Here is a 56,166-nt window from a genome sequence, read left to right on the forward strand (position 1 = left end):
GCGCGGCCGGGAGCACCGCACCGAGGCGCGCTCGATCGCCCGGCTGCTCGCCCCGCGTGCGGTGGCGGTCTACGGTGCCAGCGCCACCGGGCAGGGGGTGGGCGCGGCCGTGCTCGGGCACCTGCGCGACGGCGGCTTCTCCGGCGCGCTCGTCCCCGTGCACCCGTACGCGTCGACCGTCGCCGGGCTGCCCGCGTACTCCTCGGCGGCCGACGCGGGGGTGCCGGTCGACCTGGCGGTGGTGGCGGTCCCGCCGGAGGCGGCGCCGACGGTGGTCGCCGACGCGGCCGCCGCCGGGGTGCACGGGTTGGTGGTCATCTCGGCGGGCTTCGCCGAGGCCGGCGCGGCGGGCTCCGCCGCGCAGCGGGCGCTGGTCCGGGCCGCGCACGCGGCCGGCATGCGGGTGGTCGGCCCGAACTGCCTCGGTGTGGCGAACACCGACCCGGTGGTACGCCTCAACGCCACCCTCGCCCCGAGGCTGCCGCCGGCCGGTCGGGTCGGCATCTTCAGCCAGTCCGGCGCGTTCGGGGTGGCCCTGCTGGCCGAGGCGGACCGGCGCGGGCTCGGCCTGTCCAGCTTCGTGTCGGCGGGGAACCGGGCCGACGTCTCCGGCAACGACCTGCTCCAGTACTGGCAGGACGACGCCGGCACCGACGTGATCATGCTGCACCTGGAGACCTTCGGTAATCCCCGCAAGTTCGCCCGGTTGGTGCGGCGGATCGGGCGGGCGAAGCCGGTGGTGGCGCTCGCCTCGCCGGCCCGGCCGGCCGGGGTGGGCGATTCCACCGGCCCGGACGAGGTGGCGGTGGCCGCGCTCTTCGCCCAGTCCGGGGTGATCCGGGTGGACACCGTGGCCGAGCTGCTGGACGTCGGGGTGCTGCTGGCCAACCAGCCCCTGCCGGCCGGCCCGCGGGTCGCCGTGGTCGGCAACTCCTCGGCGCTCACCGGGCTGGCCGCCACCGCCTGCGCTGCCCAGGGGTTGACCCTTGCCTACGGCTACCCGCGCGACGTCGGCCCGAGCGCCGGTGCGGTCGAGTTCGCCGCGGCGCTCGCCGGGGCCGCCGCCGACGAGCGGGTCGACGCGATCGCGGTGGTGCTCGCCCCGCCGCTGCCCGGGCAACCGGCCCACGCCGACCTCACCGCCGCGCTGCCGGCTGTCCTCGGCACCGGCAAGCCGGTGGTGACCACGGTCCTGGCTGGACGGATGCCGGCCGGGATGCCGGCGTACGGGGGTGTGGAGGAGGCGGTTCGGGCGCTCGCCCGGGTGCACCGCTACGCGGACTGGCTGCGCCGCCCGCCCGGCAGCCTGCCGGAGCTGCCCGGGATCGACCGTGCCGCGGGACAGGCCGCGCTGCGCCGCGACGGCACGGACGTGGCCGGGCTGCTCGCCGCGTACGGGATCGACGTGGTGGAGTCCGTGCCGGCGCGTTCGGCGCAGGAGGCGGCCGACGCCGCGGAACGGCTCGGTTTCCCGGTGGCGCTCAAGGCGGCGGCCCCCGGGCTGCGGCACCGGCTCGACCTCGGCGCGGTCCGACTCGACCTGCCCGACGCGCCCGCCGTGCGCCGCGCGTACGCCGAGATGTCCGCGCTCTTCGGCGCGGACGTCCTGGTCCAGCCGATGGTCCCGCCCGGCGTGGCCTGCGTGGTCGAGATGGTGGAGGATCCGGCGTTCGGCCCGGTGGTCGGCTTCGGCCTAGGCGGCGTCGCCACCGAACTGCTCGGCGACCGGGCGTGGCGGGCGGTGCCGCTGACCGATCGGGACGCCGCGGAGCTGGTCGACGAGCCACGGGCGTCGCCACTGCTGCGCGGGCACCGGGGTGCGGCACCGGTGGACCTGGTGGCCCTGACCGACCTGCTGCTGCGGATCGGCCGGCTCGCCGACGAACAGCCACGGGTGCGTGCGCTCACGTTGAACCCGGTGCTCGTCCGCCCCGACGGCCTCTCCGTGCTGCACGCCACGGTGCGCACCGGCTCCGCAACCGATCGCCCCGACACCGGCCCTCGCCGTTTGTGAGGACCGGCGCCGGGGTGTGGCGCCGACGGGTCAGGCGCGGTCGGAGATCTGCTGGACCGCCCAGGAGTTGCCGTCCGGGTCGGTGAAGAAGACGAAGCCGACGTTGTCCAGCGGGTGCGGGGTGGGCTGGGGATTCGCGCCCAGCACCTGGATCTCGCTGACCTCCACGCCTCGCGCGACCAGCTCCGCCCGGGCCCGCTCCAGGTCGGGCACCACCAGTTGCAGCCCCTTGAGCGACCCGGCCGGCATGTCCGGGACGGCGCCCTTGCCGATCACGACGGAGCAGCCCGAGCCGGGCGGGGTCAGTTGCACGATCCGCGCGCCGTCGCCGACGACCGTGTCGTGGTCCACGTTGAAGCCGAGCTGGTCGGCGTAGAACTTCTTCGCCCGGTCCACGTCGGAGACCGGCACGATCACCACTTCCAGCGTCCAGTTCACGGTTTCTCTCCTCGCGTCGTCGTTGTCAGGTGCAGCAGTTCGGCGAGCCGGGTGAGGCCTTCGCCGTAGCCCCGGGCCATCGGGTAGCGCAGCACGGTGTCCCGCCCCTCGGCGGTGGCGTAGCGCAGGGTGGTGGTGACGGTGGTGCGTCCGGCCAGCTCGGTGAACTCGTGGCTGACCAGCGTCTCGCCGGGGTAGGACTGGTCGTCGAAGAGTTCGGTGCAGACCAACCGGTGCGCCGGCTCCACCTGCCGGTAAACGCCGGACTGGACCATTCGGTCACCGTCGGGCCCCTGCGACACGTAGCGCCACCGCCCGCCGACCCGCAGGTCGACGTCGCACTCGACCAGCTGCCAGCCGCGCGCGCCGTACCAGCGGGCCAGCAGCTCCGGCCGGGTGAAGGCGGCGAACACCAGGTGCGCCGGTGCGTCGAACACCCGGCTCAGGACGATCTCCCGATCGCCCGGAGTGTGCACGACCAGCGGATCGTCGGGGCCGGTCATCGGCCGCCGCCACGTCCGTCGGCCCGCTCGACGGCCTGGAGCTCGTCGAGCAGGGCGTCGAGGCGCTGGTAGCTCTCCGCCCAGTAGTCGCGGTAGCCGGCCAGCCAGGCGGTGGCCTCCCGCAGCGGCCGGGCCTCCAGCCGGCAGGGTCGGCGCTGGGCGTCCCGCCCGCGGCTGACCAGGCCGGCGCGTTCCAGCACCTTGAGGTGCTTGGAGATGGCCGGCTGGCTCATCGCGAACGGCGCGGCCAGCTCGGTGACGGTCGCCTCGCCGGCCGCGAGCCGGGCGAGGATGGCTCGCCGGGTCGGGTCGGCCAGCGCCGCGAAGGTCGAGTCCAGCAGATCGGTGCCCACCGCTTGATAACCTCCTGGTTTTATAACCGCTTGGTTTGTATCCCGGATCGGTGGCCGCGTCAAGCACCTCGACAGCACGGAAGGCCCCGGCGCACCGCCGGGGCCTTCCGTGGAACCAGGTGCGTCAGCAGGCGTACGCCTCCAGACGCTGCGCCCGTTCCGGGGCGCGCAGCTTGAGCAGAGTCACCTTCTCGATCTGCCGGATCCGCTCCCGGGAGAGGCCGAACTCGCGGCCCACCTCGTCCAGGGTGCGCTGCCGGCCGTCGTCGAGCCCGAACCGGAGCCGGATGACCGCCTGCTCACGCTGGGACAGGGTGGCCAACACGATGTGCACCTCGTTGCGCAACTCGCCGTTCGCCGCCGCGTCGCCCGGCTCGTCCCGCGGGTCGACCGCGGCGACGAAGTCGCCCAGCGCGCTCTCGCCGTCCTCGCCGACCGCCTGGTCCAGGCTGACCGGCTCCCGGTCGTACGAGATCAGCTCGATCACCTGGAACTCGGGGACGTCCAGCGCACGGGCGACCTCGGCGACGGTGGGCTCCCGACCCAGCGCGACCGAGAGTTCGCGGCGGGCCCGGACCATCCGGTTGACCTGCTCGACCATGTGCACCGGGATGCGGATGGTGCGGGCCTGGTCGGCCATCGCCCGGGTGATCGCCTGCCGGATCCACCAGGTCGCGTAGGTGGAGAACTTGTAGCCCTTGGCGTAGTCGAACTTTTCCACCGCCCGGATCAGACCGAGGTTGCCCTCCTGGATCAGGTCGAGGAAGGCCATGCCCCGGCCGGTGTAGCGCTTGGCGATGCTGACCACCAGCCGCAGGTTCGCCTCGAGCAGGTGGTTCTTGGCGGCGCGACCCTCCGTGACGATCAGCGCCAGGTCGGCCCGCAGCTCGTCGGAGACCGGGGTGCAGGTGGCCAGCTTCTCCTCGGCGAAAAGCCCGGCCTCGATCCGCTTGGCCAGCTCGACCTCCTGCGCGGCGGTGAGCAGCTTGGTGCGGCCGATCCCGTTGAGGTACGCCCGGACCAGGTCGGTGGAGACACCGCGCTCGTCGGTAGCGTCCAGGTCGATCAGGGTCTCGGTGCCCGGGTCGGTGTCGGTGCCCGCGGCCGGGCGCGTCCGGTGCTCCGTCATCTGCTGGGCCATCGTCTTCTCTCCCCGTGTCCGTGTGGTGCCGTGCCGGCCAAAGTGCTGCCGGTGACAAACAGCTTGGCGGGCGGGGCGTAAAACGGGAGTGAGGCGATCGGGGACCCGACAGGAATCCGGTCGGATCGACGGAGGTTCGGGCGGGCCGGCCGGGCCGGGTGTGTCGGCCGGGCGGGCTTGCCGGCCCCGGTTACCGTGCCAGCGGCTGGCCGACCGGGCCGGCCGGGACAGGCGACGGAGGGTGTTGTGGTCTTCAAGCGGCTCATGCAGGCGATGGGTGTCGGTGGCCCATCGGTGGAAACCGTGCTGGCCAACCCGAACTGCCGCCCGGGCGGCCAGTTGGAGGGGCGGATCCAGGTGGTGGGCGGCGACCATGAGGTCGATGTCGAGTACGTGGCGCTGGGGCTGATGACCCGGGTCGAGGTCGAGAGCGGTGACAACGACTACAACACCGACCAGGAGTTCCACCGTCAGCGGGTCACCGGCGCGTTCCGGCTGGCAGCCGGGCAGCGCCACGAGATCCCGTTCCGCTTCGACGTGCCGTGGGAGACCCCGGTCACCGAGCTCTACGGGCAGCACCTGCACGGCATGACCATGGGGCTGCGTACCGAGCTGGAGGTGGCCCGGGCGGTGGACAAGAGCGACCTGGACGCCGTCGCGGTGCATCCGCTGCCGGCGCAGGAGCGCCTGCTGGAGGCGTTGCTGCGGCTGGGCTTCCGGTTCGCCCGGGCCGATGTGGAGCGTGGCCACATCTACGGCGTACGGCAGACGCTGCCGTTCTATCAGGAGATCGAGTTCCACCCCCCGGCCCAGTACGCGCGGGCGATCAACCAGCTGGAGGTCACCTTCATCGCCGACCCGCAGCAGATGCAGGTGGTGCTGGAGATGGACAAGCGCGGCGGCCTGCTCACCGAGGGCCGGGACGCCTTCGGCCGGTTCACCGTCGACTACGTCACCCTGGACCGCACCGACTGGACCGCCCAGCTCGACGGCTGGCTGCGCCAGTCCCTCCAACGCCGCGGCCTCTTCTCCTAACCCCTCCCACCCCCACCCCGCCCCTCGCCTCGGTGATCAAGAGGTTCGCGTCAGGATCGCCGGCCGATCTGACGCGAACCTCTTGATCAACAGAGTCTGGCGGGGGAGGGAGGGGGGTGGGGGAGATGGGTGGGGGTTGGTCAGAGGTCCAGGAGGAGGGTGCGGGGGCCGATGTTGACGCTCTCGACCAGCATGTGGGCGCGGAAGCGACCGGTCTCCACCTTGGCGCCGCGGGCGCGCAGCGCCTCGACGACCTCGGTCACCAGCGGTTCGGCCACCTCTGCCGGGGCAGCGGCGGTCCAGCTCGGACGGCGGCCCTTGCGGGCGTCGCCGTAGAGGGTGAACTGGCTGACCACCAGGATCGGGGCGCCGGTGTCGGCCGCGGACCGTTCCTCGTCGAGGATGCGCAGCTCGTGCACCTTGCGGGCCATCGTCCGGGCCGTCTCGACGGTGTCCGTGTGGGTCACGCCGAGCAGCACCAGCAGCCCGTCGTCGATCGCGCCGACCACCTCGCTGTCGACCGTGACGCTGGCCCGGCCGACCGTCTGCACCACCGCCCGCATCAGCCCGCCCTCCGTACGCACCTCGACCGGCCGCCAGCCCCGGCGACGGTGCCCGGCGCCATCAAGGTGCCCGCCGCCATCAACCGGCCACCGGCTCGATGATGCCGCGCTCCACCAGGTGCGCCACGATCGGACCGGCCGCCTCGGCCAACTCGTCGACCGGCACGTCGTGCGCCGCCGCGAGCAGGGCGAGCTGATCGCGCAGCGGCAGCTGACCGTCGGCGCCGCCGACCAGCGCCAGCACCAGCGGGTCGACCTCCTCGGTCCAGCGCAGCCCGCGCGGCATGGCCAGCACCTGCCGGTCCACCGCCCAGCCCTCGTCGCCCATGGTCGCCTCCTGCCGCAGCTGGAGACCCTCGGCGGCCCGGTAGCGCTCGGCGAGCAGCCCTTCGGTGTCGCGTACCCGGAGGAAGTCCTGGCGGTCGAACCACGCGGCGATCTGGTCACCCATCGGCGGCTCCACCCGCTGCCGCAGGTCCTCCACCCGGACCACCGGAGCGGCGTGCCCGCTACGGCGCAGCGAGACGATGCCGAAGCCGATCGCCTCCACCTTGTGCGCGTCGAACCAGTCCAACCAGTCGGCCATCCGCTGCGGATCGGCCGTCTCGCCCACGTCGGTCAGCCAGAGGTTCACGTACGCCATCGGGTCGGCCACCTCGCGCTGGATCACCCAGGCGTCCAGGCCGGTGCCGGCGAACCAGCCGGCCACCCGCTCGTCCCACTCCTCGCCGGCCACGTGCACCCAGTTCGCCAGGTACTGCATCGTGCCGCCCTCGGTGAGCAGGTCGGGCGCGGCGGCGGCCAGTTCGGCGCCGATCGCGTCGCCGACCCGGCCGGAGTCGCGGTAGACGTGTGTGGTGGTGCCCGGGCCGACCACGAACGGCGGATTGCTCACCACCAGGTCGAACCGGCGGCCAGCCACCGGCGCGACCATGTCGCCGCGCAGCAGCTCCCAGTCCTGGCCGTTGAGCGCGGCCGTGGTGGCCGCGAAGCGCAGCGCGCGGTCGGAGACGTCGGTGGCGGTGACCCGCTGCGCGTGCGTACCCAGGTGCAGGGCCTGCACGCCGGAGCCGGTGCCGAGGTCCAGCGCCGTGCCCACCGGCCGCCGGACGGCGGCACCGATCAGCGTCTGGGTCGCCCCGCCGATGCCGAGCACGTGCTCGGCGTGCAGCGGCCGCCCCGGCCGGGCGCTGGCCGGCACGTCGGCGAGCACCCACCAGTCGTCGCCGTACGGCTCCAGGTCCACTCCGGCGCGCAGCCCGTCGCCGTGCCGCTCGACCAGCCCGCCGGCGAGCGCCTCCGCCACGTCCAGCGGCGCGAGCGCGGCGGCCACCGTCGCCTCCGCCTCGGTCTGGTCGCAGATGAACACCCGGATCAGCGTGCCGAGCGGGTCGCGCTCCTCGGTGGCCCGCAGCGCGGCCCGGTAGTCGTTGCGGGCCACCCCGCCGGTGCCCTGCGGGCCGAGCCGGTTGGCGATCCCGTTCGAGGTGAAGTCGGCCCGGGTCAGCGCGGTACGCAACGCCTCGACCCCGGCGGGGGAGAGCAGCATGTCGTGTTCGTCCACGTCGTCATCCTGCCCCCCGCGCCGTCCCGGCCCGGCACCACCCGGGAGATCGGGCGCGGCGTCCCGGCTCAACCCGCCGGGCTGGCGCGCCGATGTCGGGGTGGCGGTACGCCTGCGCTCCGGCGACCGGGCAGGATGGGGCACATGACGCTCGTGCTGCCCATCGACCCGGAAGCAAACCGGCTGCTGGAGCGCAGCCCGCTCGCCCTGCTGGTGGGCATGGTGCTCGACCAGCAGGTGCCGATGGAGAAGGCGTTCTCCTCGCCGTACGTGCTGGCCCAGCGGCTCGGCAACGATCTGGACGCCCGTGAGCTCGCCGAACACGACCCGGAGGAGCTGGTCGCCGTCTTCGCCCGGCCGCCGGCGCTGCACCGGTTCCCCAAGGCGATGGCGGCCCGGGTGCAGGAGGTGTGCCGGGTGCTCGTCGAGCGCTACGACGGCGACGCGTCCCGGCTCTGGGCCGACGTCGCCGACGGGCGGGAGCTGCTCGGTCGGATCGCCGAGCTGCCCGGGTTCGGCAAGCAGAAGGCGCAGATCTTCCTCGCCCTGCTGGGCAAGCGGTTCGACGTCCAGCCGCAGGGCTGGCGCGAGGCGGCCGGCGGGTACGGCGACCCGGGCGCGCACCGTTCGGTGGCCGACGTGACCGACGCCGACTCACTGCGCCGGGTCCGCGAGTACAAGCAGCAGATGAAGGCGGCGGCCAAGGCGAAGGCGACCGGCTGACGCTACGGTCGGACGCCGGCCGTCAGCTTCCGGCGCACGGCCCGCCGAGCAGGGCGGACGCCGGCCGTCGGCCCTCGCCGCACGACCTGCCGGACAGGGTGGACGCCGGCCGCCGCAGCGGCCGGCGCACCGGTGGAACGGCGTTCAGGCGGCGGTGGGGTGGGCCAGCGAGGCGATCGCCCGGCGGACGTCCGCGAGCGAGACGGTGGCGGAGTCGTCCAGGTCGGCGAGGCCCGCCTCGATCCACTGGCGCATCAGGGTGGTGACGCCGATGCCACGGGCGTCGGCCACCGCCCGCACCCGTTCGTACGTCTCGAGCGGCAGCCGGACCGACCGGCTCACCATCGGTACGTCGGTGTCGGGGGTCGGCAGCTCCACCGGTGGGCTCTCGTCGATCAGCTCCGCGAGCCGGTCGTCGCCGCTGTGGAACTGCTTGGTCGCGTCGTTACGGTGCATCGTCACCGCCTCCTCATCGGCGAGATCTCCGCACGGCCTCGTCGTAGCGCTTTGACTCGACGTCGCTCAGCTCGCGGGCGGAGAGGATGTCCCAGTCGTTGTCGGTGCCGTCGGCCTCGGCGAGCAGCACCGCCAGCCGGCGGCCCCGCCGGGCGGCGGCGTAGACGACCATCACGTCGTCGCCCAGGTGACGGATGACCCGTCGGGCGCTGTGCAGCGCCTCCCAGACTTCCCCGGGCGTGACGTCGTAGACCTTCAGGTTGGCCAACGCCTCGTCGGTGAAGCTGAACCTGCTGCCCACGCGCGGAGCGTACCACGAACGTAATACGAGCGCTGCCGCGTCGAATCTCGCTGATCACGGCAGGGGAGTGACAGGATGGGCGTGTCCCCTCGAGGAGGTTCGTGGTGAAGCGTCAGGCCTACCAGCCGATCCTGATCACCGACGCCTCACGCAGCCAGGACGACCAGCTCACCAGCCGCCAGCGGCGCTACATCCTGATGATGGGCGTCCGGGTGGCCTGTGTGGTGGTCGGCGCGATCCTGGTCGGCGCGCAGGCACCCATGCTCTGGCTCTGGCTGTCGCTCTGCGCCCTCGGCATGGTGCTCATCCCGTGGCTCGCCGTGCTGCTGGCCAACGACCGGCCGCCGAAGGAGGAGCACCGGCTCGCCAACCGGTTCCACCCCCGGCACCAGGACGACACCCCGCCGATGAGCCTGACCGCCGAGGAGCGGCCGCACAAGGTCATCGACGCCGAGCCCTGACCGGAGCGGCGTCAGGGGGCGGGGCGGGCGCCGACCGTCGAGACGGCGAGCGCACCGAGGTCGCCGGCCCGGGCCAGCGCCGCCCGTGGGTCCGCGCCGCCCATCCAGGCGGTCAGCAGGCCCGCCGCGAAGGCGTCCCCGGCGCCGGTGACGTCGACCACCGCCACCCGGCGGGCCGGTGCCACGCTGATCGTCGCCGCCCGGTCCACCCAGACCGCGCCGGCCGCGCCCCGCTTCACCACCACCCGCCGGGCCGCGGCCGACAGCGCCCGCGCCTGGGCCGCCGGGTCCAGCCCACCGGCCAGCACGGTCGCCTCGTCCGCGTTGACCAGCAGCAGGTCGACGTCGCGTACCCAGGCCAGGAAGGCCGCCGCGCCGACCCGCCGCAGCGGCGCCGCGGACGCCGCGTCGACGCTGGTGCTCAGCCCGCGCTCGCGGGCGGCGGCCAGCGCGCGCAGCCCGGCCCCGCGCGACCCGGCGTCCAACAGGGTGTACGCGGACAGGTGCAGATGCCCGGCGTCGGGCACCGCGGCGAGGGCCCGCTCGACGTGCTCGGCGGTCAGCCGCAGGTTCGCGCCGCGCTGGCTGATCATGCTCCGCTCGTCGTCGCCGGCCAGCACGATGACCGTGCCGGTCACCTCGCCCGCGACGCGCTGCACCGCGCAGTCGACGCCCGCGTCCGCCAGCTCGACCACCCGGTCGCGGCCGGCGGCGTCGTCGCCCACCGCGCCGACCAGCGTCACCGGCGCGCCCTGCGCGGCGATCCAGGCGGCGGTGTTGGCCGCCTGCCCGCCCCCGCTGAACCGGATCTCGGCCGAGGTGTCCGAGCCGGTGGCGAGCGGCCCGGCCAGCACCGCGACCACGTCGGTGAGCACGTCGCCGACGATGACGACCCGTCGAGGACGGGTCATGCCCGCTCGTCGGTGCGGCGCACGGCGGCGGCCACCGCGATCCGGGCGGCCAGGTCGGCGTTGCGCAGGATGATCCGTACGTTCACCGTCAGGCTGGCGCCCTCGGTGGCGGAGTGGAAGTGCGCGAGCAGGTACGGGGTGACCGCCTTGCCGGTGATCCCGTCGCGCTCGAGCCGCGCCAGGCCCTCCGCGAGGGTGCGATCGTGCACCGCCGGGTCGAGCTGCTCGTCGGCGGGGAGCGGGTTGGCCACGATCAGCGCGCCGGCGTGCACCGCGTGCTGCGCCCGGGCGGCGAGCACGTCCGCCACCTGCTCGGGCGATTCGACCGACCAGTCCAGGTCGAAGCCGCTGTCGGTGAGGTAGAAGCCCGGGAAGCGCCGGGTGCGGTAGCCCACCACGCCCACCCCGAGCGTCTCCAGCCGCTCCAGCGTGGCGCCCACGTCGAGGATCGACTTCACCCCGGCGCAGACCACCGCGATCGGGGTACGGGCGAGGGTGGTCAGGTCCGCCGACTCGTCGAAGGTCTGGGACGCCTCCCGATGCACCCCGCCCAGGCCGCCGGTGGCGAAGACGCCGATCCCCGCCGCAGCGGCCACCGCGCTGGTCGCCGCCACGGTGGTCGCGCCGTCCGCGCCGGTCGCCGCCGCCACCGCGAGATCGCGGACGGAGAGCTTGGCCACGCCGTCGACCGTGGCGAGCCGGGTCAGCTGCGCGTCGTCGAGGCCGACCACCAGCGCGCCACCGACCATCCCGATGGTGGCCGGGACCGCGCCGGCCGCCCGGACCGTCGCCTCGATCTGCCGGGCGACCCGCAGGTTCTCCGGTCGGGGTAGACCGTGCGAGACGATGGTGCTCTCCAGGGCGACGACGGGTCGCGCGTCGCGCAGGGCCTCGGCCACCTCGGCGCCGTAACGGATGTGAAAGTTGGTCACAACGATCACCGTACGACGCCGTCTCCGGAACGGGTGAAGTGGACCGGACCGCGGCGACCTGCCAGACTTGTCGGTTGGAGGTGCAGACGTGAGTACAGAGGTTCTCGAGCGTCCAGAGCTGAAGGACGCCGACACCGGTCCCGAGATGTTCCACTACGTCCGCAAGGACAAGATCGCCGAGAGTGCCGTGATGGGCACCTTCGTGATCGCGTTGTGCGGCGAGAAGTTCCCGGTGACGAAGGCTGCCAAGCCGGGTTCGCCGGTCTGCCCCAAGTGCAAGGAGATCTACGACTCCTGGGGCGAGTGAACCGGGGCGGCCCTTCCGGCCGCCCACGTAGCCTGCTGCGGTGACCACCTCCACCGCCCTGCTCCTCGCCGACCTGGCCGGTGTCGCGGTCTTCGCCGCCTCCGGCGCCTCCGCCGCGGTGGCCAAACGGCTCGATCTCTTCGGTGTCGTCTTCGTCGGGTTCGTGGCCGCCCTGGGCGGTGGGATCTTCCGTGACCTGGCCGTCGACGAGGTGCCCCCGCTCGCCTTCGCCGACTGGCGCTACGCCACCGCGGCGGTGGCCACCGCGGCCGCGGTCTTCTGGCTGCATCCCCAGTTGGCCCGGCTGCGCACCACCGTGCTGGTGCTGGACGCGGCCGGGCTCGCGCTCTTCACCGTCACCGGCACCCTGAAGGCCCTCGACGCCCGGGTCCCGCCGGTAGGGGCCTGCGTCATCGGCATGCTCACCGCGATCGGCGGTGGGTTGGGCCGGGATCTGCTCACCGGCGAGATTCCGGTGGTGCTGCGCCGCGAGATCTACGCGGTGGCCGCGCTCGCCGGCTCGATCATGGTGGCGGTGCTGCACGGTCTGGGGCTCGCCGGCACGCTGCCGCTCACCGCCGCCGCGGTCCTGGTCTTCGGGCTCCGGGTGGTGGCGCTGCGCCGCCGTTGGGCCGCGCCGGTGGCGACGTTGCGTCCGCCGCGCACCCGGGGGCCCGGCCCCGGTCCGCTCTGGTGACTGGAGGACCGTTCCGGCGAGGCTGCCGGCGTCCTTCGTGACCGGCTTCGGCCTGCTCGGTCGGCCGGCCGGTTCGCTGCCGTGACGGACGGCACCCGAGGCGTCGGATGTGACCAGCGTGGCGTCGCCTGGGCCGAGCGGCGCCCGCTGGTTATGCTGAGTCGGCCTTCGCGGCAGGTTCTTGCGCGGAGGCGTTTTCATGGGCGGCGGTACCCGTGGCCCTCGGCCGGGGTCCGCCTTCGTGCGGTCGGAGAGGAGCCCACGCGTGGCAGCCAGGTTGCCGGAGATCGACACCTTTCCGGCCTTACGCGCCTGGCAACGCAAGGCCCTGGTGGAGTACCTGCGCCGCCGCTCAGAGGACTTCACCGCGGTCGCCACGCCCGGCGCGGGCAAGACGACCTTCGCCCTGCGGATCGCCGCCGAGCTGCTCGCCGACGGCACGGTCGAGGCGGTCACCGTGGTGGCCCCGACCGAGCACCTGAAGGGCCAGTGGGCGCAGGCCGCCGCCCGGGTCGGCATCCAGCTCGACGCCGCCTTCCGCAACGCCGACCTGCACTCCTCGGCCGACTTCCACGGGGCCGTGGTCACCTACGCCCAGGTCGGGATGGCCCCGCAGGTGCACCGACGGCGCACCATGACGCGGCGCACCCTGGTCATCCTTGACGAGATCCACCACGCCGGCGACTCCCGGTCGTGGGGCGACGGGGTGAAGGCGGCCTTCGAGCCCGCGGTACGCCGGTTGATGCTCACCGGCACCCCGTTCCGCTCCGACGACAACCCGATCCCGTTCGTCAGCTACGAGCGCGGCGGCGACGGACTGCTCCGCTCCCGCGCCGACTCGGTCTACGGCTATGCCGACGCGCTGCGCGACGGGGTGGTCCGGCCGGTGCTCTTCCTCGCGTACTCCGGGGAGACCCGGTGGCGGACCAACGCCGGGGAGGAGCTGGCGGCGCGTCTCGGCGAGCCGATGACGCAGGATCTGATCGCCCAGGCCTGGCGTACCGCCCTGGATCCGGCCGGGGACTGGATGCCGCAGGTGTTGCGGGCCGCCGACGCCCGGCTCACCGTGCTGCGCCAGGCCGGCATGAGCGACGCCGGTGGGTTGGTCATCGCCAGCGACCAGCAGACCGCCCGCTCGTACGCGAAGCTGATCGAGCAGTTGACCGGCGAGCGGGCCGCGGTGGTGCTCTCCGACGACGCCGGCGCCTCCGCGCGGATCGCGACGTTCGCGACGTCCGAGCAGCGCTGGCTGGTCGCGGTGCGGATGGTCTCCGAGGGGGTCGACATCCCGCGGCTCGCGGTCGGGGTCTACGCCACCAGCGCCAGCACCCCGCTCTACTTCGCCCAGGCGATCGGCCGGTTCGTCCGGGCCCGCCGCGAGGGGGAGACCGCGTCGGTCTTCCTGCCCAGCGTGCCGCACCTGCTCGGGCTGGCCAGCGAGATGGAGGCCGAGCGCGACCACGTGCTGGGCAAGCCGAAGGACCGCGAGGGTTTCGACGACGACCTGCTGGAGCGGGCCCAGCGCGACGACCAGGCCAGCGGCGAGCTGGAGAAGCGGTTCGCGGCGCTCTCCGCCACCGCCGAGCTGGATCAGGTGATCTTCGACGGCGCGTCGTTCGGCACCGCGGCCCAGGCCGGCACTCCCGAGGAGGAGGAGTACCTGGGCCTGCCCGGTCTGCTCACCGCCGATCAGGTCAGCATGCTGCTGACCAAGCGGCAGGCCGAGCAGCTGGCCAACCAGCGCCGCAAGGCGGCCGTGCGGGCGGCTGAGCCGGCCGCTGCGGCGTCGACGGCGCCGCCGGCACCGATGAGTGCCGCCCAGCGTCGGGTGGCGCTGCGGAGGCAGCTCAACGCGTTGGTGGCCGCCCGGCACCACCGCACCGGCCAGCCGCACGGCAAGATTCACGCCGAGCTGCGCCGGCTGTGCGGCGGCCCGCCCAGCGCCCAGGCCACCATCGAGCAGCTCGAAGAGCGCATCGCCACCGTGCAGACCCTCTGACCCCGCCGGATTCTCCGCCGGAGGCTCGATCATGAGGTTTGCGGCCGTTTCGGCGATCGACTCCGCCGACATCCTCATGATCACGATGGACCGGCGGGCGAGGTGGACGCAAAAAGCCGGCCGGAGGCCCCTCTCGGGTGCCTCCGGCCGGCTATGTCGGGTTAGTTATGGATTCAGTTCGCCACCAGATCGGCGCCACGCCAGCTGAACTCCGGGTCCGTCGCGAACCGCACGGTGATCTTCACGAGATCCTCGGCGTACTTGTTCGCGTGGTGCCCACAGAACACCAGCTCGCTCCCACCCGCCAGAGTGATCCGGAGCTTGCCGGCAGCATTGCAGCGGTCGCACCGTTCATCGGCGGCCGGGGGGCTCACCGTCTCGGGCGGCGGCGTGAGGGTCGGGGTCATCGCCTTCCTCCTCTGGTCGTCACCGATGAACAATCTCTTCGGTCGTTGCTCACCTATCGTGCAACATCCTTGTCGCGCCTGGCCTTCCCTGTGTGCCCGCGGGGGACCGAGGTCACACATGGCAGGGACAGTGTGCCGTGCACCAAGGGTGCCACGTCAACGATCACAATCGTGCAACCGCCGGATCACCATCCGGTGTTGCACGCGTGGTGCTCAGAACGACACACCGAGTTGACGTTTTCGGCTCAGTCCAGGTAATCCCGGAGAACCTGTGACCGGGACGGGTGGCGCAGCTTGGACATGGTCTTCGACTCGATCTGCCGGATCCGCTCCCGGGTCACCCCGTAGACCTGACCGATCTCGTCCAGCGTGCGCGGCTGGCCGTCGGTGAGGCCGAAGCGCAGGCGCACGACGCCCGCCTCGCGCTCGGAGAGCGTCTGGAGCACCTGCTGGAGCTGATCCTGCAGCAGGGAGAACGAGACCGCGTCGACCGCGACCACGGCCTCCGAGTCCTCGATGAAGTCACCGAGCTGGCTGTCGCCCTCGTCACCGATGGTCTGGTCGAGCGAGATGGGCTCCCGGGCGTACTGCTGGATCTCCAGCACCTTCTCCGGTGTGATGTCCATCTCCTTGGCGAGCTCCTCCGGGGTGGGCTCGCGGCCCAGGTCCTGGAGCAGCTCCCGCTGGATGCGGCCGAGCTTGTTGATCACCTCGACCATGTGCACCGGGATGCGGATGGTGCGGGCCTGGTCGGCCATCGCCCGGGTGATCGCCTGCCGGATCCACCAGGTGGCGTAGGTGGAGAACTTGTAGCCCTTGGTGTAGTCGAACTTCTCGACCGCCCGGATGAGACCGAGGTTGCCCTCCTGGATCAGGTCGAGGAAGGCCATGCCGCGGCCGGTGTAGCGCTTGGCCAGCGAGACCACCAGCCGCAGGTTCGCCTCGAGCAGGTGGTTCTTGGCCCGCTCGCCGTCGCGGGAGATCCACATCAGGTCGCGCTGCATCTCGCGGGTGAGCTTCTCCTCGCCCTCGTCGGCGGCGCGCAGCCGCTCGGCGGCGTAGAGCCCGGCCTCGATCCGCTTGGCTAGCTCGACCTCCTGCTCCGCGTTGAGCAGCGGAACCTTGCCGATCTGCTTGAGGTAGGCCCGGACCGAGTCGGCGGAGGCGGTCAGCTCGGCGTCACGCCGGGCCTGCTTGAGCGCCTCGGACTCCTCGTCGTCCCACTCGAAGTCGTTGTCGGTGGCCGAACTCGCCGCGTCGGCCTCGGCGGCCTTGGTCAGCTCGGCCGGCTCCTCGACCACCACGTCCTCGATCTCGGCGGCCAACTCCTCCGGGTCGATCTCGCCCTCGGCGCCCTCCGCCCCGGCCTTGGCCGGCTTACCGCCGGTCGCGGCGACGGTCGCCTTGGTGGCGCGGGTCGCCTTCGCCGCCTTGGCCGGTGCCGCCGCCTTGGCGGCCACCTCGGCGGTGGTGCCGGCGGCCTTGCGCGCGGTCGCCTTCCGCGGGGCGGGCGCGGGGGCCTCGTCGGCGGCGGGCGCCTGCTTCGGGGCGGGCGCGGCGGCCTTCTTGGTGGTCTTGGCGGTGGTGGCCCGGGACGCCGGGGTGGCCGAGCGGGCGGCGGCGACCCGGCGGCGGGTGCTCGCCGAGCCGTCCACGACCACGGTCACTCCCGCCTCGGAGAGCGCCCGCAGGATCTTCTTGGCCTGGGCCGGAGTCACCTCGGCGGACTCGACGGTGCGCGCGAGCTGGGCCGACGTGAGCTGGCCGCCGGCGCTCTGCGCGTGGGCGATCAGGGTGTCGGTGAGCGAGCGAACGTCGGCGCCGGTCTGGCGGGGTTCTGTCACGAATGACCTTCCGGAGGCGAAGAGCGAGCACGGCCGGGTCGTCCGGCGCAGCGGGGCCACCGTGCCGAGCGATGTGGTTGAGGAGCCCCCGTGTCCCCGGTCGGCCTGTCGTTCGGCCGCCCGTGGCGCGTGGGCAGGGGTGAATTGTAACGCCGTCTGCGGCGATCATCCTGCGCCGCACGGCGTACTGGGTGCGGGGACCGCCAATTCGACGCAGATGTGGACTTTGTAAGGATGATACTCGCGCGTGAGCGGGAACGCCCCGGTCGTGCGGGAAGGGGACGAAGGATGGACCGTACGACGCCGCCGCCACCCCGGGAGTTGCTGGAGATCGCGATCGAGGTGGCCCGGGACGCCGCCGCGACGGCGCACCGGATGCGGGCCGAGGGCGTCTCGGTGGCTGCCACAAAAAGCACGGTGACCGACGTGGTGACCGCGGCCGACCGGGCGGTCGAGCGGCAGGTGCTGGACGCGCTGCGCCGGATCCGGCCGACCGACGCGGTGCTCGGCGAGGAGTACGGCGCGGGCGACACCGGGCCGGTCGGCGCCGGCGGCGTGCGCTGGATCGTCGACCCGATCGACGGCACCGTCAACTACCTCTATGGGCTGCCGTACTGCGCCGTGTCGCTCGCCGCCGAGGTGGACGGCGAGGTGGTCGCCGGGGTGGTGCGCAACGTGGCGACCGGCGAGGAGTGGACCGCCACGGCCGGCGGCGGCGCGTGGCGCGACGGCGAGCGGCTGCGGTGCTCCACCGAGACCGACCTGGGCCAGGCGCTGGTCGCCACCGGTTTCGGCTACGACCCGAAGCGACGCGCGCACCAGGCCCGGGTGGTCGCCGAGCTGATCCCGCACGTCCGGGACATCCGCCGGCTGGGCGCCGCCGCGCTGGACCTCTGCCTGGCCGCGGAGGGCCGGCTGGACGCCTACTACGAGAAGGGGCTGGCCGCCTGGGACCAGGCCGCCGGGGCCTTGGTGGCCACCGAGGCCGGGCTCCGGGTGGCCGGACTCGACAACCGCCCGGCCGGGCCGGACCTGGTGATCGCCGCCCCGCCGGCGCTCTTCACGCCGCTGCACGACCGGCTCGCCGACCTCGACGCCTCCGGCGGTCCCTGACGACCGCCGGCCGACGTCCACGCCCGCCTGCCGGACTGCCGGCCGACGCCAGGGCCGCCGACCCGGTCGGACGGTACGCCGCCGGGTCGGCGGCGGGTCACTGGTCCTTGGACACGGGGCAGGTGCCGGGCGGCGCCTCGGGCGAGCCGAGGTCGCCGAGGGACTGGTTCACCTCGGTCGTGGTGGCGAGCTGCTGGAAGCTGTTGCCGAGCACCACGTCCACCGTGTCGTCGGTCCGCTTCGGGTCGTACTCCCGGTCGGCGTTGTTGAGGAAGAACGCCCGGAGCAGGTGGGCCGACCCCACGCCCTTCGGGCCGAACCGGAGCACGGCCACGTCGTCGACGCCCTTCGGCGCGTCGCTCACCTTCTTGACCTGGAACTTGCGGTTGCGGAAGTCGTCCGCGACGTTGCCGGCGAGCCCTCGGTTGTCGGTGGCGTTCAGCACATTGATCTTGACGTCCTTGTACTCCCGGAGGGTGACGTCGGCGAGCGGCCAGCCCTCCGGGCAGCCCTTGGCGGTGCCGGCGTTGCCCTGGGTGTCGCGGACCACCGCGACGACCACGAAGACCAGGGCGACAGCCGCCAGCAGGCCGACGACAACGAGCGCCCGCACTCGCGCAAAACTCATCTGGGTGCTCCCCGGACTCCAGGTGGGTGGCGGCGACCGCAGGCAGACGCGCCGCACCCCGGCCGCCGGGTACGCCGCTGAGGTTAACTGTTGTCCGGCCGTCGCGTGGAAACAGCCGGACATGCCGGCGCGCCACCCGGGAACCAGGTACTACTACCCCTATCTTCGTGTCGCCTGAGTCACATTGGGAACAACTTCCCGTGCGGGGGCGTACATCTCTGCGCCGAGGGCGGTATACATGCCTCGCCCAAAGGGGGGGTAAGGTACCGCGCTCGCCGGGGGGTTTACCCCGGAGGCTTCGATCGGGACGGATCCCGGGTCGGGTGACCGACACAACGGGTGGCCGGCCAGCGGAACCGAAACAGCGTCGTCCGGCGTTACAACCGGAAGCGACAACATCGATATGGGAGAGTGAAACCGATGGCCACCGACTACGACGCCCCGCGTCGCGACGAGGTCGACCTCGGCGAGGACAGCCTGGAAGAGCTCAAGGCCCGACGCGTCGACTCACAGTCGGGCGCCGTGGACGTCGATGAGGCCGAAGTGGCCGAGAGCTTCGAGCTGCCCGGAGCCGATCTGGCCGACGAGGAGCTCACGGTCAAGGTGCTGCCGATGCAGCAGGACGAGTTCCGCTGTGCCCGCTGCTTCCTGGTGCACCACCGCAGCCAGTTGGCGGTCGAGCGCAACGGCGAGCTGATCTGCCGCGAGTGCGTCTGACCTTTGTCCAAACCGGCGGCGGCCTCCAGAGCGAGGCCGCCGCTGCCGGCGTCACCGTGCGCCGATCGTGGGGAGCTGCTTGACTCGTAACGGGTAGCCAACGACGGCGTCAGCCACCCGGGAGGTCGGACCGATGAGCGAGCGAGGTGGCGCGCCTGAGCGCGAGCCAGCGGAGCTGGGCGCCACTGTGGCGGCCTTGACCGCCGACGACATCGCGCCGGTCCGGCGCCGGCAGCTGCTGGGCCGGCTGGTCGGCCAGGCCCGCGCCCGCGGGCTGGGTGATCTGTTCAAGCCGCGGGCCGCGGTCCGCTGGATGGTCGACACTGTCACCGAGGTCGCGCCGCACGTGCCCGTCCGTGACCTGGCCACGCTGCGCCGGCACTTCGAGGGGCTCGACGACGAGGCGCTGGCCGACCGGTTGGTCCGTAACGCCGCCCGATCGACCGCCGGGGTGGGCGCGGCCGGTGGCGGGGTCGCCGCGGTCGAGTGGGCGGTCACGCCGACCCTGCTCTCCGCGCCGGTGCTGCTGGCCGCGGAGACGGTCGCCGTGGTGGCGATCGAGCTCAAGCTGATCGGCGAGCTGCACGAGATCTACCGCGTCCCGCTGCCCACCGGCCGGGGTCCGCGCGCGGTCGCCCTGGTGCACGCCTGGGCCACTCAGCGCGGGGTGAATCCGATGATGCCGGGCGCTGGCGTCGGCGCGGTCCTCGGCACCGCCGCCCGGCGGGAGCTGCGGGACACCGTACTGCGCCGCTTCGGGCGCAACCTCACCACGCTGGGGCCCTTCCTCACCGGCGCGGCCGTGGCCAGCTACCTCAACCGACGGGCCACCCGGTCGCTCGGCGACCAGGTCCGCACCGACCTGCGCGGCAAGCGCCCGGCGCTGCCCGGCCCATCGTCAGCTCTGCCCTGGTCGTCCGACCGGCCCTGAGCGCCGACCCCGGGGAACGGGCGGGGTACCCGTCCGCGGGCGGCGAGGACCGCCTCGGGGTCGGGTGGACGCCGCCGTCAGCGGGCGTCGCGGGCGGCGAGGACCGCCTCGGCCAGCTCCACCGGGTGGCGGGTGCTGACCACCCAGAACGGGGTCGGGTCGGCCGGATCGTCCAGCACCACCTGGACCGCGCCGCCGACCCATGGCCGCTGGACCACGAACGCCAACGGGTCGGCGCCGACGCCGAGCACCTCCCGGCGGCCGGCGGCGTCGAGCGGAACCACGTCGGCCACGTATCGCACCGGCAGGTGGGCGTCGTCCACCCACAGCTCGCCGTCGTGGACCGCGACCCGGATCCGGCCCAGCCACCACAGCCCGGCCACGGTGACCGGCAGCAGCACCGCGAACGGCAACCAGGCGCGCACACCGGGCGCCCCCATCCAGATCTCGGTGGCGAGCAGCCCGGCGGATGCCAGCCCGGCCAGCCAGAGCCACCAGGGCAGGCTGAGCCGCTCGGAGTGCTCGGCGGGGGCCGGCACGGACGGTGCCGGGGGTGGCGACGACGGCGACAGGCTCACAGTCCGAGGGTACGGCGGACGGCGGCCCGGGTACCCGGCAGGATGGCAGGGTCACCGCAGATCCGGACGGAAGAGGGGAACCGTGACCGACCTCGTGCCCGTGCCCGTACGGCAGCTCGATCCCGAGCTGCCGCTGCCCGCGTACGCCCATCCCGGCGACGCCGGGGCCGACCTGTTGGCCGCCGTGGACGTCGAGCTGCCCCCCGGCGGGCGCGCCCTGGTGCCGACGGGGTTGGCGATCGCGCTCCCGGAGGGGTACGTGGGCCTGGTGCACCCCCGGTCCGGCCTCGCGGCCAGGCTCGGTGTGACGGTGCTCAACGCGCCCGGTACGGTCGACGCCGGCTACCGGGGGGAGATCCTGGTGAACCTGATCAACCACGATCGGTCCACACCGGCGAAGATCTCCCGTGGCGACCGGATCGCCCAGCTCGTTGTGCAGCGGGTGGCGCGGGCGGACTTCCAGCCGGTGGCCGAGCTGCCCCCGTCCCGACGGGGGACCGGCGGGCACGGCTCCACCGGTGGGCACGCCGGGCTGGTGCCGTCGCCGGCGGAACCGCCGCGGGCGGACCGGCGCAGCGAAGAGGTGACAGGGTGAACGCGAACAGCGGAGGGTGGACGCAGTGATCTTCTCCCGAAAGCGGGCCGGCGACGGGCGGCAGAGCCGTGACGAGCGGGCCGCCGAGGTGGTCCTCGACCTCGAGAGCGAGGAGGCCGCCGCCCCGGTGCTCGCCCGCGGTCCGTACGACATCTCGGAGGCCCCGGCCGGCGTGGACCGACTGGACCTCGGCAGCCTGCACATCCCGGCCGTGCCCGAGGTCGAGGTGCGGGTGCAGGCCGACCAGCAGGGCGTCGTCCAGCAGGTGGTGCTGGTGCACGGGCAGAACGCGCTGCAGCTCGGCGTCTTCGCCGCCCCCCGGTCCGAGGGGATCTGGGACGAGGTGCGCGAGGAGATCCGCCAGTCGCTGCTCAACGACGGCACCGCCGCCCAGGAGGTCGAGGGCGAGTACGGCACCGAGCTGCGGGCCCAGGTGCGTACCGAGGACGGCGTGACCGATCTGCGCTTCGTCGGCATCGACGGCCCGCGTTGGATGGTCCGTGGGGTCTACCAGGGCACGGTGGCGACCGACCCGGCCGCGGCGGGCCCGCTGGCCGAGTGCCTGGACGGGCTGGTGGTGGACCGGGGGAACGAGGCCAAGCCGGTCCGCGAGCCGCTGCCGCTGCGGCTGCCGCGCGACGTCGCCGAGCAGGCCGAGCAGGCCGGGGCCACGCCGGACGGCGCGCAGCCGCGGCAGGTCTGACCGACGGTCACCGGGCCGTCGGCGTCGACCGGATCGGCGTACGCTGGCGGGACGGTCCCGGCGACGCCGGGACCGGGCCAGCGCCGGTGCGAAGCCGGCCAGCGTGGAGAGGGTGACGCGGAGGTCATGACGACCGACGAGAGCCGGGTGTCGCTGCGGCGCTTCCTGCAACGGCTCACCGCGAGCGAGGCCGAGATCGAGGCGGAGGAGCTGCAGCGCGAGAGCACCGAGTCCGGCTGCATGCCGGCCCGGCAGTGCTCCCGGGGTCAGGTGGTCTCGGTCACCGGGCGGCTGCGCACGGTGGTCTACACGCCGCGGACCAACCTGCCCACGCTGGAGGCCGACCTCTACGACGGCAGCGACGTGGTGACGCTGGTCTGGCTGGGCCGGCGGCACATCGCCGGCATCGAGCCCGGCCGGCACCTCACCGCCCGCGGCCGATGCGCGATGCGGGACGACCGCAAGGTCATCTACAACCCGTACTACGAGCTGGATTCGCCCAAGTGACGGCGCTGGCAGGGCGGACGGACGGCCGATGACCACAGGACAGGACCGGGCCACCCAGCCGGAGACCGGGCCCGACGACGAGCGGCTGCCCACCGTCGCCGAGCAGATGGCCGACCAGCTCGGCGGCTGGCGCGGGCTCGTGGAGTCGAGCATCCCGGTGGTGGTCTTCGTGATCGCCAACATCATCGGTGAGCTGCGCCCCGCGGTGATCGCCTCGGTGGCCGTGGCGCTGCTGATCGCCGGGCTGCGGCTGGCTCAGCGCCGCCCGGTCCGACACGCGGTCAACGGGCTCTTCGGCGTCGCCATCGGCGCCGCGATCGCCTGGCGGACGGGCGACGAGCGCGACTTCTACCTCCCCGGCATCCTCTACGGCATCGGCTACGGGCTGGCCCTGCTGCTCTCCGCCGCCATCCGCCAGCCGCTGGTGGGCTGGATCTGGTCGGTGCTGGTCGCCAAGGGGCGCTCCGAGTGGCGCGACGACCCGCGGCTGGTGCGGACGTTCACCAGGCTGACCGTGCTCTGGGGCGTGGTCTGGCTGGCCAAGGTCGGTGTGCAGGCCGGTCTCTACCTCGCTCACCAGGACACCGCGCTCGGCGTGGCCCGGCTGACGCTCGGCTACCCGCCGTACGCGCTGCTGCTGCTGATCACGGTCTGGACGGTGCGCCGGGTGACCCGGGAGCCCCAGCCGGCCCCGCTGCCGGGCAGCTGACCCGCCTCGTGCGGGTCTGAGCGCCGCGCCGCCGGCGCGGCGCGGCGGTCACCGCGACTCGCGGGTGCGCTCCACGCTGTCCGCGCCGAGCACCACCGCGCGAACCGCGTCCTCGACCTCGGCGGTGCAGACGAAGACCAGCTCGTCGCCGGCCTCGATCGGGTCGTCCGGGCTGGGCACCAGGACCCGCTTGCCGCGCAGGATCGCCACCAGCGCGGAGTCGCGGGGCAGCGGCACCGCGCGCAGCGGCTGGCCGACGTAGGGCGCGGTCGGCGGCAGAGTGATCTCCACCAGGTTCGCCTCGCCCTGCCGGAAGGTCATCAGCCGGACCAGGTCGCCGACGGTGACCGCCTCCTCGACCAGGGCGGCCATCACCCGCGGCTTGCTCACCGCGACGTCGACCCCCCACTGCTCGGTGAAGAGCCACTCGTTCTCCGCCCGGTTCACCCGGGCGACCACGCGGGGCACCGCGAACTCGGTCTTGGCCAGCAGCGACACCACCAGGTTGACCTTGTCGTCGCCGGTGGCGGCGACCACCACGTCGCAGCCGGCGAGGTTGGCCTCCTCCAGGCTGGCCAGCTCGCACGCGTCGGCGAGCACCCACTCGGCGGCGGGCACCCGGTCCGGCCGGAGCATCTTCGGCTGCCGCTCGATCAGCATCACCTGGTGGCCGTTCTCGATCAGCTCCTGGGCGATCGACCGGCCCACGTTGCCGGCGCCGGCGATGGCGATCCGCATGGCTCAGTGCCCCCCTTCCGGCGGCGTCGCCGCCACCGACGTGACCGTCGCCACGATGTCGTCGGTGACCAGCATGAAGACCTGGTCACCCTCCTGCACCAGGCTGGACGCGGTGGGCAGGGTGCCGATGCCGAACCGGGTCAGGTAGGCCACCCGCGCCCCGGTCGTCTCCTCCAGCGCGCGTACCGACCGGCCGACCCAGTCCTTGTGCAACGGCACCTCGACGATCGACACCGTGCTGGTCGGGTCGCGGAAGATCTCGACGTTTCCCTCGGGTACCAGGTGCCGCAGCATCCGGTCGGCGGTCCACCGGACGGTGGCCACGGTCGGGATGCCGAGCCGCTCGTAGACCTGGGCCCGGCGCTGGTCGTAGATGCGGGCCGCCACCCGGGAGACGCCGAACGTCTCGCGGGCCAGCCGGGCCGAGATGATGTTGGAGTTGTCGCCGCTGGAGACCGCGGCGAACGCGTCGGCCCGCTCGATGCCGGCCTGCTGGAGCACGTCACCGTCGAAACCGGCGCCGGTCACGGTGATCCCGGCGAAGTCCGGGCCGAGCCGGCGGAAGGCGTCGGCGTCGTGGTCGATCACCGCGACCGAGTGCCCGCGGGCCTCCAGGCTGTGCGCGAGGGTCGACCCGACCCGCCCACAACCCATGATCACGACATGCACGCTTCCCTCCCAAGCTGCGTACCCGTCCGCGCCGGACCCGTCGAGTGCGAGCCTGCCACGTCCCGGCCGGGAACGGGGACCGACCGTACCGCGCCGGCACGGCGGGCGATGATCGCCCACCCCACCGATCCCGGCGGGGTGGTCGTACCCTTGGCGTTCGTGGCCAGTCCCACCTCGCTGCTGAAGCGACTCCTCCTCGGTCGACCGTTCCGGTCCGACCGGCTGCAGCACACCCTCCTGCCGAAGCGCATCGCGCTGCCCGTCTTCGCCTCCGACGCGCTCTCCAGCGTCGCGTACGCGCCCGACGAGATCCTGCTGACCCTCTCCATCGCCGGCGCCTCGGCGTACGTGTTCTCCCCCTGGATCGCGCTCGCCGTGGTCGTGGTGATGCTCACCGTGGTCGCCAGCTACCGGCAGAACGTGCACGCCTACCCCTCCGGCGGCGGCGACTACGAGGTGGCCACGGTCAACCTGGGCCCGAAGTTCGGCCTCGGCGTCGCCAGCGCCCTGCTGGTCGACTACGTGCTCACGGTGGCGGTGTCGGTCTCCTCCGGGGTGGCCAACCTCGGCTCGGTGGTGCCCTTCGTGGCGACCCACAAGGTCCTGATCGCGGTGATCGCGGTGGTCCTGCTGACCTCGGTCAACCTGCGCGGGCTGCGCGAGTCGGGCACCGCGTTCGCCATCCCCACCTACGGCTTCGTGATCGTGATCGTCGGGATGCTCCTCACCGGCCTGGTCCGGGTCTTCGTGCTCGGCGACGAGCTCCGCGCGCCCAGCGCCGACCTGGTGATCCAGGCCGAGCACAGCGTGACCGGGTTCGCCCTGGTCTTCCTGCTGCTCCGGACGTTCAGTTCGGGCGCCGCCGCGCTCACCGGGGTCGAGGCGATCTCCAACGGGGTGCCGGCGTTCAAGGCGCCGAAGAGCCGCAACGCGGCCACCACGCTGCTGCTGCTCGGTGTGATCGCGGTGAGCATGCTGGTCGGGATCATCTGGCTGGCCCGGCTGACCCACCTGCAGTTCGTCGAGGACCCGGGAGCCCAGATCGTCTCCGGCCCCGCCGGATACGTGCAGAAGACGGTCACCACCCAGCTCGGCGAGACGGTCTTCGGCTCCGGGTCGATCCTGCTCTACGTGGTCGCCGGGATGACCGCGTTGATCCTCTTCCTCGCCGCGAACACCGCGTTCAACGGCTTCCCGGTGCTCGGCTCGATCCTCGCCCAGGACCGCTACCTGCCCCGGCAGTTGCACACCCGCGGCGACCGGCTGGCGCTCTCCAACGGGATCGTCTTCCTCGCCGTCTTCGCGATCGTGCTCATCGTCGGCTTCCAGGCCGAGGTGACCAAGCTGATCCAGCTCTACATCGTCGGGGTGTTCGTCTCGTTCACCCTCTCCCAGGCCGGGATGATCCGGCACTGGAACCGACACCTGCGTACCGAGCGGGACCCGGAGGCGCGCCGCCGCATCTACCGGTCCCGGGCGATCAACACCTTCGGCATGGTGATGACCGGCGCGGTGCTGGTGATCGTCCTGATCACCAAGTTCCTGCTCGGCGCCTGGATCGCGATCGCCGCGATGGCGCTGATCTACGTGGTGATGCTGGGCATCCGTCAGCACTACGACCGGGTCGCGGCCGAGCTGACCCCGCCGGACGAGGGCCGCGCGGTGCTGCCCGCCCGCAACCACGCCATCGTGCTGGTCAGCAAGCTGCACCAGCCGACCCTGCGGGCCATCGCATACGCTCGGGCCACCCGGCCGGACACGATCACCGCGGTGACCGTGAACGTGGACGAGAAGGACACCCGGGACTTGCAGCAGGAGTGGGAGCGGCGGGAGCTGCCGGTGCCGCTGACCGTGGTCGACTCGCCGTACCGGGAGATCACCCGGCCGATCCTGGATTTCGTCGCCAACACCCGCCGGGAGTCGCCGCGCGACGTGGTCACCGTCTTCATCCCCGAGTACGTGGTCGGGCGTTGGTGGGAGAACCTCTTGCACAACCAGAGCGCGTTGCGGCTCAAGACCCGGCTGCTCTTCGAACCGGGGGTGATGGTGACCAGCGTGCCGTGGCAGCTCGCCTCGACCGCGAGGAAGGACCTGGACCGGCTGGACGCCACGCTCTCCCTCGGCCCGGCCCGCGGGCCCCGGGTGGTGCCGCGCAGCGCCCTGCCGCCGGACGTCCCGCCGGTGGTCTCCGCGCCGCCCGGCGAGTCGGGGAGCGGTCGTGACTGAGCCGGTCGCGGTACCGGGCGGCCCGGAGACGGGTGGCGCGGGCGACGAGCGCGGGCTGGCCGAGGCGGAGCGGGTCGAGCTGACCGTCGGCCCGGTCGCCCCGGGCGGGCACTGCGTGGCCCGGGTGGACGGGCAGGTGGTCTTCGTCCGGCACGCGCTGCCCGGCGAGCGGGTCGTCGCCGAGGTCACCGAGGTGCACCGGGGCTTCGTCCGGGCCGACGCGGTGACCGTGCTGTCGGCCTCCCGGGACCGGGTCGAGGCGCCCTGCCCGTACGCCCGGCCGGGCCGCTGCGGCGGCTGCGACCTGCAACACGTCGCGCCCGCGGCGCAGCTGGAGTGGAAGGCCGCGGTGGTACGCGAGCAGCTGACCCGGCTGGGCGGGCTCACCGACGCCGAGCTGGACCGGCTCGGCGTCCGGGTCGAGGCGTTGCCGGGCGGGCCGCTGGGCTGGCGCTCCCGGGTCCGCTACGCGGTGGACGCGGCCGACCGGGCCGGCCTGCTCAAGCACCGCTCGCACGAGGTGGTGCCGATCGACCGCTGCCTGATCGCCCACCCGGCGATCCAGCAGCTGCCGGTGCTCAGCCCGAGCGGTACCCGCTGGCCGGACGCCGAGGCGGTGGAGACGGTCGCCTCGACCGGCGGCGACGTCTCCGTCGCGGCGGTCGTCGACGGCGTCGCCACCGAGGTGGAAGGGCCCAGCACCGTCCGCGAGGTGGCCGGCGGGCGGGACTGGACGCTGCCGGCGAGCGCGTTCTGGCAGGTCCATCCCGCGGCGGCGGACACCCTTGTCGCGGCGGTGCTGGAGCTGGTGGACCCGCGCCCCGGCGAGTCGGCCTGGGACCTCTACGGCGGGGCCGGGCTCTTCGCCGCGGCGCTGGCCGCCCGGGTCGGCGACACCGGCCGGATCACCCTGGTCGAGGCGGCCGCGCAGGGCGTCGCGGCGGCTCGGGAGAACCTACGGGACCTGCCTCGGGTCGAGGTGGTCGCGGCCCGGGTGGAGACCGCGCTGGCCCGTCGGCGGATCACCGGACCGGTCGACGTGGTGGTGCTCGACCCGCCGCGTACCGGCGCGGGCGCCCGGGTGGTCCGCGAGCTGGCCGCTGCCGGACCGCGGGCGATCGGGTACGTGGCCTGCGACCCGGCCGCCTTCGCCCGGGACGTGCGCACCTTCGCCGAGCTGGGCTGGCGGCTCGCCGCGCTGCGCGGGTTCGACCTGTTCCCGATGACCCAGCACGTCGAGCTGGTCGGGCTGCTGCTGCCGGCCGACTGAGCGCCGCTGCCGGCCCGGCGAGCTGTCGGGCTCCGAGGCTGGGCCACTAGCCTGGCGCGGTGAAGATCGTCGGATTGATGTCGGGCACCTCGTACGACGGGGTGGACGTGGTTGCCGCCGAGTTCACCGCCGAGGGGGACACCCTGTGGCTGCGACCGCTGGGGCACCGCGGCCTCGACTACGAGGCGGAGCTGCGGGCCCGGATCGGCGCGCTGCTGCCCCCGGCCGCAACCACCATCGAGGCGGTCTGCCAGCTGGACAACAGGCTGGGCGAGGTCTTCGCCGAGGCGGCGGCGGTCGGGGTGGAGCTGGCCGGCGGCGCGGCCGACGTGGTGGTCTCGCCCGGGCAGACCGTCTTCCACTGGGTGGAGCAGGGCGTGGTCCGGGGCACCCTGCAACTCGGCGCGGTGGCCCGGGTGGCCGCCCGGGTCGGCGTACCCGTGCTCAGCGACCTGCGCTCGGCGGACATCGCCGCCGGCGGGCAGGGCGCGCCGCTGGTGCCGGCCTTCGACGCGTTGCTGCTGGCCCCGGACGCCGGTGCGCCGGACGGCACGGCCGGGCCGCGGGCCGCGCTGAACCTCGGCGGGATCGCCAACCTCACGGTGGTCGCCCCGGGCGCGCCGGTGCTCGGGTACGACATCGGGCCGGCCAACGCCCTGCTCGACGCGGCGGCCCGCCGCTTCCTGGACCGGCCCTGCGACCTCGACGGCGCCCGGGCGGCGGCCGGCCGGGTGCACCCGCGCCTGCTCGACGCGCTGCTCGCCGAGCCGTACTACGCCGCGGCGCGGCCGAAGTCGACCGGCAAGGAGCTGTTCCACGCCGGGTACCTGGACGAGCGGCTGGCCGGGCTCGGCGAGCCGGTCCCGGCCGACGACGTGCTGGCCACGCTGACCGAGCTGACCGCCCGGGTGGTCGCCGCCGAGTGCGACCGGCACCGGGTGGCCGAGGTGATCGCCGCCGGCGGCGGGGTGCGCAATCCCACCCTGCGCGGCCGGCTCGCCGCGCTCGGCGCCGGCCGCTGGCGGCTGCGCACCACGGACGAACTGGGCGTGCCGGCGCAGGCCAAGGAGGCGTACGCCTTCGCGCTGCTCGGCTGGCTCTCCTGGCACGGCCTGCCCGGCGCGATCCGCTCGGTCACCGGGGCCTCCCGGGCGGCCGTGCTCGGCTCCTGGACCCCCGCCGGGCCGGGCCCGGAGGCCGGCCCGGTGGTGCCACCGCGCCGGCTGCGAATCCGCTCCTGACCGGCTGCTCAGCGCCCTGCCGCGCCCCCGTAGGTTGTCGGCCCGGGCTGCGGAGTGCCGAACGGCCGTTAGACTCTGCCCTCATGAGTGTTGAAGAGGACACGGCCAACCACGGCAGGCTGCTGGCCACGGTCCGGGGCCCGCAGGACGTCAAGCGGATGTCCACCGAACAGTTGGACATCCTCGCCGCCGAGATCCGTGACTTTCTGATCGCCAAGGTGTCCCGCACCGGCGGGCACGTCGGCCCCAACCTGGGTGTGGTCGAGCTGACACTCGCCATGCACCGCGTCTTCGACTCGCCGCGGGACCGCCTCCTGTTCGACACCGGCCACCAGGCGTACGTGCACAAGATCGTCACCGGCCGGCAGGCCGGGTTCGACCGGCTCCGCCAGCGCGGCGGCCTCTCCGGCTACCCGAGCCAGGCGGAGAGCGAGCACGACCTGGTCGAGAACTCGCATGCCTCCACCGCGCTCTCGTACGCCGACGGGCTGGCCAAGGCGTACGCGCTGCGCGGCGAGTCGCGCAGCGTGGTCGCCGTGGTCGGCGACGGCGCGCTGACCGGCGGCATGTGCTGGGAGGCGCTGAACAACATCGCCACCGCCGGCAACCCCCTCGTGATCGTGGTCAACGACAACGGCCGGTCCTACGCGCCGACCATCGGCGGGCTCGCCGACCACCTCTCCTCGCTGCGGCTCAACCCGGGCTACGAGAAGGTGCTCGACACGGTCAAGGACGCCCTCGGCTCCACCCCGCTGGTCGGCAGGCCGATGTACGAGGTGCTGCACGCGGTCAAGAAGGGCATCAAGGACGCGGTCGCCCCGCAGGCGATGTTCGAGGACCTCGGCATCAAGTACGTGGGTCCGGTCGACGGGCACGACATCGCCGCGGTCGAGTCCTCGCTGCGGGCCGCGAAGAACTTCGGCGGCCCGGTGATCGTGCACGCGGTCACCCGCAAGGGCTACGGCTACCGGCCGGCCGAGGAGGACGAGGCCGACTGCCTGCACGGCCCCGGCAGCGCCTTCGACATCGAGACCGGCAAGCTGGTCGCCGCCCCCTCGGTGAAGTGGACGCACGTCTTCGCCGACGAGCTGGTCGCGATCGCCGACGAGCGGCCCGACGTGGTGGGCGTCACCGCGGCGATGGCCGAGCCGACCGGCATCGCCGCGCTCGCCCGCAAGTACCCGGAGCGCACCTACGACGTCGGCATCGCCGAGCAGCACGCGGCCACCTCTGCCGCCGGCCTGGCGCTCGGCGGGCTGCACCCGGTGGTGGCGGTCTACGCCACCTTCCTCAACCGGGCCTTCGACCAGGTGCTGCTGGACGTGGCGATGCACAAGCTGCCGGTGACCTTCGTGCTGGACCGGGCCGGCATCACCGGCCCGGACGGGCCGAGCCACTACGGCATCTGGGACATGTCCGTCTTCGGGGTGGTGCCGGGCCTGCGGATCGCCGCGCCCCGCGACGCCGCCACGCTGCGCGAGGAGCTGCGCGAGGCGATCGGGGTCGACGACGGCCCGACCGTGGTCCGCTTCCCGACCGGCACGGTCGCCGCCGACCTGCCGGCCGTCCGCCGGGTCGGTTCGGTCGACGTGCTGGCCGAGTCCGCGCGGACCGACGTGCTGCTGGTCGCGGTCGGCGCCTTCGGTCACCTCGGCATGGAGGTCGCCGCCCGGGTCGCCGAGCAGGGCTACGGGGTCACCGTGGTCGACCCGCGCTGGGTCCGTCCGGTCCCGGCCGAGCTGGTCGAGCTGGCCGCCGGGCACCGGCTCGTGGTCTCCGTCGAGGACGGCGTACGGGTCGGCGGGGTCGGCGACGCGCTCGGCCAGGCCATGCGCGACGCCGACGTCCGGGTGCCGCTGCGCGACCTGGGCGTACCGGCGGACTGGCACCCGCACGGCACCCGGGCGCAGATCCTCACGGACCTGCGTCTCACCGCGCAGGACGTGGCCCGGGACGTCACCGGTTGGATCTCCGGGCTGGACGGCACGCCGGTCGAGCCGGTCGGGTTCACCGCCGACGACGCGGCCGCGCAGAACTGACGCGAACGACGGCGGGCGGCCCGGACGGGTCGCCCGCCGTCGCGTCGGGTGAGCGCACTACGGGCAGGATGCGCTGGGTGACAGCGACCGGTCAGCGACCGCCGACCGACCGGTACTGCGTCTTGCCCGTCCCGGCCAGGCTGAACGTCTCGGCGCGCTCCGGCTCCGGCACGACCGCCAGCCCGGGCCGTTCCACCAGCAGCGGCGTGCCCGGCGGCACCGACAGCGAGCTGTCCCGGTTGGCCCGCCAGCTGAGCACCACCAATGGCTGGCCGGGCACCGGCAGCCGGTACGTCTGCAGCGGGGCGGACCGGTCGGCCGGGGAGACCACCGGGGCACCGCCGCCGGCCGGCCGGTAGACCACCGCGGTCATCGGGCCGGTGGCGCTCTCCCAGGTGAGCTGCTCCAGCTCGGCCGGTTCGCCGCCACCGAGGGCGACCTCACCGAGTGACCGGACGGCCACCTTCGCCATCGGCCAGGACTCCGGCGCCGACTGCGGGGCGGTCCGGTCGCCCACCCGGCGCGGGAGGCTGCCGAACGGCCCCCGCTCGCCGGCCAGCACGCAGGTGTCCAACCCGGTCAGCGCCCGCTTGCCGGAGCCGGTCTCGTCGCGGACCAACGGGTAACGCGGGTCGGCGGTGCCGGTGCCCAGGTCGAGCATCCGGTCCGCGGCGCGGCCCCGAGGCAGCGACTCGGTGGCCCGCAGGGTGGCCGTCAGCGGCACCGCCCGGCAGGCCGGCACGTCGACCGCCGCGCTGATGCCGTCGCGGGTCGGCAGGGCACGACCGTCCGGCCCCAGCAGTCGCTCCACCCGGCCCGAGGTGAGGTAGCGGCGTCCGCCGGCGGTCTGCACCGGCAGCACGTCGGAGTAGACGAGGTAGCCGGGGTCGGTGTACTCGGTGGCCCGTCCGACCGTGTAGCGCTCGCCGTCGGGGGTGAGCTGCAACAGCCAGGAGGCGCTCTCGCCGGGGACGTCCGCGGCGACCAGGGCCAGCGGCGCGCCGTCCACCTCGCCGGAGAAGAGGATCCCGGAGGAGGAGAGGTGCACCCGGTCGTCCGCCGGAGACCGCCAGGCCCGCACCGCCGCGGTGACCGCGGCGGTGACCGCCGGATCGCCGGCCAGACTCCCGCGAGGCGGCCAGACCGCGAGGGAGCCGTCCAGGCTGTCGTAGCCGACGCGCAGGTCGGCGGGTTGCCGGTCGGCGACCGGACCGCAGGCCGTCGTGGCCAGCAGCACGGCCAGCAGCGCGGTGGCCAGCTTGCCGCGCCCGCGGACTCGAGCCACCTGTACGCCCCCGATCGCTCGACCCTGATGTCGGAAGCGTCATAGTACGAGATGTCCGACCAGGGTGGCGCGGCACCTCGTACCGGGTCGACCGCGCACACCGGACGGTGCACCACAAAGGACCGACGCGGTGGCTTTAGTGCTTTTTCGGCGCTCGGGTAGACTCCGCCGACTGTGACGCCTGCCGAGCCCCGCGCCGAGTCCGTTCCGGAGACCGACGCCGCCGCGGGTGTCCCCACCGCCCTCGCCACGCGGACCGCGACCATCGAGGCGCCGTCGGGAACCGCCGCCGGTAACGGCCGGGCCCCGGTGGACGACGCCGCGCGGTCCGGGGCGACCCCGACCGCCGACGACGCCGGTACGCCCACGCCCGAGCCCCGGCGCCGGTGGACCCGCCGCCGGCAGGACCTCGCGGTCTACGGGCTCTTCCTGCTCGCCGCGCTCTGGGTGACCAGCCGGATCTGGGTGGACCCCGCCGGCCGGGTGGCCTCGCTCTACAGCAGCGACCCGGCGCAGGTGCAGTTCTTCCTCGCCCACTCCGTGCGGGTGGTGCTGCACGGTGAGTTCCCGTTCTACACCGAACAGTTCAACTACCCCGACGGCGTGAACCTGATGGCCAACACCGCCGTCCTCGCGCTCGGCATCCCGATGGTGCCGATCACACTGCTCTTCGGCCCGGCGGTCTCCTTTGTGGTGCTGGTCACGCTCGGTCTCGCCGGCACCGCCGCCGCCTGGTACTTCGTGCTCTCCCGGCACCTGGTCCGCACCCCACTGGCCGCGGCCGTCGGCGGCTGGTTCTGCGGGTTCTCGCCGGCGATGCTCTCGCACGCCAGCTGGCACCCGAACATCATCAGCCAGTTCCTGCTGCCGTTCATCGTGTGGCGGGTGTTGGTGCTCACCCGGTCCCGCCGGCCGCTCCGGGACGGGACGCTGCTGGCCCTGCTGGTGACCGCGCAGGCGTTCATCAACGAGGAGATCCTGCTCTTCACCGCGCTGGCCTGCGGGGTCTTCCTGCTCGCCGTGCTCGTCCAGGAGCCGGCCCGTTGGTCGGCGGCGTGGCGTCCGCTGGGCGCCGGGCTGGCGACCTGCGCGCTGCTGGCCGGGGCGCTGCTGGCCTACCCGCTCTACATCCAGTTCGCCGGGCCGATGGCCTACCACGGGCTCAGTGACGCGGTGCGGGACTACGGCAACGACATCGCCGCCTTCTTCGCCCCGGGCTCCCCGACGCTCGGCGGCCACCAGCGGGCCAACATCAACCTCGCCCCGAACTACTCGGAGGAGAACGCCTTCTTCGGCTGGAGCCTGGCCCTGCTCTCCGTCGGCATCGTCGTCTGGCTGCGCCGGGAACTGCTCGTCCGCGCCCTCGCCGCGACCGGCGTCTTCTTCGCCGTGCTCTCCCTCGGCGAGCGGGTCTCCTGGTGGGACCGGGAGCTGTTCACCGGCCCGTGGGAATGGCTGGTCCATCTGCCGCTGCTCGACGCGGTGGTGCCGACCCGGTTCGGCCTGATCACCACCGTGGTGATCGCGATGCTGCTGGCCCTCGCCGTCGAGCGCGCCTGGTCGCTGCGCCCGGCCGACCGACGTACGGTGCGGACGCTCGCCGTCGCCGGCCTGGTGCTCGCGCTGCTGCCGATCGCGCCGATGCCGCTGCGGGTGGTCTCGCGCCCGCCGGTGCCGGACTTCATCACCGCCGACCGGTGGCGGGCGTACGTGGGGCCGGACCAGACGCTGGTGCCGATCCCGGTGCCCAGCATGGGCAACACCCACGGCATGCGCTGGGCGGCCGCCACCAACCTCGACTTCAAGATTCCCGGCGGCTACTTCCTCGCACCGCGCAACGGCAACACCGGTGACCCGGGCCGGTTCGGCGGCCGACCCAGCGGAGTGGGCCAGCTGCTGGAGGAGGTGGCCACCACCGGCCGCACGTCCAAGCTGGACGACCGGCAGCGCCGACGGTCGCTGGACGAGCTGCGGCACTGGCGGGCGGCGATCCTGGTGCTGCCGGTGCGCCAACAGAACGCGGAGCCGTTGCGGCGTACCGTCGAGCAGCTGGTCGGTCCGGGCCGCCGTGAGCTGGACGTCTGGGTCTGGGACGTGCGGGCGCTGACCGACCGCGCGCTCTGATGGCCACCGGGACGACCGCCCGGACCGAGGTCGAGGCGGAGCCGCGCCGACCGCGTGGCCCGGCCTGGACGCCGGACGCGCTGGTGGTCGCCGGCTACCTCGGCCTGGCGTTGCTGCTCACCAGCGGCCAGTGGCGCCACCCGGGCCGGCTCTTCCACCAGGCGGGCGACCAGGTCCTCTTCGAGTGGATGCTGGCCCGGGCGGCCCGAGCCGTGGTCGGCTTGGAGAACCCGCTCTACAGCACCGCGTTGAACGCGCCGGACGGGGTCAACCTGATGGCGAACACCTCGGTGCTCGGCCTCGGAGTGCCGCTGACCCCGGTCACCCTGCTGTTCGGCTCGCAGGCCGCGTTCACGGTGGCGGTGCTCTGCTGCCTGGCCGGCACCGCCACCGCCTGGTACGTGCTGCTGCGCCGCCGCCTGGTCGGCTCCCGGGCCGCCGCCGCGGTGGGCGGACTGTTCTGCGGTTTCGCCCCGGGCATGGTGTCGCAGGCCGGCGCGCACCTGCACATGGCCGCCCAGTTCCTGGTGCCGGCGATCCTGGCCGTGGTGTTCCGGCCCGCGGGCGGCCGGGTGACCCGGCCCGGGATCTGCCTCGGCCTGCTGGTCACCTGGCAGGTCTTCCTCGGCGAGGAGGTGCTGGTCTTCCTGGCCCTCGCCGCCGGGGTGTTCGTCGTCGGGTACGCGCTCGCCGACCCCGCCGAGGCGCGCCGGGCGGCACCCGCACTGCTCGGCCGGCTCGGCGTCGGCGCCGCGGTGGCGGGTGTGCTGCTGGCGTACCCGCTCTGGTTCCAGTTCCTCGGCCCGCAGCACTACCGGGGGATGGCCTTCAACGCGTACGGCTACCAGCTCGACGCCGCGTCGTTCACCGCCGCCGCCCGGCAGACCGTGGTCGGCGACGACTACCTGCCGGGGCTGCTCTCGCCGAACCCGACGGAGGAGAACTCGTTCTTCGGGCCCGGGCTGCTGGTGCTCACCGTGGTCATCGTCATCTGGCTCCGGCGGCGACCGCTGGTCCGCGCCCTGGCCGGCTGCGGGCTGATCTTCGCCCTGCTGTCGCTGGGCGCCGAGATCCGGGTGAACGGGGCGGACACCGGCGTCCCCGGCCCGTACCGGCTGGTGGCCGGACTGCCGCTGCTCGACCTGGCGGTGCCGGCGCGCTTCCCGCTGGTCTGCGTGCCGGTGCTGGGAATCCTGCTCGCCCTCTCCCTGGAGCGGGTCCGCGAAATGCGCCCCGCACCGGCCCGGCCCGGCGTACCGGTGCGGCTGCTCTGGGCCGGGGCGGTGGCCGCCGCGCTGCTGCCGCTCACGCCGACCCCGATCCGTACCGTGCCGACCGCCCCGGTCCCGCCGTTCGTGACCGACGGCGGGTGGCGGGCGTACGTGCCGGCCGGCCGGACGCTGGTCGCGGTGCCGCCGGTCACCGGTGCGGCCTTCAGCCCGGCGATGTTCTGGTCGGCGCGCACCGGGCTGGCGTTTCCGGCCCCGGGCGGATACTTCATCGGCCCGAGCGCCCGCGACGACCCGTCGGCGCGCTGGGGTGCCCCGGACCGGCCCACCGCCGTGTTGCTGCGGCGGGTCGCCGAGACCGGGGAGGTGCCGGTGATCACCGATGCGGATCGTCAGCAGGCCGTGGCGGACCTGCGGCACTGGCGGGCCGCGGTTGTGGTGCAGGGTGTGCTGATCCACGGTGATCCGGTCCGCCGGGCCGTCGACGACCTGCTCGGGCCGGGCCGTGAGATCGACGGCGCGCTGGTGTGGGACGTCCGCGACCGGGTGAGCTGACGCGTCCCCGATCGGGTCGGCCGACCCGGCCGCCGGCCCGTGGAGGGCCGGCGGCCGGGCGGGGGACCGGCTAGCCGACCAGAGGCCGGACGTCCCAGAGCCAGACGTCGTCGACCCGCTGCGGCGGGCCGAGCAGGCCGGTCATCAGCTCCCGCAGCACCGCCTCCCGGGGATGCGCCCCGAGCACCACCACCGACCCCCGCCACCAGCGCAGGTCCTCGACCGCCTGCCGGCGGTTCTCGTCGGTGAGCGGCGGCACGGTGCCGGAGTCCATGGTGGAGTAGATGAGGGTGCTGGTGGGGCGGTTCGGCGCGCCGAAGACGCCCTCACCCTTCTCGTTCGGGCCGATGAAGTAGCCGCCGGGGACCGGGAACTCCTGCCCCGTCAGCGCGCTCCAGCGCAACGTCGGCAGCCCGTGCACGTTGCTCGGGATCGGCACCGGCACCAGGGTCCGTCCGGCGGGGACGTACGGCCGCCAGCCGCCGGCGGTGATGAAGTGCGGCGGCGGCTCCACCGGCTGGGCGGGCAGGGGCCGGGGCACCAGCGGCAGCACGGCGAGCGTGATCGCCGCGTACCCCACCGGGCGCAGCCAGCGCCGCCCGGTCGACGCGGGCGCGGCGACCTCGGACGAGGGTCCGTCGTCGGCGTCGGCGGGCTCGCCGGTGCGCTGGGCGGGCACCCGCACCCGGCCGGCGGCCGGACGCCCGGCGCGGGCCGCCGCGTCCCAGGCCAGTGCGAGCAGCACGCCCACCGCCCCGGCGACCACCAGGGTCAGCCGGGTCGGCATCATCATCTCGACCAGCGGCAGGTCGTCCGAGATGTAGTGCCACGGGCCGTACACCCCGGTCTCCACACCGCCCAGCCGCACTCGCGGCCCGATCGCCGCGACGCTGAAGACCACGACCAGCACGGCCAGGATCCGGGCAACCAGCGACCGGCGGACCAGCAGCACCAGGGCCGCCAGGGCCACCAGCACCAGCGGCCAGCCGAACCAGGTGTTCTGCTCGGTCAGGCCGATGGTCTGCTCGACGGCGGGATCGCCCGCCACGGTGTCCCGGGCGAAGGTGACGAAGGCGGCCAGGTCCTCCCCCCAGTTGTGGAACACCCCGCCCTGCAACCCCCGGTAGGACTGTGGCCCGTTGAACTGGAACCAGATCGGGTAGGCGGTGAGCAGCAGGGCCAGTCCGCCGCCGACGCCGAGCGCGGCGGCGAAGGGACCGGCCGCGGCCCACGCCGCCCTCGGCCGCTGCACGGCGTACGCCAGCACGACGACCAGGCAGGCCAGCGCGGTCAGCAGCAGCATCTCCTCGTTGATGAAGATCTGGTACGCCACCAGCAGGCCGAGCACCAGCCCGTTGCGCCGCCACCGGCCCGGCTCGCCGAGCCGCAGCACCCGCAGGACGATCAGCGGAAGCAGGAAGTTGGAGACGAAGTTGGGCTGCCCGTTGGCATGGTGCACGATGCCGGGCGCGAAGCCGAGGAAGGCGCCGCCGACGAAGGCCGCCGCGCGCGAGCGCACCAGGTGCCGGGAGAGCACCCAGTAGCTGGTGCCGGCGGTGGCGGCCAACGCGCCGCCCAGATAGAGCGCGTACATCACCTGCGGGCCGAGCAGCATGGTCAGCGGCGCCAGCGGCAGGGTCACCCCGAGCAGCGAGGTGTTGGCCATCATGTTCACCCCGTCCGGGGCGTTCTGCCGGGCCGTGAAGAGCGGGTTCTCCAGGTGCCGCACCGAGTACGCGCCGTGGGCGAAGAGCCACTCGAACCAGCTGTGGTCGGTGGGCAGGTGCGAGGAGACGCGGCCCTGCACGTCTCCCCAGTAGTTGAGGCAGACGAGAACGCCGAGCAGCACATAGGCTCCGAGAGCCAACAGGTCGGCGCGAGCCGGTCGGCGTCGAGGCCGCCGCGACGGCCGGACCTCGACCAGGTCGGCTTCGGCAACGGGATTCAGTGAGGGATCTACCACCGGCACAGCCACGACGCGCCATCGTACAGGCGGCGGTGCGTCGCATTTGCCGGGCAGGTACGTCCACGGCCGGTTTGCCAGGGGTGCGGTTGCGGTAGGTGACGGAGGGACGGCGGATGGCGGTCATCGACCTGGGCGAACTGCGCGAGGGCCCGGCAACGAACGCGCCCGAGCGCCGCCTTCCGCCCATCGGCCGTCCACTGCGGATCGTCCTGGTGCTGGTGTTCGTGCTGGCGACCGTGGCCGGGGCCGAGTCCGTCGCGGGCCGGGTCAGCGCGGTCGTGCCGGGGTCGCCCACCGCCGAGGCGTTCCTCGCCGGCGACCTGCTTCTCATCTCGCAGCCGGTCCAGGGGGTGACCGACCGCAACCGCGAACTGCTCGCCTACCCGCTGCCGGATCGGGCGAGCCGCGCCGGGCAGCGACCCGCGCCCCTGTGGCGGATCCCGCTGCCGTTCACCGGCGAATTCGGGCGGGTCCAGGCCGGCAGCGGCGCGCTGGTCCTCTACGCCGGCGGTCAGGACGGCGAGCCCGAGACGATCGCGCTGGACGCGCAGACCGGTCAGGTCCGGTGGCGGCAGCCCGGGTTCGGCTGGCTCGACGCAGCAGGGCGGGTCTTCCTGGAGATGCCGCCCGGTCCCGATTCGGCGACCGTCCAGATGGTGGACGTCCGCTCGGGTCGTCCGTTCTGGTCGGCACCCAGTACGCCGCCGGGAGCTCAGTTCCGGATCCGGGGCGCTGTGATCGACCGGGTCGTGCTGGTCCGGCCCGGGGGCGAGGTGGAGGTGCGTGACGCCGCGACCGGCGACGTGCTGCGCCGTGCCGACCTCGACCTCGCCGTGTCGCCGGAGGAACAGCCGGTCCAGATGATCGACGACCTGCTGCTGACCGGCCGCGACCAGGGGGCCCGGCCAACCCCCGGTGACCGGCGGCCGTCGCTGTCCGGGTACGACCTGGACCGGCTGGAGCCGCTCTGGACGGTCGAGCTGGCAACGACGCCATACCTGATGTCCTGCGGGAAGGTGCTCTGCGCCTACCTGCGGTCCGGCGGGATCCAGGCGCTCGACCCGGCGACGGGCGCGGTGCGTTGGAGCTCGTCGGAGTGGGCGTTCGTGCTCGCCGCCGAAGCGGACCGGCTGCTCGTCCTGCGCGAGCAGGAGATCAGCGGCAGGTTCGCGGTGCTGGACGCCGGCACCGGGCGGTTGGTCGCCGACCTGGGTACGTGGCAGCTGGTGTCGTCGAACGACCCGGACGCCCCGATCCTCGGCATCCGGCTGGCCGCGGACGGCCGGCTGGTCGTCGCCGAGTTGGACGTCGCCGCCGGGCGCGCCCAGCTCCTCGACGTGCTCACCGGCGCGGCCGGCAGCTGCCAGGCCGGCCAGGGCGCCCTGGTGTGCCGGCGGCTGGACGGGTCGTTCGGCACGTGGCGGTGGCGGAAATGAGCAGTGGGCCGACGATCGAGCTGGGCGAGCTGCGCCATGAGCCGGAATCGCAGGCGCTGCCCCGGCCGCCCCGGGGCGCCGGCCGCCCGCTGCGCTGCGCGTTGGTGCTGCTGCTCGTGCTCGCCGGCCTCGCGGCCAGCGCCCCGGTGCAGAGCCGCAGCGCCGTGGTGGTGGTGCCGGCCCGGCTCGGAGCGGAGGCGTTCGTCGCCGGGGACCTCTTCGTGCTCGTCGAGCCGACCGTCGAGCAGGGGCGGCAGCGGCGGCTGGCCGCCTACCGGCTGCCCGGCGGGGAGCCGGCCTGGCAGGCGCCGCTGCCGGTGAACGGCCGATTCTGGATGGTCACCGCCCTGGCCGAAACGCTGCTGGTCAACGGCTACGGCGCCACGTCGGACGGCGCGGCCAACGTGACCACGGTGGTGGACCGGGCGACCGGCGCGCTTCGGTGGCAGCAGCCGGACGGCGCGGTGGAGCTGGCCGACGGCAACCTGCTGCTCGCTTCGGGCGACTGGGACCGGGCCGGCACGCTGCGCGCCGTCGACAGGTGCTGCGGCACGGTGCGCTGGCGCGCCGACGTCGAACCGGGGGAGGTGAACCTGCGGTTCACCGAGGCGAGGGCGGACCGCATCGTCCACAACAATGCGGCCGGCCGGGTCGAGGTGCGCGACGCCACTACCGGGGCGGTGCTCGTCACGAAGGACCTGTGGGGCCCGGCGGACGGGCGGCCGCAGAGCGTGCAGGTGGTCGGCGACCTGCTGCTCACCATCGGCGGCACGCCGCCGGTGGTCAACGCCTACGGGCTGGACCGGCTGGAGCGGCGCTGGCGGACGCCGGTCGACCAGGCCCTCTACGCGATGGACTGCGGCCGGGTGATCTGCCTGCAGACCCGCTCCGGCGGGCTACGGACGCTGGACGCGGCAACCGGGCGGCCGGGCTGGACGGACGACCGGTGGGCCTCGGTGACGCCGAGTCACGGCCAGCTGATAGCCAGCGCGCAGAGCAGCGCCGGACCGGGCACCGAGGACCTCAGCCTGCTCGACGCGACGACCGGCCGGGTGATCGGTGAGCTGGGCCGGTGGGATCTGGCCCGGCCGGCCCACCTGGACGACCCGGTGATCGGGCTGCGCCGGCACCCGGACGGGGGCCTGCTCGTCGCCGAACTGGACCTCTCCACCGGCACGGTCCGGCCGCTGGACGTGCTCACCGACGCCGCCGGGGACTGTCAGACCGGCGGCGACCGGCTGATCTGCCGGCGGCCGGACGGATCGTACGGACTGTGGCAGCTGCACCGGTAGCTCGCGGTCCGGCCGGCTGCGGGGTCGGCGGATCAGCCGGCGCGGGGGCGATCACCAGTTGGGCTGCGCCGGCGCCGGGGGCAGCGGCACCCCGGGCGGGCGGATGACGTACGCCACCCCGCCGCTGCCGCGCTGCCACACCGCCTCGAACCGGCCCCGGTCCACCGTCCGCCGCACCGCCTCGTCGTCCGGCGCGTACGGGTCGTTGAGCACCGGGTCCCCGCTCGGGGAGAAGCCGACCAGCACCATCAGATGCCCCCGGGTGTCGTAGTCGAGCCCGGGCACCTCGCCGGCGGTGAACGCGGCGGAGACCACCAGCGGGATGCCGGCGGCGATGAACGCCTCCGCCTCGGCCAGCGAGCGCAGCCGGGTGACGAACGCGTCGACCCCGTGCAGCCCGGCGTACGCCGTGTTGAAGGGCCAGTTGCCGGCGCCGGCGTAGGCGTGGTCGAAGCAGTGCCGGGCGGCGTGCACCACCAGTGGCCGGGGACCAGGCGGGTCGACCCAGGCGTAGCGCTCGGCGGGCGGCGCGGCGCCCCAGTAGGCGAGCACCATCGAGGTGCAGGTGGGGCTGCACCACGAGTCACCCCCGCCGCCCCACTGCGGGTAGGTCCCGGCGTGCAGCCGCTGGGAGTACCGCGGCACCGCCAGCACGACCCCGTGGGCGGTGCGCCGCCCCGGCTCCGTGGCGGACGTCGGGTCGCGCCGGTCGGATGCGCCGTCCGGGCCGGCCACCGTGTCCAGGCCGGCGGCTGTGTCCGGGCCGGCCGTCACGTCCGGGCTGGCGGCCGTGTCCGGGCCGGAGGCGACCGCGCCCACGGTACGCAGCACCGGGGTCAGCGTGCTGCCGGCCGGCCGGAGCAGGGTCACCCGCACCTGCCAGCCGGTGACCGTGGCCCCGGTGACGACCAGCGTGTCGGTGGCCACCCGGGCGGCCCCGTCGCGCTGCCCGGGCACCGACGTCGGCCGTAGCGCCCGGTCGTCGGCCGCCCAGCGGCCCAGCACGTACCAGCCGGTGGCCGGGGCGTCGTCGTGCCAGCCGCGCAGCTCGACCTCGATCCAGCAGCCCTCGGGGGCGAGCGCGGTCCAGGACGGGACCACCTCGCCGACGGCGAAGCCGACCGGCACCGGCGGCGCGGTCCAGCGGCCCCACTCGTACCGCCGGTCGTCGTCGTCCGGCCCGGGCCGGGTCGTCGGGACACCGTCCGGCTCGGCCAGCAGCAGCCCGCCCGCTTCGCCACGCAGCCCCTCGGTGGTGCCGGACGCCAGGTCGGCCGGGAAGCGGAACCCGCGGTAGACGATGTCCCGGGGCCGGGGCGGGGCTGCTGCGGTCATCTGCGCGTCCGTCCGTCGAGGTGGCTGGCCGCCGGACAGCATCGCGTAAGCCGGTGGGCTTCGGCAACGGTGGGTGGAGCTGCGCGGCGAGGGACGCTGGTTTGGTGGCCGGCACTAGGTTGTCGGGGGTCAGTAGCGAGGAGGCCGGCATGCGGGTACTGGTGGTGGAGGACGAGCGCAACCTCGCCGACGCGATCGCGCGGGGGTTGCGCAAGCGGGGCATGGCGGTCGACGTCGCCTACGACGGCGATGCCGGGCACGAACTGGCCTTCGTCACCCGGTACGACGTGGTGGTGCTGGACCGGGACCTGCCCGGTGTGCACGGCGACCAGATCTGCGCCGACCTGGCCGCCTCGGGTGCGTTGACCCGGGTGTTGATGCTCACCGCCAGCGGCACGGTGGCGGACCGGGTCGAGGGGTTGCAGCTGGGCGCGGACGACTACCTGCCCAAGCCGTTCGCCTTCGACGAGCTGGTCGCCCGGGTGCAGGCGCTGGGCCGACGGGCCACCCCGGCCGCGCCGCCGGTGCTCTCGGTGGCCGACCTGGTGCTGGATCCCGCCCGGCGGGTGGCCACCCGGGGCGGCGTGCCGGTCGAGCTGACCAACAAGGAGTTCGGGGTGCTCGCCGAGCTGCTCAAGGCACGCGGCGCGGTGGTCTCCAGCGAGGAGCTGCTGGAGCGGGTCTGGGACGCCAACACCGACCCGTTCACCACCATCGTCCGGGTCACCGTGATGACGCTGCGCAAGAAGCTCGGCGATCCGCCGCTGATCGAGACGGTGGTGGGCGCCGGCTATCGGACGGCCGAGGTGACCCCGTGACCCGGCGGCTGAGGCCGACGCTGCGGCTGCGGCTCACCCTGCTCAACGGGGTGCTGCTGGTCGGTGCCGGCGCGATCCTGGTGCTGCTCGCCTGGCTGCTGGTCCGCGACGCGCTGCGCCCGACCGACGAGCTGCTGCCCGGCACCACCGTGGTGCTCGCCGACGGCCGCGCGCTGGACGCCGCCGAGTGGCAACGGCAGCTGGTCGACGCGGCCTCCGGCGAGCTGCTGGCCAAGGGCCTGGTGGCGCTGCTGGCGATCAGCGTGGTGGGGGTGGCCGGCGCGTACGCGGTGGCCGGGCGGGCGCTGCGCCCGCTGCACCAGGTCACCGCCACCGCCCAGCGGCTGGGGGAGGCCACCCTGGACCAGCGGATCGGTTACTCGGGGGCGGACGACGAGGTGGCCGAGCTGGCGAAGACCTTCGACGCGATGCTGGACCGGATCGCCGCCGCGTTCGAGGCCCAGAAGCGGTTCGTGGCCAACGCCTCGCACGAGCTGCGCACCCCGCTCGCGGTGATGCGGACCGAGATCGACGTGACGCTCAGCGACGACGAGGCGGACATCGCCGAGTACCGCCGGATGGCCACCGTGGTCAGGGACGCCTCGGAGCGGGCCAACGGGCTGGTCGACGCGCTGCTGGTGCTGGCCCGCAGCGAGGCCCAGGCCGGTCGCCGACTCGGCCGGCGTACCGAGTGCGACCTGGCCACCGGCACCGCGAACGCGCTCTCGGCGATGCGCCGGGAGGTGGAGCGGATCGGGCTGCGGGTGCAGACGTCGCTGGAGCCCGCCCCGGTGGTCGGCGACCCGGGCCTGCTGGACCGGCTGGCCGGCAACCTGATCGAGAACGCGGTCCGCTACAACCACCTGCACGGGCGGCTCTGGGTGCGGACCGGCTCGGACGGCGCGCGCTCCTGGCTGGTGGTCGGGAACACCGGTTTCGAGGTCGATCCGGCGGACGTGCCGGGGCTCTTCGAGCCGTTCCGGCGCGGCGGGCGGGAGCGTACCGGCGCCCGCGGCTCCGGCCTGGGGCTCTCCATCGTCCGGGCGGTCTGTGACGCGCACGGCGGCACCGTGCACGTGGTCGCCCAGCCCGGTGGCGGCCTCGAGGTGACGGTCACCCTGCCGTCGGCCGACGTGGTTCCGGCGGTCGCCGTGCCGGTCGAGGGGCGGGGTGGGTCGGAGCCGGCCACCGGGCGCTGACCGGCCGACGGGAGCTGCGGGCGGCCGGGGGTTGCGGGCCGCGGGCACGGCTGCGAAGATCGTCGGCGTCAGCCTGACGACCGAGAGGGGGTGTGGTTGATGTCCACCATGACCAGTCCCGCGCCCCGCTCCGGCCACCGCTGACCCTGCCGGCACTGCGGAGCGCGGTCATCCAGCTCGAAGGAGCGACCGTGAGCGTACGGATCCACAACATCGGCATCGACTGCCACGACACCTACGCCCTGGCCGGATTCTGGGCCCAGGTCTTCGACTGCCCCCGCCAGCCCGACGACTTCCCCGGCGACCCCGAGGCCATGCTGCTGCCGCCCGGGGGTCCGGAGGTGCTCTTTCTCGCCGTGCCGGAGGACAAGGTGGTGAAGAACCGGCTCCACCTGGACCTGGAACCGACCGACCGGACCCGGGACGAAGAGGTCGAGCGGCTGCTCGCCATCGGCGCCACGCAGGTCGCCGACCACCGCCGCTCCGACGGCTCGGGGTGGGTCCTCATGGCCGACCCGGAGGGCAACGAGTTCTGCGTGTTGCGCAGCGCCGGCGAGCGGGCGGCGACGTCGGCTGCCACGGCGGCGCCGGCGGCCGAGTGACGCCGGCTTTTTCGTGACCGGCTCGACCCGCGAGCGCGGGACGGCCTGACGCGGCGGGGCCCCTGCCACCGAATGGTGGCAGGGGCCCCGTGTCGGCTCCGGCTCAGCCGCGCTTCTCGATCTCGCCACGCATCGTGACGAAATCGGCCTTGGCCTTCTCGGCGGAGCTGAAGAAGACCACGACCGCGCCGACACTGCCCTTGTCGGCCCAGACGCAGACGCCCAGCGGCGCGCTCTCGGCCTTGCCGTCGCCACAGCGGGCCTCGCCGCCCAGCGGACCAGCCTCCACCGGGGTCATCTCCTTGACGCCGAGCTCGGTACCGAGGCCGGTGACCACGTCGTCGAGTTCCTTCTTCGGATCGGCCATCAGCCCGGAGACGCCGATCACCATCACCAGGTCCTGCTTGGCCGGGTCGCCGTAGAAGGCGCCGACCGCGCTGGTCTCGTTCTGCGCCGTCTTCTTCATTTCGGCGACCATCTGGTCGGAGAGCGACTTCAGCTCCGGGTCGGTGATCTTGGGTCGCCCGGCGAGCGTGGCCGGGGCCTCCACCCGGGTCCGGCTCGCCTCGACGCCCTCGCTCACCTCGTCCTTGAGGCCGAACCAGGCGACGGCGGTGCCGCCCAGGCAGAGCAGCAGCACCACGGCGACCGCGATCAGGATGATCCGGCCGGTGCGCGACTTCTTCGGCGGCGGGGGGACCGAGCCGGACGGGTCACCGCCGTACGTCTGACCGGGCTGGGGTCCGAAGCCGTCCTGCTGCGGCGGCGGGTAGCCACCGGGCTGCTGGGCGGGCGGGTAGGCGTCCGGCTGCCGCTGCGCCGGCGGGTAGCCCCCCGGCTGCTGCGACCCCGGGTAGCCCCCCTGCTCGCCCGGGTACCCGCCCTGCTGCGGCCCCGGGTATCCGCCCTGCTGCGGACCGGGGTAGCCGCCGCGCTGCGGTTCCGGGTATCCGTGCTGCTGCGGTCCCGGGTAGCCGCCCTGCTGCGGCCCGGGGTGGCCGCCCTGTCCGGGGTAGCCGCCCTGCTGTGGTCCGGGGTGGCCGCCCTGTCCGGGGTAGCCCCCCTGCTGCGCCGCGGGGTAGCCGCCCTGCTGGGGCGGGGGGTAACCGCCCGGCTGGCGGGGCGGTGGGTATGAACCCTGCCCGGAGGGCGGGGGGTAGGAGTCGTCGGGCGGGTAGGACATGGGTCAGCTCCTGGTCAGAAAAGCAGAACGCGTGATGTTAGCCAGCCAGGTGCCCGTGCCGCTGTCCCTGAACGGCCGGTCGTCCGCCGGATCCGCCGCCGAGCGCAGAAACGATCGCGGTGGCCGGCGACGTCCAGAGGACGCTGCCGGCCACCGCGATGCCGGGGGAGCGGGGTGGGATCAGGCGCGCAGGCTCGCCGCCCCGAGCGGCAGGAACCGCTGGCCGGTGACCCGTTCGGCAGTGCCGGTCCGGTCCAGGTACGGCGTGACGCCGCCCAGGTGGAACGGCCAGCCGGCACCGAGGATCATGCACAGGTCGATGTCCTGCGCCTCGGCGACGACGCCCTCGTCGAGCATCAGCCGGATCTCCTGGGCCAGCGCGTCGAGCGCGTTCTGCCGTACCTGCTCGGCGGTGAGTGGCTGGTCACCGACCACGAGCAGCTTGGCGACCTCCTCGTTGATCCGGTCGTCGACCACGATCGGCTGGCCGGAGTCCGCGATCCGCTTGAGGTTCTCGCTCACCCCGAACCGGTCCGGGAACGCGGCGTGCAGGGTCCCGCCCACGTGGTACGCGACCGCCGGGCCGACGAGCTGGAGCAGGGCGAGGGGGCGCATCGGCAGACCCAACGGGTCCAGCGCGCTGTTCGCCACGTCCAGCGGAGTGCCGGCGTCGACGGCGGCGAACACCGTGCCGAGGAAGCGGGTGAGCAGCCGGTTGACCACGAACGCCGGGGCGTCGGAGACCAGCACCGAGGACTTCTTCAGCTGCTTGCCGACCGCGAACGCGGTGGCCAGGGTGGCGTCGTCGGTCCGCTCGCCCCGGACGATCTCCAGCAGCGGCAGCACCGCGACCGGGTTGAAGAAGTGGAAGCCGACCACCCGCTCCGGGTGCTCCAGCTCCTCGGCCATGGCGGTGACCGAGAGCGAGCTGGTGTTGGTGGCGAGCACGGCCTCCGGCTTGACGATCTTCTCCAGCTCGGCCCAGACCTGCTTCTTGACGGCCAGGTCCTCGAAGACCGCCTCGATGACGAAGTCCGCGTCGGCGAAGACTCCCTTGTCGACCGACCCGCTGACCAGCCCGTACAGCTTGGCGGCGGTGCCCTTGTCCATCCGGCCCTTGCTGACGGCCTTCTCGATCTGGGTGTGCACGTAGCCGACGCCCTTGTCCACCCGGGACTGGTCCAGGTCGGTCATCACGACCGGCACCTGGAGACGGCGGGCGAAGAGCAGCGCGAGCTGGCTGGCCATCAGACCCGCGCCGACGATGCCCACCTTGGTGACCGGGCGGGCCAGGCTCTTGTCCGGCGCGCCGGCCGGCCGCTTGGCCCGCCGCTGCACCAGGTCGAAGGCGTACAGGCCGCTGCGCAGCTCCTCGGAGAAGACCAGGTCGGCGAGCGCCTCGTCCTCGGCGGCGGTGCCGGCGGCGAAGTCCCCGTCCTTCGCCGTCTCCAGCAGGTCCAGCGCCTTGTACGCGGCCGGGACCGCGCCGTGCAGCCGCTGGTCCAGGGTCTGCCGGGCAAAGTAGAGCACGCCCGCCCACATGTCCTTGTCGACCTCGGGCCGGGTCACGGTGAGCTCACCGCGCACCACCCCGGCGGCCCACTCCAGCGAGCGCTCCAGGAAGTCGGCCGGCTCCAGCAGCACGTCGGCGATGCCCAGCTCGGCGGCCTGCTTCGGCTTGAGCATCTTGTTCTGCATCAGCGGGTTCTGGATGATCACCTGGGTCGCCGCCGGGATGCCGATCAGGTTCGGCAGCAGCTGGGTGCCGCCCCAACCGGGGACCAGGCCGAGGGAGACCTCGGGCAGCGCGAGAGCCGCCGCGCCCCCGGAGAGCGTCCGGTAGTGGCAGTGCAGCGCGAGCTCCAGGCCACCGCCCATCGCGGCGCCGTTGACGAACGCGAAGGTCGGCACGGTGCTGTCCTTGAGCCGGGCGAAGACCCGGTGGCCGAGCCGGCCGATCTCCAGCGCCTGCGCGCGGTCCGCCAGCAGCGGCAGGCCGGTGATGTCCGCGCCGACGCAGAAGATGTACGGCTTGCCGGTGACCGCGACGAACGCCGGGTCCGCCGCGAGGGCCGCGGTGATCGCCTCGTCCAGGCTGGTCAGCCCGGCCGGGCCGAAGGTGTTCGGCTTGGTGTGGTCGAAGCCGTTGTCCAGGGTGATCAGGGCGGCGGGGCGGTCCAGGCCCGGCACGGCCACCTGGCGCAGCAGCGCCCTGGTGACGACCTCGTTCGGTGCGGCGAGCGCGCTCACTTGTTGCCCTCCCCCTGAGCCGGCTTGCCGGACTCCGTCCAGTGCGGGTTCTCCCAGATCACGGTGCCGCCCATGCCGATGCCGATGCACATCGCGGTGAGGCCGTAGCGGACCTCGGGCTGCTCGGCGAACTGCCGGGCGAGCTGGGTCATCAGCCGCACCCCGGACGAGGCGAGCGGATGCCCGATGGCGATCGCGCCGCCCCACTGGTTGACCCGCGGGTCGTCGTCGGCGATGCCGAAGTGGTCCAGGAAGGCGAGCACCTGCACGGCGAACGCCTCGTTCAGCTCGAAGAGGCCGATGTCGTCGATGCTCAGCCCGGCGATGCGCAGCGCCTTCTCGGTCGACGGGATCGGGCCGACGCCCATCACCTCCGGCTCCACCCCGACGAAGCCGTACGAGACCAGCCGCATCGCGACCGGCAGGCCCAGCTCGCGGGCGGTCGCCTCGTCGGCGAGCAGGCTGGCGGTCGCGCCGTCGTTCAAGCCGGCCGCGTTGCCCGCGGTGACCTTGCCGTGCGGGCGGAACGGGGTCTTCAGGGTGGCGAGCTTCTCCATCGAGGTGTCCCGGGGCGCCTCGTCCACCGTGGCCAGACCCCAGGCGCCCTCGGCGTCGCGGATCGAGACCGGCACCAGGTCGTCCTGGAGCTTGCCGTTGGCGTACGCCTTCGCGGTCTTCTGCTGCGAGGCGAGCGCGAACGCGTCGGTGCGCGCCTTGGTGATGTGCGGGACCAGGTCGTGCAGGTTCTCCGCGGTGGCGCCCATGACCAGTGCGGACGGGTCGACCAGCTTTTCGGCGATGATGCGCGGATTCGGGTCGACGCCCTCACCCATCGGGTGGCGGCCCATGTGCTCGACGCCGCCGGCGATGGCGATGTCGTACGCGCCCATCGCGATGCCACCGGCCACAGTGGTCACCGCGGTCATCGCGCCGGCGCACATCCGGTCGATGGCGAAGCCGGGCACCGTCTTGGGCAGACCGGCCAGCAGGGCGGCGGTCCGGCCGATGGTGAGGCCCTGGTCGCCGATCTGGGTGGTGGCGGCGATCGCGACCTCCTCGACCCGCTCCGGGGGCAGCTGCGGGTTACGGCGCAGCAGCTCGCGGATGCAGCGGATGACCAGGTCGTCGGCGCGGGTGTTGGCGTACATGCCACCCGCCTTGCCGAACGGGGTACGGACGCCGTCGACGAACACGACATCCCGAACTTCACGGGGCACTTGAGCCTCCTCTTCGACCACGTGTCGGCCGTAGTGCCGGCAGGCGGCACCACGAACCGAACGAAGGTCGCGGCACTGGCGTTTCCCTCGGATGCTACTCGCCAGTAACCAACCCCGACACCACCCCCCGTGTGGCCCACCCCACACCTGCCGGCCGACCGGCGGGCGGCAGGTGTGGGAAGCCGGGCGCTCCGGGTGGAGCGCGATGGTCAGGCGGTGGGTGGGGGGTCGATCAGAGCGGTGGCCAGGTCGGGGTTGAGCAGGCCGATCTGCCACTCGCGGGCGCCGAAGCCGCGCAGCGTCTCGGCCACCGTCTCCTCGGTGACCTCCTCCGGTGGCACCCAGGCGAGCCGGCGAACCGAGTCCGGGGCGATCAGGTTCTCGGCGGGCAGGTTGTGCGCGCCGGCGATCCGCAGCACCACCTCCCGGCACCGGGCCAACCGGGCCGCGGCCACCGGGTCGCGCTCCGCCCACCGGTGCGGCGGCGGTGGACCCTCGACCACCGGGGCCACCGGCAGCGAGTCGTCCGGCAACTGCCGCGCGTCGTCCAGCGCGGCCAACCAGGTACGCGCCAGGCGACGTACCGAGCGGCCGCCGAAGCCGGGGAGGGTGAGCAGGGTCTGCTCGTCCTTCGGGTCCAGCTCCGCCGCGGCGATGATCGCCGAGTCGGGCAGCACCCGGCCCGGCGCGGCGTCCCGTCGGGCGGCGATCTGGTCGCGGGCGTACCACATCGAGCGGACCCGGGCCTGCGCCCGCGCCCCGCGTACCCGGTGGATGCCGGAGGTGCGCCGCCACGGCTCCGCGCGGACCCGTGGCGGACGGGCGCCGGTGCGGACCAGCGCGGCGAACTCCTCCGCCGCCCACGCCGACTTGCCCTGCCGGGTCAGCTCCTCGTCGAGCGCGTCGCGCAGGTCGGTGAGCAGTTCCACGTCGAGCGCGGCGTAGGTCAGCCAGGACTCGGGCAGCGGCCGGTTCGACCAGTCGGCCGCCGAGTGGTGCTTCTCCAGGGTGAATCCGAGCAGCTGCTCGGTCAGTGCGGCCAGGCCGACCCGCTCGAATCCGGCCAGCCGAGCGGCCAGTTCCGTGTCGAACAGTCGGCGCGGTCGCAGCCCCACCTCGGCCAGGCAGGGCAGGTCCTGGCTGGCGGCGTGGAGCACCCACTCGGCCTCGCCGATCGCCTCGTCGAGCGTGGTCAGGTCGGCCAGCGGCAGCGGGTCGATCAGCGCGGTGCCGGCGCCGGCGCGGCGCAGCTGCACGAGGTAGGCGCGCTGGCTGTAGCGGTAGCCGGAGGCCCGCTCGGCGTCCAGCGCCACCGGGCCGCTGCCCGCGGCGAAACGGGCTACGACCTCGGCGAGTTCCTCCGGTGTGGCCACCGGTTGCGGGGTCCCCTCGCGGGGAGCGGTCAGCGGCACGGGCCCGCCGGAAGTCGGGTCGGTCCCCGCGTCCGCCGGCTCCGGCTGGGCCGACGGCGGGTGGTGCGGTTCGTTTCCCGTACGGCTTTCGGCGGCCCGACGGCGCAGGGGTGGTTCGTCGGTCACCTGACAACCCTAGTGCGCGACACGATCCGGCGGGTGCAGCCGGTCCGGAGTGTGTCGGTCGGGTGGCGGAAGATGGCTGTTCCGGAGCGGACATCGGGGAAGACAAAGCCCGTTCGCGCCGGTACGGTCCATCGAGCCGCCGGCCAGGGTCCAGGTGACCCGGCGGCGGCACGGGCGTCAACGGGGAGGACGTGGCGATCATGACGGCTGGCTACGGTTCGGCTGGCTTCGGTTCGGCGGACGGGGCACCGGCGGACGCCGGAGCCGGCGACGCCGGCACGGCGGGTCCGCCGTCCGGCCGCCCGGGGCCGCTGCCGCCACGGATCGAGCCGGTGGCCGCCGGCTCACCCTGGCCGGCCCAGCCGGCGCCTGGCGCGCCGTCCCCGGCCACCGGCCAGCCCGGCGCGCCGTCCCCGGCCGCCGGTCAGCCCGGTGCGCCGTTCCCGGCCGCCGGTCAGCCTGGTGCGCCGTTCCCGGCCGCCGATCAGCTCGGTGTGCCGTCCCCGGCCGCCGGCCAGCCCGGCGTACCCGCGCAACCGGCCGCGCCCGGGGCCGTTCCGCCGGCGTCCGTCCCTGCCCCGTCCGGCTGGTCGCCCGCCGGTCAGCCGACCGCGTCCGGCGCCGGCGCGCACCCGCCGGCGGTGCCGGCCGCCCGGGGCGGCTGGTCGTCCCCGCCGAACACCGGGCCGTGGGGCGGCGCCGCCGCACCGGCCTCCACCCCACCGGCTTTCGCCGCACCGGCCTCCACCGCGCCGGGTTTCGCCGCGCCTACGTCCGCCGCGCCGGGGCTCGCCCCGGCGCCCGGCTCTGCCCCGCCCGGCGGCCCCGCCATCGCGCCGCCGGTAGGCCCCGGCTCTTCCGCGCCCTTCGGAGCGCCGCAGTCGAGCACCCCGGCGACCGGCTCCGGCTACCCGGCCGGTCCCGCCTGGCCGGCGCGTGGGCCGGCCTACCCGATGCCGCCGGGCGCGATGCCGCCGGGCGCGGTGCCGCCGGGCGCGGTGCCGCCGGTCCGCCCCCGCCGGAGGCGCTGGCTCACCCTGACCGCCGTGCTGGTCGTGCTGGTGCTGGCCGGGCTGGCCGGCTTCCAGGCCTATCAGATCGACCGGCTCACCGGCCGGCTCGCCGACACCGACCGCCAGTTGGCGCGGGCCCAGGGCGACGACGGCGCCCGCTTCGACGGCCTGGAGCAGCGCACCGAGGCGCTGGAGAAGCAGGCCGGGGCGACGTTCAACCCGGAGGCGGTGGCCAGCGCCGCGCTGCCCAGCGTGTTCCGGGTCCGGGCCGGTCAGTTCACCGGCACCGCCTTCGCGATCGGGAAACCAGCCGCCGGCGGCGGGACGAACCTGTTCACCAACTTCCATGTGGTGGAGGCGGTCTGGGAGAGCGGCGGACGGCAGGTCTTCCTGGAGCGCACCGACCAACGTTTTCCGGCCACCATCGTCAAGGTCGACAAGACCAACGACATCGCCCACCTGCGGACCACCGGCAAGTTCACCGGGCTCGTCGCCGCGTCGACCGCGGTGAAGTCCGGCCAGCAGATCGTGGTGGTCGGCGCGCCGCTCGGGCTGGAGGACAGCGTCACCACCGGCGTGGTGAGCGCGTTCCGCAAGGCCGAGCCCGGTGGCCCACCGGCGATCCAGTTCGACGCGCCGATCAACCCCGGCAACTCGGGCGGCCCCGTGATCAACGGCAGCAAGCAGGTGGTCGGCATCGCCACCGCCAAGGCACGTGACGCCGAGGGCATCGGCCTCGCTGTTCCCATCAAGACCGCCTGCGACGGCTTCAAGATCTGCTGATCGGCGCCGCGCGCGAGAGCCACCCCCACCGCGGCCGTCCCCGGTCGCCGCACCGACACCCGTCCGGGTCGTACCACCCGGGCGGTACCTGGCCGTACCACTTCCGGTCCGTCGCGCCTGCCCGGCGTCGGGCCAGCTCACCTGGAGGAAAGAGAGATGTCCCAGCCACCGACCGGGCCGCAGGGCTTCCCGTCGGCGTACCCGGCGCAGCCGCCGGCCGCGCCCGGTCAGCCGGCGCCCGCCGGCACCCCCTATCCGCCGCAGCAGCCGGACCCGCAGTACGGCACCGGCCAGCCGGCGCCGCAGCAGCCCGGCGGCGATGGCCTCGCCCACCCGGAGCCGCCCACCGCGCCGACCGTCCCGTTCTCGGCCCCGTCCGCGGACCCGTACGCGGCGCCGACCACCGCGTTCCCGGCGGTCGCCGCGCCGGGCGGTTATCCCGCGCCCGCCAGCGCCCAGCCGATGTCGGCGCCGCCGGTCTCCGGTCCGGCGTACGGGCAGCCGATGTCCGCGCCGCCGGTCTCGGGTCCGGCGTACGGGCAGCCGATGTCCGCGCCGCCGGTTTCCGGTCCGGCGTACGGGCAGCCGATGTCCGCGCCGCCCGGCGCCGTCCCGCCGTACGGGCCCACCGCCCCGACCGCCGGCAAGGCCCGCCCGGTGTTGATCCTGGCCCTCGTGGCCGGTCTGCTCTTCGTCCTCGGCGGCGTGATGACCGGCTTGTACGTGACCAAGAGCGGAGAGCTGGAGCGGACCGAGCAGCGCCTCTCCGGTCAGGTGAGTGAGCGGGACGGCACGATCGCGGCGAACACCAAGGAGATCGAGAAGCTCCGGGTCGACCTGCAGGGCATGCAGGACAAGCTGGCCGACACCGAGCAGGACCTCACCGGTACCCGCAACGACCGCGACGAGCAGGCCCGGCAGAAGAAGGTCATCGCCAGCTGCCTGGACAAGCTGACCACCGCGCTCGCCGCGGCGTCCGCCGGCAACCGCAGCGAGTACGAGAAGGCCACGAAGGGCCTGAACAAGGTCTGCGACGAGGCCGAGAACTACCTCTGAGCGGCCGACCCGGGGTCAGGCCGCGCCGGCGGGGCGACGCTCCGGCAGCGCGGTCACCCCGGGCGGTGGCAGCCCGGCCGTCGAGGCCAGCAGCGCGCACCAGGCCATCAGGTGCGGGGCCAGGTCGTCGTCGACAGGCGTCCAGGAGGCGCGGATCTCGACGTCCCCCGCGGCGGGCGGGCCGGCCAGGTCGCCGAACCGGGTCGACATCGTCTGGGTGACCGTCCCGCCGATGGCCCGGTGGCCGGCGTCCTGGGCCTCCAGCGCGTCGGTCAGCCACGTCCAGCCCACGCCCGGCAGCAGCGGGTCGGCGGCCAGGTCCGCCTCCAGCTCGGCGGTCACGTAGGTGACCAGCCGCAGGGTGCCCTGCCACGCCTCGTGCCCGGCCGGGTCGTGCAGCAGGATCAGCCGCCCGGTGGAGACCTCTTCCCCGTCCCGCAGCACGCTGGCGGAGAGCGCGAAGGCGTAAGGGGCGAGCCGCTGCGGCGCGCCGACCTCCTCGAGCACGATCTCCGGTCGGGGCGCCGCGGACCGGAGCCCGGAGACCGCGCGGGCGAAGGTCTCCGGGAGCGCGATCGGGGGGGCCATGCGGGCAGCCTATGCCGCGCCCTCGCCACCGCCGGGACGGCGCGCCGACGCGGGCGGCGTGGCCCGTGCCACCACGGCGGGCGGTCGCCGTCGAGCGCGTCGGGCGGGACGGGTCACAAAGCGGGGCGGCGGCCGTTGGCGGCGCCCCCGCACGTGGCACGATTGCCGCGATGAGCACGGACACCACGGGCACCGCCGCCCGAGACGGAGAATCCGCCCCCGCCGGACCGGGCGACTCGCCCTTCGTCCGGGCCTGCCGGCGTCAGGCGACCCAGCACACCCCGGTCTGGTTCATGCGCCAGGCCGGTCGCTCCCTGCCGGAGTACCGGAAGATCCGGGCGAACGTGGCGATGCTGGAGTCCTGCCGTCGCCCCGAGCTGGTCACCGAGATCACCCTGCAGCCGGTGCGTCGGCACGGCGTGGACGCGGCGATCCTGTTCAGCGACATCGTGGTGCCGGTGGCCGCGGCCGGGGTCGACCTGGACATCGTGCCCGGCACCGGTCCGGTGGTGGCCGAGCCGGTGCGCGGCGCCGAGGACGTCGAGCGGATCCGCCCGATCAGCCGAGACGACGTGCCGTACGTCGACGAGGCGGTCCGGTTGCTCGTCGCCGAGCTGGGCGACACCCCGCTGATCGGCTTCGCCGGCGCGCCGTTCACCCTGGCCAGCTACCTGGTCGAGGGCGGGCCGTCGCGGACCCACGCGAAGACCAAGGCGCTGATGTACGGCGACCCGCAGCTGTGGCACGCGCTCTGCGCCCGGTTGGCCGAGGTCACGCTGGAGTTCCTCCGGGTCCAGGTGTCGGCGGGGGTCTCCGCGGTGCAGCTCTTCGACTCGTGGGCCGGCGCGCTGTCCGAGGCGGACTACCGCCGCTACGTGCTGCCGCACTCGGTGACCGTGCTCTCCGGGCTCGCCGACGCGGGCGTGCCCCGGATCCACTTCGGGGTGGGCACCGCCGAGCTGCTCGGCGCGATGGGCGAGGCCGGCGCGGACGTGGTCGGCGTCGACTGGCGTACCCCGCTGGACGTGGCGACCCGCCGGATCGGCCCCGACAAGGCCGTGCAGGGCAATCTCGACCCGGCCGTGCTGCTCGCCCCCTGGCCGGTGGTCGAGGCCGAGGTACGGCGGATTCTGACCGAGGGTCGGGCCGCGCCGGGACACGTGTTCAACCTCGGCCACGGCGTGCTGCCGGAGACCGACCCGGAGGTGTTGACCCGGGTGATCGCGCTGGTGCACGAGCTGACCGCCGGCCAGGCCGACCGGGGCTGAGCGACATGCAGCGGCCCTGGCGGGTGGCGGTGGTCGGCGGCGGGATCGCCGGGCTGGCCGCGGCCGTCCGGTTGCGCGACCGCGCCCCGGCCGGCACCGAGGTCACGGTGTACGAG

53 protein-coding genes (2 of these 53 only partly in view) are annotated in these 56,166 nt (G+C 74.0%); 29 read left to right on the forward strand and 24 right to left on the reverse strand.

Annotation, left to right across the window (positions count from 1 at the left end):
• A protein-coding gene (locus ACIP9D_RS12765; protein WP_350875114.1) for a GNAT family N-acetyltransferase crosses the window boundary here: on the forward strand, positions 1-2,014 show its 3' portion. Its footprint begins 536 nt before the window's first position; 2,014 of the gene's 2,550 nt are visible here — the last part of the coding sequence; the start codon falls outside the window, past its left edge; the stop codon is at positions 2,012-2,014.
• Between the two features lie 30 nt (positions 2,015-2,044).
• Here ACIP9D_RS12765 and ACIP9D_RS12770 read toward each other — a convergent pair whose 3' ends face one another.
• The 4 genes from ACIP9D_RS12770 to sigB all read right to left on the reverse strand — a co-directional run bounded on the left by ACIP9D_RS12770 (position 2,045) and on the right by sigB (position 4,449).
• Positions 2,045-2,452 (reverse strand): VOC family protein, encoded by a 408-nt coding sequence (locus ACIP9D_RS12770; RefSeq protein WP_350875116.1) that lies wholly within the window; start codon positions 2,450-2,452, stop codon positions 2,045-2,047.
• Positions 2,449-2,955 (reverse strand): SRPBCC family protein, encoded by a 507-nt coding sequence (locus ACIP9D_RS12775; RefSeq protein WP_350875118.1) that lies wholly within the window; start codon positions 2,953-2,955, stop codon positions 2,449-2,451. Before ACIP9D_RS12775 ends, ACIP9D_RS12770 begins: the two co-directional genes overlap by 4 nt.
• Positions 2,952-3,332, reverse strand: coding sequence for an ArsR/SmtB family transcription factor (locus ACIP9D_RS12780; protein ID WP_400449905.1), 381 nt, complete (start codon positions 3,330-3,332; stop codon positions 2,952-2,954). The genes ACIP9D_RS12775 and ACIP9D_RS12780 overlap by 4 nt, the downstream gene beginning before the upstream one ends.
• Before the next feature lie 100 nt (positions 3,333-3,432).
• Entirely contained in the window at positions 3,433-4,449 is a 1,017-nt protein-coding gene (sigB, locus tag ACIP9D_RS12785) for an RNA polymerase sigma factor SigB (RefSeq protein ID WP_400449837.1), read from the reverse strand.
• Positions 4,450-4,695: 246 nt separating this feature from the next.
• Between sigB and ACIP9D_RS12790 the strand changes: the two genes are divergently transcribed.
• The gene (locus ACIP9D_RS12790) at positions 4,696-5,484 is read left to right on the forward strand and encodes a sporulation protein (protein ID WP_350875122.1); all 789 of its coding nucleotides are present in this window, start codon (positions 4,696-4,698) and stop codon (positions 5,482-5,484) included.
• 140 nt (positions 5,485-5,624) lie between these two features.
• On the opposite strand, the gene dtd is transcribed toward ACIP9D_RS12790, so the two are convergent.
• Both dtd and ACIP9D_RS12800 read right to left on the reverse strand, forming a co-directional pair.
• Positions 5,625-6,047 (reverse strand): D-aminoacyl-tRNA deacylase, encoded by a 423-nt coding sequence (gene dtd / locus ACIP9D_RS12795; RefSeq protein WP_350875434.1) that lies wholly within the window; start codon positions 6,045-6,047, stop codon positions 5,625-5,627.
• Between the two features lie 79 nt (positions 6,048-6,126).
• Positions 6,127-7,611, reverse strand: a complete 1,485-nt coding sequence (locus ACIP9D_RS12800; RefSeq protein WP_350875124.1) for a methyltransferase — start codon at positions 7,609-7,611, stop codon at positions 6,127-6,129.
• 144 nt (positions 7,612-7,755) lie between these two features.
• On the opposite strand from ACIP9D_RS12800, the gene ACIP9D_RS12805 reads away from it, so the two are divergent.
• The gene (locus ACIP9D_RS12805; protein WP_350875126.1) at positions 7,756-8,334 is read left to right on the forward strand and encodes an HhH-GPD-type base excision DNA repair protein; all 579 of its coding nucleotides are present in this window, start codon (positions 7,756-7,758) and stop codon (positions 8,332-8,334) included.
• Positions 8,335-8,478: 144 nt separating this feature from the next.
• Here the strand turns inward: ACIP9D_RS12805 and ACIP9D_RS12810 are convergent, their stop codons facing one another.
• Together ACIP9D_RS12810 and ACIP9D_RS12815 are read right to left on the reverse strand one after the other, a co-directional pair.
• A complete protein-coding gene (locus ACIP9D_RS12810; RefSeq protein WP_350875436.1) occupies positions 8,479-8,790 on the reverse strand; it encodes a hypothetical protein in 312 nt (103 codons plus the stop codon).
• Between the two features lie 13 nt (positions 8,791-8,803).
• Positions 8,804-9,091 (reverse strand): hypothetical protein, encoded by a 288-nt coding sequence (locus ACIP9D_RS12815; RefSeq protein ID WP_281576022.1) that lies wholly within the window; start codon positions 9,089-9,091, stop codon positions 8,804-8,806.
• A 104-nt stretch (positions 9,092-9,195) separates the two neighbouring features.
• Between ACIP9D_RS12815 and ACIP9D_RS12820 the strand changes: the two genes are divergently transcribed.
• Entirely contained in the window at positions 9,196-9,552 is a 357-nt protein-coding gene (locus tag ACIP9D_RS12820) for a DUF3099 domain-containing protein (protein ID WP_350875438.1), read from the forward strand.
• 11 nt (positions 9,553-9,563) lie between these two features.
• Here the strand turns inward: ACIP9D_RS12820 and ACIP9D_RS12825 are convergent, their stop codons facing one another.
• Together ACIP9D_RS12825 and ACIP9D_RS12830 are read right to left on the reverse strand one after the other, a co-directional pair.
• On the reverse strand, positions 9,564-10,463 hold the full coding sequence (locus ACIP9D_RS12825) for a PfkB family carbohydrate kinase (protein ID WP_350875128.1): 900 nt from the start codon (positions 10,461-10,463) through the stop codon (positions 9,564-9,566).
• On the reverse strand, positions 10,460-11,395 hold the full coding sequence (locus ACIP9D_RS12830) for a pseudouridine-5'-phosphate glycosidase (protein ID WP_350875130.1): 936 nt from the start codon (positions 11,393-11,395) through the stop codon (positions 10,460-10,462). Before ACIP9D_RS12830 ends, ACIP9D_RS12825 begins: the two co-directional genes overlap by 4 nt.
• 88 nt (positions 11,396-11,483) lie before the next feature.
• On the opposite strand from ACIP9D_RS12830, the gene ACIP9D_RS12835 reads away from it, so the two are divergent.
• The 3 genes from ACIP9D_RS12835 (at position 11,484) to ACIP9D_RS12845 (ending at position 14,398) form a co-directional block, all read left to right on the forward strand.
• The gene (locus tag ACIP9D_RS12835) at positions 11,484-11,702 is read left to right on the forward strand and encodes a DUF3039 domain-containing protein (RefSeq protein ID WP_350875132.1); all 219 of its coding nucleotides are present in this window, start codon (positions 11,484-11,486) and stop codon (positions 11,700-11,702) included.
• Positions 11,703-11,742: 40 nt separating this feature from the next.
• Positions 11,743-12,399 (forward strand): trimeric intracellular cation channel family protein, encoded by a 657-nt coding sequence (locus tag ACIP9D_RS12840; protein ID WP_350875134.1) that lies wholly within the window; start codon positions 11,743-11,745, stop codon positions 12,397-12,399.
• A 265-nt stretch (positions 12,400-12,664) separates the two neighbouring features.
• Positions 12,665-14,398 carry a DEAD/DEAH box helicase gene (locus ACIP9D_RS12845; protein ID WP_350875136.1) on the forward strand — a complete coding sequence of 578 codons (1,734 nt, stop codon included), beginning with the start codon at positions 12,665-12,667 and terminating at the stop codon, positions 14,396-14,398.
• Between the two features lie 173 nt (positions 14,399-14,571).
• On the opposite strand, the gene ACIP9D_RS12850 is transcribed toward ACIP9D_RS12845, so the two are convergent.
• Positions 14,572-14,805: a hypothetical protein gene (locus tag ACIP9D_RS12850; protein WP_350875138.1), complete on the reverse strand. Its 234-nt coding sequence runs from the start codon at positions 14,803-14,805 to the stop codon at positions 14,572-14,574.
• A gap of 245 nt (positions 14,806-15,050) precedes the next feature.
• Positions 15,051-16,649, reverse strand: a complete 1,599-nt coding sequence (locus tag ACIP9D_RS12855) for an RNA polymerase sigma factor (RefSeq protein WP_350875140.1) — start codon at positions 16,647-16,649, stop codon at positions 15,051-15,053.
• Between the two features lie 288 nt (positions 16,650-16,937).
• Here ACIP9D_RS12855 and ACIP9D_RS12860 point away from each other — a divergent pair, with 288 nt between their 5' ends.
• The gene (locus tag ACIP9D_RS12860) at positions 16,938-17,762 is read left to right on the forward strand and encodes an inositol monophosphatase family protein (RefSeq protein ID WP_350875143.1); all 825 of its coding nucleotides are present in this window, start codon (positions 16,938-16,940) and stop codon (positions 17,760-17,762) included.
• A gap of 97 nt (positions 17,763-17,859) precedes the next feature.
• Here the strand turns inward: ACIP9D_RS12860 and ACIP9D_RS12865 are convergent, their stop codons facing one another.
• The gene (locus tag ACIP9D_RS12865; protein WP_350875439.1) at positions 17,860-18,375 is read right to left on the reverse strand and encodes a LytR C-terminal domain-containing protein; all 516 of its coding nucleotides are present in this window, start codon (positions 18,373-18,375) and stop codon (positions 17,860-17,862) included.
• Between the two features lie 435 nt (positions 18,376-18,810).
• On the opposite strand from ACIP9D_RS12865, the gene ACIP9D_RS12870 reads away from it, so the two are divergent.
• Both ACIP9D_RS12870 and ACIP9D_RS12875 read left to right on the forward strand, forming a co-directional pair.
• On the forward strand, positions 18,811-19,107 hold the full coding sequence (locus tag ACIP9D_RS12870) for a DUF4193 domain-containing protein (RefSeq protein WP_007075406.1): 297 nt from the start codon (positions 18,811-18,813) through the stop codon (positions 19,105-19,107).
• A 133-nt stretch (positions 19,108-19,240) separates the two neighbouring features.
• Complete coding sequence (locus ACIP9D_RS12875) at positions 19,241-20,038, forward strand: hypothetical protein (protein ID WP_350875145.1); 798 nt, start codon at positions 19,241-19,243, stop codon at positions 20,036-20,038.
• A 77-nt stretch (positions 20,039-20,115) separates the two neighbouring features.
• Here ACIP9D_RS12875 and ACIP9D_RS12880 read toward each other — a convergent pair whose 3' ends face one another.
• On the reverse strand, positions 20,116-20,610 hold the full coding sequence (locus ACIP9D_RS12880) for a DUF3093 domain-containing protein (protein WP_350875441.1): 495 nt from the start codon (positions 20,608-20,610) through the stop codon (positions 20,116-20,118).
• An 88-nt stretch (positions 20,611-20,698) separates the two neighbouring features.
• Here ACIP9D_RS12880 and dut point away from each other — a divergent pair, with 88 nt between their 5' ends.
• The 4 genes from dut (at position 20,699) to ACIP9D_RS12900 (ending at position 23,130) form a co-directional block, all read left to right on the forward strand.
• Positions 20,699-21,211 carry a dUTP diphosphatase gene (gene dut, locus ACIP9D_RS12885; RefSeq protein WP_350875148.1) on the forward strand — a complete coding sequence of 171 codons (513 nt, stop codon included), beginning with the start codon at positions 20,699-20,701 and terminating at the stop codon, positions 21,209-21,211.
• A 25-nt stretch (positions 21,212-21,236) separates the two neighbouring features.
• Entirely contained in the window at positions 21,237-21,914 is a 678-nt protein-coding gene (locus ACIP9D_RS12890; protein WP_350875151.1) for a DUF3710 domain-containing protein, read from the forward strand.
• Between the two features lie 126 nt (positions 21,915-22,040).
• Entirely contained in the window at positions 22,041-22,421 is a 381-nt protein-coding gene (locus ACIP9D_RS12895; protein ID WP_350875154.1) for an OB-fold nucleic acid binding domain-containing protein, read from the forward strand.
• A 28-nt stretch (positions 22,422-22,449) separates the two neighbouring features.
• Entirely contained in the window at positions 22,450-23,130 is a 681-nt protein-coding gene (locus ACIP9D_RS12900) for a DUF3159 domain-containing protein (RefSeq protein WP_350875157.1), read from the forward strand.
• A 48-nt stretch (positions 23,131-23,178) separates the two neighbouring features.
• Here the strand turns inward: ACIP9D_RS12900 and ACIP9D_RS12905 are convergent, their stop codons facing one another.
• The gene (locus tag ACIP9D_RS12905) at positions 23,179-23,868 is read right to left on the reverse strand and encodes a TrkA family potassium uptake protein (RefSeq protein ID WP_350875159.1); all 690 of its coding nucleotides are present in this window, start codon (positions 23,866-23,868) and stop codon (positions 23,179-23,181) included.
• A gap of 3 nt (positions 23,869-23,871) precedes the next feature.
• Positions 23,872-24,537 (reverse strand): TrkA family potassium uptake protein, encoded by a 666-nt coding sequence (locus ACIP9D_RS12910; protein ID WP_350875161.1) that lies wholly within the window; start codon positions 24,535-24,537, stop codon positions 23,872-23,874.
• A gap of 159 nt (positions 24,538-24,696) precedes the next feature.
• Between ACIP9D_RS12910 and ACIP9D_RS12915 the strand changes: the two genes are divergently transcribed.
• The 4 genes from ACIP9D_RS12915 (at position 24,697) to dxs (ending at position 31,313) form a co-directional block, all read left to right on the forward strand.
• Positions 24,697-26,763: an APC family permease gene (locus ACIP9D_RS12915; protein ID WP_350875163.1), complete on the forward strand. Its 2,067-nt coding sequence runs from the start codon at positions 24,697-24,699 to the stop codon at positions 26,761-26,763.
• Positions 26,756-28,033: a TRAM domain-containing protein gene (locus ACIP9D_RS12920; protein WP_350875165.1), complete on the forward strand. Its 1,278-nt coding sequence runs from the start codon at positions 26,756-26,758 to the stop codon at positions 28,031-28,033. The genes ACIP9D_RS12915 and ACIP9D_RS12920 overlap by 8 nt, the downstream gene beginning before the upstream one ends.
• A gap of 59 nt (positions 28,034-28,092) precedes the next feature.
• The gene (locus tag ACIP9D_RS12925; RefSeq protein ID WP_350875167.1) at positions 28,093-29,274 is read left to right on the forward strand and encodes an anhydro-N-acetylmuramic acid kinase; all 1,182 of its coding nucleotides are present in this window, start codon (positions 28,093-28,095) and stop codon (positions 29,272-29,274) included.
• An 83-nt stretch (positions 29,275-29,357) separates the two neighbouring features.
• On the forward strand, positions 29,358-31,313 hold the full coding sequence (gene dxs, locus ACIP9D_RS12930) for a 1-deoxy-D-xylulose-5-phosphate synthase (protein ID WP_350875169.1): 1,956 nt from the start codon (positions 29,358-29,360) through the stop codon (positions 31,311-31,313).
• A 91-nt stretch (positions 31,314-31,404) separates the two neighbouring features.
• On the opposite strand, the gene ACIP9D_RS12935 is transcribed toward dxs, so the two are convergent.
• Positions 31,405-32,598, reverse strand: coding sequence for a hypothetical protein (locus tag ACIP9D_RS12935; RefSeq protein WP_350875171.1), 1,194 nt, complete (start codon positions 32,596-32,598; stop codon positions 31,405-31,407).
• Positions 32,599-32,907: 309 nt separating this feature from the next.
• On the opposite strand from ACIP9D_RS12935, the gene ACIP9D_RS12940 reads away from it, so the two are divergent.
• Positions 32,908-34,722, forward strand: a complete 1,815-nt coding sequence (locus tag ACIP9D_RS12940) for a hypothetical protein (protein WP_400449909.1) — start codon at positions 32,908-32,910, stop codon at positions 34,720-34,722.
• A complete protein-coding gene (locus tag ACIP9D_RS12945; RefSeq protein ID WP_350875173.1) occupies positions 34,722-36,506 on the forward strand; it encodes a hypothetical protein in 1,785 nt (594 codons plus the stop codon). Before ACIP9D_RS12940 ends, ACIP9D_RS12945 begins: the two co-directional genes overlap by 1 nt.
• 70 nt (positions 36,507-36,576) lie before the next feature.
• Here the strand turns inward: ACIP9D_RS12945 and ACIP9D_RS12950 are convergent, their stop codons facing one another.
• The gene (locus ACIP9D_RS12950) at positions 36,577-38,469 is read right to left on the reverse strand and encodes a hypothetical protein (protein ID WP_350875445.1); all 1,893 of its coding nucleotides are present in this window, start codon (positions 38,467-38,469) and stop codon (positions 36,577-36,579) included.
• A 116-nt stretch (positions 38,470-38,585) separates the two neighbouring features.
• On the opposite strand from ACIP9D_RS12950, the gene ACIP9D_RS12955 reads away from it, so the two are divergent.
• Positions 38,586-39,908 (forward strand): PQQ-binding-like beta-propeller repeat protein, encoded by a 1,323-nt coding sequence (locus ACIP9D_RS12955; RefSeq protein WP_350875175.1) that lies wholly within the window; start codon positions 38,586-38,588, stop codon positions 39,906-39,908.
• The gene (locus ACIP9D_RS12960; protein WP_350875177.1) at positions 39,905-41,200 is read left to right on the forward strand and encodes a PQQ-binding-like beta-propeller repeat protein; all 1,296 of its coding nucleotides are present in this window, start codon (positions 39,905-39,907) and stop codon (positions 41,198-41,200) included. The genes ACIP9D_RS12955 and ACIP9D_RS12960 overlap by 4 nt, the downstream gene beginning before the upstream one ends.
• A 51-nt stretch (positions 41,201-41,251) precedes the next feature.
• Here the strand turns inward: ACIP9D_RS12960 and ACIP9D_RS12965 are convergent, their stop codons facing one another.
• Positions 41,252-42,535, reverse strand: coding sequence for a peptidase C39 family protein (locus ACIP9D_RS12965; protein ID WP_350875179.1), 1,284 nt, complete (start codon positions 42,533-42,535; stop codon positions 41,252-41,254).
• A gap of 149 nt (positions 42,536-42,684) precedes the next feature.
• Here ACIP9D_RS12965 and ACIP9D_RS12970 point away from each other — a divergent pair, with 149 nt between their 5' ends.
• The 3 genes from ACIP9D_RS12970 to ACIP9D_RS12980 all read left to right on the forward strand — a co-directional run bounded on the left by ACIP9D_RS12970 (position 42,685) and on the right by ACIP9D_RS12980 (position 45,154).
• The gene (locus ACIP9D_RS12970; protein ID WP_350875181.1) at positions 42,685-43,353 is read left to right on the forward strand and encodes a response regulator transcription factor; all 669 of its coding nucleotides are present in this window, start codon (positions 42,685-42,687) and stop codon (positions 43,351-43,353) included.
• Positions 43,350-44,552, forward strand: a complete 1,203-nt coding sequence (locus ACIP9D_RS12975) for a HAMP domain-containing sensor histidine kinase (RefSeq protein WP_350875183.1) — start codon at positions 43,350-43,352, stop codon at positions 44,550-44,552. Before ACIP9D_RS12970 ends, ACIP9D_RS12975 begins: the two co-directional genes overlap by 4 nt.
• 191 nt (positions 44,553-44,743) lie before the next feature.
• Positions 44,744-45,154, forward strand: a complete 411-nt coding sequence (locus ACIP9D_RS12980) for a VOC family protein (protein ID WP_350875185.1) — start codon at positions 44,744-44,746, stop codon at positions 45,152-45,154.
• 103 nt (positions 45,155-45,257) lie between these two features.
• On the opposite strand, the gene ACIP9D_RS12985 is transcribed toward ACIP9D_RS12980, so the two are convergent.
• From ACIP9D_RS12985 to ACIP9D_RS13000, 4 genes are all read right to left on the reverse strand, one after another.
• Positions 45,258-46,337: a hypothetical protein gene (locus ACIP9D_RS12985; protein WP_350875187.1), complete on the reverse strand. Its 1,080-nt coding sequence runs from the start codon at positions 46,335-46,337 to the stop codon at positions 45,258-45,260.
• A gap of 180 nt (positions 46,338-46,517) precedes the next feature.
• Positions 46,518-48,587, reverse strand: a complete 2,070-nt coding sequence (locus ACIP9D_RS12990) for a 3-hydroxyacyl-CoA dehydrogenase NAD-binding domain-containing protein (RefSeq protein ID WP_350875189.1) — start codon at positions 48,585-48,587, stop codon at positions 46,518-46,520.
• Positions 48,584-49,804: an acetyl-CoA C-acyltransferase gene (locus ACIP9D_RS12995; RefSeq protein WP_350875191.1), complete on the reverse strand. Its 1,221-nt coding sequence runs from the start codon at positions 49,802-49,804 to the stop codon at positions 48,584-48,586. The genes ACIP9D_RS12990 and ACIP9D_RS12995 overlap by 4 nt, the downstream gene beginning before the upstream one ends.
• Before the next feature lie 209 nt (positions 49,805-50,013).
• A complete protein-coding gene (locus tag ACIP9D_RS13000) occupies positions 50,014-51,342 on the reverse strand; it encodes a ribonuclease D (RefSeq protein WP_350875193.1) in 1,329 nt (442 codons plus the stop codon).
• A 641-nt stretch (positions 51,343-51,983) separates the two neighbouring features.
• Between ACIP9D_RS13000 and ACIP9D_RS13005 the strand changes: the two genes are divergently transcribed.
• Together ACIP9D_RS13005 and ACIP9D_RS13010 are read left to right on the forward strand one after the other, a co-directional pair.
• Positions 51,984-53,138, forward strand: coding sequence for a S1C family serine protease (locus tag ACIP9D_RS13005; RefSeq protein ID WP_350875447.1), 1,155 nt, complete (start codon positions 51,984-51,986; stop codon positions 53,136-53,138).
• Positions 53,139-53,294: 156 nt separating this feature from the next.
• Positions 53,295-54,194 (forward strand): hypothetical protein, encoded by a 900-nt coding sequence (locus tag ACIP9D_RS13010; protein WP_350875195.1) that lies wholly within the window; start codon positions 53,295-53,297, stop codon positions 54,192-54,194.
• 15 nt (positions 54,195-54,209) lie between these two features.
• Here the strand turns inward: ACIP9D_RS13010 and ACIP9D_RS13015 are convergent, their stop codons facing one another.
• A complete protein-coding gene (locus ACIP9D_RS13015) occupies positions 54,210-54,782 on the reverse strand; it encodes a DUF3000 domain-containing protein (RefSeq protein WP_350875197.1) in 573 nt (190 codons plus the stop codon).
• A 170-nt stretch (positions 54,783-54,952) separates the two neighbouring features.
• Between ACIP9D_RS13015 and hemE the strand changes: the two genes are divergently transcribed.
• Both hemE and hemG read left to right on the forward strand, forming a co-directional pair.
• Complete coding sequence (hemE, locus tag ACIP9D_RS13020) at positions 54,953-56,050, forward strand: uroporphyrinogen decarboxylase (protein WP_350875199.1); 1,098 nt, start codon at positions 54,953-54,955, stop codon at positions 56,048-56,050.
• 5 nt (positions 56,051-56,055) lie between these two features.
• Positions 56,056-56,166: the 5' end (the start) of a protoporphyrinogen oxidase gene (gene hemG, locus ACIP9D_RS13025; protein ID WP_350875201.1), read on the forward strand. It continues 1,299 nt past the right edge of the window; only the first 111 of its 1,410 coding nucleotides appear in the window; it begins with the start codon at positions 56,056-56,058; its stop codon lies beyond the right edge, outside the window.

It is taken from the genome of Micromonospora sp. NPDC093243 (assembly GCF_044753725.1).
GTDB lineage: Bacteria > Actinomycetota > Actinomycetes > Mycobacteriales > Micromonosporaceae > Micromonospora.

Excerpts from the sequence above, each read along its gene's own strand:
- dtd (WP_350875434.1), bottom strand. The coding sequence starts at position 6,047 with ATGCGGGCGGTGGTGCAGACGGTCGGCCGGGCCAGCGTCACGGTCGAC.
- ACIP9D_RS12850 (WP_350875138.1), bottom strand. The coding sequence starts at position 14,805 with ATGACCCCGACCCTCACGCCGCCGCCCGAGACGGTGAGCCCCCCGGCC.
- ACIP9D_RS12965 (WP_350875179.1), bottom strand. The coding sequence starts at position 42,535 with ATGACCGCAGCAGCCCCGCCCCGGCCCCGGGACATCGTCTACCGCGGG.
- ACIP9D_RS12875 (WP_350875145.1), top strand. The coding sequence starts at position 19,241 with ATGAGCGAGCGAGGTGGCGCGCCTGAGCGCGAGCCAGCGGAGCTGGGC.
- ACIP9D_RS12905 (WP_350875159.1), bottom strand. The coding sequence starts at position 23,868 with ATGCGGATCGCCATCGCCGGCGCCGGCAACGTGGGCCGGTCGATCGCC.
- ACIP9D_RS13010 (WP_350875195.1), top strand. The coding sequence starts at position 53,295 with ATGTCCCAGCCACCGACCGGGCCGCAGGGCTTCCCGTCGGCGTACCCG.
- ACIP9D_RS12860 (WP_350875143.1), top strand. The coding sequence starts at position 16,938 with ATGGACCGTACGACGCCGCCGCCACCCCGGGAGTTGCTGGAGATCGCG.
- ACIP9D_RS12955 (WP_350875175.1), top strand. The coding sequence starts at position 38,586 with ATGGCGGTCATCGACCTGGGCGAACTGCGCGAGGGCCCGGCAACGAAC.
- ACIP9D_RS12960 (WP_350875177.1), top strand. The coding sequence starts at position 39,905 with ATGAGCAGTGGGCCGACGATCGAGCTGGGCGAGCTGCGCCATGAGCCG.
- ACIP9D_RS12985 (WP_350875187.1), bottom strand. The coding sequence starts at position 46,337 with ATGTCCTACCCGCCCGACGACTCCTACCCCCCGCCCTCCGGGCAGGGT.
- ACIP9D_RS12900 (WP_350875157.1), top strand. The coding sequence starts at position 22,450 with ATGACCACAGGACAGGACCGGGCCACCCAGCCGGAGACCGGGCCCGAC.
- ACIP9D_RS12810 (WP_350875436.1), bottom strand. The coding sequence starts at position 8,790 with ATGCACCGTAACGACGCGACCAAGCAGTTCCACAGCGGCGACGACCGG.
- ACIP9D_RS12775 (WP_350875118.1), bottom strand. The coding sequence starts at position 2,955 with ATGACCGGCCCCGACGATCCGCTGGTCGTGCACACTCCGGGCGATCGG.
- hemE (WP_350875199.1), top strand. The coding sequence starts at position 54,953 with ATGAGCACGGACACCACGGGCACCGCCGCCCGAGACGGAGAATCCGCC.
- sigB (WP_400449837.1), bottom strand. The coding sequence starts at position 4,449 with ATGGCCCAGCAGATGACGGAGCACCGGACGCGCCCGGCCGCGGGCACC.
- ACIP9D_RS12895 (WP_350875154.1), top strand. The coding sequence starts at position 22,041 with ATGACGACCGACGAGAGCCGGGTGTCGCTGCGGCGCTTCCTGCAACGG.
- ACIP9D_RS12870 (WP_007075406.1), top strand. The coding sequence starts at position 18,811 with ATGGCCACCGACTACGACGCCCCGCGTCGCGACGAGGTCGACCTCGGC.
- ACIP9D_RS13015 (WP_350875197.1), bottom strand. The coding sequence starts at position 54,782 with ATGGCCCCCCCGATCGCGCTCCCGGAGACCTTCGCCCGCGCGGTCTCC.
- ACIP9D_RS12805 (WP_350875126.1), top strand. The coding sequence starts at position 7,756 with ATGACGCTCGTGCTGCCCATCGACCCGGAAGCAAACCGGCTGCTGGAG.
- dxs (WP_350875169.1), top strand. The coding sequence starts at position 29,358 with ATGAGTGTTGAAGAGGACACGGCCAACCACGGCAGGCTGCTGGCCACG.
- ACIP9D_RS12945 (WP_350875173.1), top strand. The coding sequence starts at position 34,722 with ATGGCCACCGGGACGACCGCCCGGACCGAGGTCGAGGCGGAGCCGCGC.
- ACIP9D_RS12970 (WP_350875181.1), top strand. The coding sequence starts at position 42,685 with ATGCGGGTACTGGTGGTGGAGGACGAGCGCAACCTCGCCGACGCGATC.
- ACIP9D_RS12825 (WP_350875128.1), bottom strand. The coding sequence starts at position 10,463 with ATGACCCGTCCTCGACGGGTCGTCATCGTCGGCGACGTGCTCACCGAC.